Raw genomic sequence first — 57,671 nt, 5'->3', positions numbered from 1 at the left:
AAAAGATGGAACACGAAATGACGATCGATGAAGCGACAAAAAAAGCAGAAGAACTCAGAGTGCAGTTAGATCGTTGGTCTCGTGAGTATTATGTGTTGGACCAACCAACGGTAGAAGATTATATCTACGACAAAACCTATGCCGAATTAGTGGCGATCGAAGAACAATATCCAGATCTGATCACCGCAGATTCACCGACCCAACGGGTAGGTGGAAAGATTCTTTCCTCATTTGAAAAAGTCACACATGACATTCCATTATATAGTTTGAACGATGTCTTCAATAAAGAAGAACTCTTAGCATTTGATCAACGTGTCCAAAAAGCAATCGGCCGTCCAGTCGATTATTGTTGTGAACTGAAAATCGATGGTCTATCGGTATCTTTACGATATGAGAATGGTGAGTTTGTACGGGGAGCGACTCGGGGAGATGGTTCGGTCGGCGAAAATATCACAGAAAACTTAAAAACGGTGCGTTCTGTTCCAATCAAATTAAAAGAACCGATGAGTATCGAAGTACGTGGTGAATGTTTTATGCCGAAACGTTCATTCGTTAAATTGAACCAAAAAAATGAAGAAGAAGGCAAACCAGTCTTTGCCAATCCCCGTAATGCAGCAGCAGGTTCATTGCGCCAGTTAGATTCCAAGATCACAGCGAAAAGAAATCTTGATACGTTCTTATATACCGTAGCAGATTTTGGACCGATGCAAGCGACGACGCAATACGAAGCGTTAGAAGAATTAGACAAGATCGGTTTCCATACGAACCATGAAAAACGTCTTTGTCATTCAATCGACGAAGTTTGGGCGTTCATTGAAGAATACCATGAGAAACGTAAAGATCTCCCTTACGAGATTGACGGGATCGTGATTAAAGTCAATGATTTTTCATTGCAAGACCAATTAGGTTTTACAGTCAAAGCCCCACGTTGGGCGACTGCCTATAAGTTTCCGCCTGAAGAAGTAGAGACGGTCATCGAAGAAATCGAATGGACGGTCGGCAGAACGGGGGTAGTGACACCGACAGCGATCATGACACCGGTTCGTGTGGCTGGTACGACAGTCAGCCGTGCTAGTCTGCATAATGGCGATTATATCCAAATGAAAGATATCCGCTTGAATGATACTGTCCAAATCTACAAGGCAGGGGATATCATCCCTGAAGTCGCACAAGTCATTTTAGATAAACGTCCAAAAGACAGCGAGCCTTATAAAATGCCCGAACATTGCCCTGTCTGTCACAGTGAGTTGGTTCATTTAGATGAAGAAGTTGCCTTGCGTTGCATCAATCCAAAGTGTCCCGCACAAATGAAAGAAGGACTGAACCATTTCGTTTCCCGAAATGCGATGAACATCGATGGCTTAGGGCCAAGAGTCTTGGAACAGATGTATGACAAGAAGTTAGTCGCTGATGTTGCTGATCTCTATAAACTAACAGAAGAAGAATTATTGACGTTAGATAAAATCAAAGAAAAATCAGCGAATAATATTTTAACAGCGATCGACAATAGCAAAGAGAACTCGGTAGAACGTTTGATCTTTGGTTTAGGTATCCGTCATGTTGGCGCAAAAGCTGCAAAAATCTTAGCGGAGCATTTTGGTGATTTAGAAACTTTGAGTCGCAGCGATTTTGAATCGATCATCCAATTAGATGCGATCGGTGATATCATTGCGGATAGTGTAGTCACTTATTTTGACAATGAAGAAGTTCATGAACTGATGGAAGAGTTAAAACAAGCAGGTGTCAACCTTGAATACAAAGGCATTCGTTTGACACAGCTGAAAGAAGTAGAATCGCCGTTCAAAAACAAGACGATCGTGTTGACAGGCAAATTAACTCGATTCACAAGAGAAGAAGCCAAAGAAACAATTGAAAACCTTGGTGGAAAAGTCACTGGCAGCGTCTCTAAAAAAACGGATATCGTTGTCGCTGGCGAAGATGCAGGTAGTAAATTAACGAAAGCCCAAGAGTTAGGGGTCGAGGTTTGGACGGAAGATCAGATGGCTGAAGCGTTAGCAGAGAGTCATCCTGCTGAGGAAGCAGAATAATTTTTCAGATAAATTTCAAGAAAGAATTTCAGAATGCGAATTTCTTATGTTAAAATAAGAAGCAAAGTTTTCATTTAGGAAAGAAGGGGTACTATGGCGATTAGTGAAGAACAAGTAAAACATGTAGCGAAGTTAGCCAAATTGAAATTTGCCGACGAAGAGCGCGCAGGTTTTACTGACCAATTAGGAAAAATCATTGACATGGTAGAAATGCTGGAAGAAGTAGACACAGAAGGCGTACCATTTACATCAAACGTCGTTGAGACTGTCAACGTCATGCGACAAGACCGTGCACAACTAGGTTGGAGCAGAGATGAATTATTAAAAAATGTACCAGAAAAAGAAGATGGTTTCATCAAAGTACCAGCAATCATCGATAATGGGGAGGCTGGCGCATAATGACAGAATTATACAATCGTTCATTAGAAGAACTACACGACTTATTAGTGTCAAAAGAAATCACTGCACAAGACTTAGTGAGAGCTACATTTGATCGCATCAAGGAAACAGAACCCGCGATCGATGCATTTATCACATTGAATGAAGAGAAAGCTTTAGCCCAAGCCAAAGCTTTGGACGAAAAAGGTATCGACGAAAACAATGTTCTTTCAGGTATCCCGATCGGTATCAAAGACAATATCGTGACGAAAGATCTTTTAACGACAGCAGCTTCAAAGATCCTTTATAATTTTGAACCGATCTACGATGCGACAGTCATGGAAAAAGTATACGAAGCAGACATGATCCCTGTTGGTAAATTGAACATGGATGAATTTGCAATGGGCGGAAGTACCGAAACTTCTTACTTCAAAAAAACAAAGAACGCTTGGGATCAAACAAAAGTTCCTGGCGGATCATCTGGTGGTTCAGCAGCTGCAGTTGCCGCAGGACAAGTGCCAGTTTCTCTAGGTAGTGACACTGGTGGAAGTATCCGCCAACCAGCCGCTTTCAATGGAATCGTAGGAATGAAACCAACTTATGGTCGTGTTTCCCGTTTCGGTTTGATTGCATTTGCTTCATCTTTAGACCAAATCGGTCCAATGACCCGGACAGTCAAAGATAACGCATTAGCATTGACCGCAATCAGTGGCTACGACGAAAAAGACGGTACTTCATCTGGTGTATCTGTCCCTAACTTTGCAGAAGGCTTGTCTGGTGACATTAAAGGAATGAAGATTGCTTTACCTAAAGAATACTTAGGTGAAGGTGTCGATGAAGGCGTGAAAGAAGCAATTCTTAAAGCAGCTGAAACATTCCGTTCATTAGGTGCAACAGTAGAAGAAGTTAGCTTACCTCATTCAAAATATGGCGTGGCTGTCTACTATATCATTGCTTCATCTGAAGCAAGTTCGAACTTGCAACGTTTTGACGGTATTCGTTATGGATATCGTTCAGAAGATGTCAAGAACTTGGATGACGTTTATGTCAATTCACGTTCTGAAGGTTTCGGAGAAGAAGTAAAACGCCGGATCATGTTAGGAACGTTCTCATTGAGTGCAGGTTACTATGACGCGCATTTCAAAAAAGCAGGACAAGTCCGTACATTGATCAAGCGTGACTTTGAAAAAGTTTTCGCGGATTATGATTTGATCATCGGCCCTTCTTCACCAACAGTTGCGTTCGGTCTTGGTGAAAATATCAACGACCCAATCACGATGTATATGAGTGATATCTTGACGATCCCAGTGAACTTGGCAGGACTACCAGGTATGTCAGTACCTGCAGGCTTATCGGAAGGGTTACCAGTTGGCTTACAGATCATCGGTAATTATTTCGAAGAGAAAACCATGTATCAAGCAGCTTATGCGTTTGAGCAAGCGACAGAGTTCCATCGTCAACAACCAGCTATTTTAGGAGGGAAAGCCGAATGAATTTTGAAACAGTCATTGGACTTGAAGTCCATGTGGAATTAAAAACCAACTCAAAAATTTTCTCTCCAGCTCCTGCGCATTTTGGTGCTGAACCAAACAGCAACACCAATGTGATCGACTGGGGATACCCTGGAGTTTTACCAGTAATGAATAAAGCAGCGCTGGAATTTGGGATGCGTGCAGCGTTAGCATTGAATTGCGAAATTTCGAAAGATACTCATTTTGACCGCAAAAACTATTTCTATCCAGACAATCCCAAAGCTTACCAAATCTCACAATTCGATCAACCAATCGGTCATGATGGCTGGATCGAGATCGAAGTGGAAGGTAAAAAGAAAAAAATCCGCATTGAACGTGTGCATTTAGAAGAAGATGCAGGGAAAAACATGCACGGCATCGGTGGATACTCTTATGTCGATCTAAACAGACAAGGAACACCATTGATCGAGATCGTTTCAGAAGCAGACATGCGTTCACCAGAAGAAGCCTATGCTTATTTAGAAGCTTTACGTTCTGTGATCCAATTTACTGAAGTCAGTGACGTGAAATTAGAAGAAGGTTCAATGCGTTGTGATGCGAACATTTCTTTACGCCCTTATGGACAAGAAGAATTTGGGACAAAAGCAGAATTGAAAAACTTGAACTCCCTTTCTTTTGTCAAAAAAGGTTTAGCATTTGAAGAAAAACGCCAAGCAAAAGTATTATTATCTGGTGGAGAGATCCAACAAGAAACTCGTCGCTTTGATGAAACAACGAATAAGACGATCTTGATGCGTGTCAAAGAAGGGTCAAGTGATTATCGTTACTTCCCAGAACCTGATATTCCAAGATTCGTGATCGATGACGAATGGATCCAACGAGTGAAAGCAAGCTTACCAGAAATGCCAGCTTCTCGTCGGGTACGCTACATCAACGAATTAGGCTTACCAGAGTATGATGCGAAAGTATTGACGCTATCAAAAGAAATGTCTGATTTCTTTGAAGCAACATTGGAAAACGGAGCAGATGCCAAACAAGCTTCCAACTGGTTGATGGGTGAAGTATCAGCATACTTAAACAGTGAGAAATTGGAATTAGCTGAAACGAAACTAACACCTGAAAACTTAGCGGGTATGATTCTTTTGATCGCAGATGGCACGATCAGCTCTAAAATTGCGAAAAAAGTCTTTCGTGAGTTGATCATGAATGGTGGAGATGCACAAAGTGTTGTTGAAGCAAACGGTTGGGTCCAATTATCTGACCCAGCGAAGTTATTACCGATCATCAATGAAATCTTAGATAACAATCAACAATCTGTTGATGATTTCAAAAACGGAAAAGACCGTGCAGTCGGTTTCTTAGTTGGACAAATCATGAAAGCTACTAAAGGACAAGCAAACCCAGGTGTGGTCAACAAATTGCTAAATGAAGAATTAGCGAAACGATAGAGGGATGCTATGAAAAAAGCGCGTGTGATCTATAATCCGGTCTCTGGTAAAGAATTGTTAAAACGTAATCTTGCCGACATCCTCCAAGCTTTGGAGGAGTCGGGCTATGAAGCAAGTGCTTATGCAACGACTCCGGAAGAGGACTCGGCAAAAAATGAAGCACGACGAGTCGCTGAATTAGGTTTTGATCTTGTCGTTGCTGCTGGTGGCGATGGGACGATCAATGAAGTCGTCAATGGTATCGCCGGATTGGAAGTTAGACCAAAAATGGCGATCATTCCAGCGGGTACGACCAATGACTATGCTCGCGCCTTGAAGATTCCTCGAGATAATATCAAGGCAGCAGCAGAAGTCATCAAAAAGAACCAAACAGTCAAAATGGATATCGGTCAATCCGACAATAGCTATTTCATCAATATTGCAGCTGGCGGCTACTTGACAGAATTGACCTACGAAGTTCCATCCGAATTGAAAAGTATTTTTGGCTATCTTGCATATTTGGCAAAAGGAGCAGAAATGTTGCCACGTGTCAAACCGATCAAGATGCACTTGAAGTATGACGAAGGCGAATATAATGGTAATGCTTCGATGTTCTTTTTAGGGTTGACGAATTCCGTTGGTGGCTTTGAACAAATTGCGCCTGATGCAAAGCTAGATGATGGAAAATTCTCTTTGATCATCGTCAAAACGGCGAATATTTTTGAGATCCTCCACATTGCTGCCTTAATGCTCAATGGAGGGAAGCATGTCGATGATCCAAGAGTCATCTATACGAAAACAAGTTCTCTTTATGTTGAAACCGAAGATAATGCGAATCGCCCTGTCATGATCAATTTAGATGGCGAATACGGTGGGAACGCGCCGATGCATTTTCAAAATCTTCATCAGCATATCGAGTTTTATGCAAACACAGATCAAATTCCAGATGAGGCAATCACTGGTTTTGAGGAAGAAGAGCTAGAAGAAGTTAGCAAAGAATTCGTCAAAGAAGTAGAACGTTTGACGGATGAAGATATCGATGGCGATGGCAAAATTGCTGACAAGGATCAGAACTGAGCAGGATTGGACGACTATTAGAAGGAAAAAGCAAAGATCATAGGATTACTTGTTTTTTCCAATAGACTGAAGAAAAAAGGGCTGGGAATGAATGGATCTCCCAGCTCTTTCCTTTGTTGAACGGACAAAATTAGAAACCATTCAAAAGAATAGGAGTAATGAAATGACACAAACAATTAAGAAAAATGAACGGTATACTGTTGATATCATCGATTTAAGTTACGAAGGATTAGGTGTTGCGAAAATTGATGGCTATCCATTATTTATCGAAAATGCTTTGCCAGGTGAACAAGTGGAGATCCTTGTCGTAAAAGCAGGCAATAAATTTGGCTACGGTAAGGTCGAAAACTGGTTGACGACGTCACCAGACCGTCAAGAAATCACTAGTAATGTTCTATTGCGTACAGGAATCGCTCCGTTAGCCCATTTAAGTTATGAGCAACAATTAGTATTCAAACAAAAACAAGTCGAACATGTTTTAGCTAAAATCGCTAAAATGCCTGAAGTCACTGTACAACCAACAATCGGTATGGAAGAACCTACAGGCTATCGTAATAAAGCACAGATTCCTGTTCGTCGCGTCGAAGGCGAATTAGTGACTGGTTTTTACAAGAAAAATAGTCATGACTTAGTGGAAATAGAAGATTTCTTCATCCAAGACCCACAAATCGATCAAGCCATCATCAAGGTAAGAGACATCTTGCAACGTTTCCAAGTACGTGGCTACAATGAAGAAAAAAATGAAGGACAAATTCGTCATATCATTGTTCGAAGAGGTCATTACACGCATCAAATGATGGTGGTTTTAGTCACTCGAAAAGAAAAATTCTTCAAATCGAAAGAAATCGCTGAAGCCATCCATGAAGCTTTACCGGAAGTAGTGTCAGTGATCCAAAATATCAACGAAGAAAAAACGAATGTCATTTTAGGAGAAAAAGAAAAAGTTCTTTTTGGTCAATCATATATCGAAGATCAGCTACTTGGTAAGACCTATCGTATTTCTTCTAAATCCTTTTATCAGGTCAATACATTACAAACCGAAGTATTGTATCAAAAAGCGATCGAATTTGCTGAATTGAAAAAAGAGGATGTCGTGATTGATGCATATTCAGGAATTGGAACGATTGGTTTATCCATAGCGGATCAAGTAGCAAATGTTTATGGAATGGAAATCGTACCAGCAGCGATTGAAGATGCGCAGTTCAACGCATTGACAAATAAAATCGAAAATGCGCATTATGAAGTTGGAAAAGCTGAAACAGTCATGAAAAAATGGCAAGAAAAAGGAATCAAACCAACTGTTTTAGTTGTCGATCCTCCAAGAAAAGGTTTAGACGCACGCTTTATTGATTCAGCAATCGAGATGGCTCCTGAGCGAATCGTTTATATCTCATGCAATCCTGCAACCTTTGCTAGAGATGTGAAGTTGTTTGCAGAAGACGGTTATCAGTTAGAAAAAGTCCAACCAGTTGATTTATTCCCACAAACGCACCATGTAGAATGTGTCGGATTATTACGCAAAGGGTAAGTGATTTAAATAGATGAGCGCAAGGCATTATATCCTATACACTCATTTTAGAAGACGTTTCTGTCAAAAGAAACGTCTTTTTTTCAGGTGAGTGATAATATTAGTTATCAAGGAGAGCTCTTCTAAAAATGGTATCGTACTCAAAATAGAAAGAAGAGAACCGAGTTGTCACTTACAATAAGCAACGTACATATAGTTTTCACTTTTAGAAAGGCAATCCACTAAACCTTCACATTAAAGATGGAGAAGATAAACTAGATATCCTTGATACAAATAGAGTATGGATTTTGACAACTAGCAAAAGATATTAAAAAAATTTGGGTCTACTCCTGAATGTATTCGTTACTCCTTAGGTCAAAAATTGTGTCAAATAAACTATTGATACTATCCATATTAGACATCTTAAAAATTTTGGTGTATAAAGTTTACAAACTTTTAGTGGTTTTATAGATGCAAAGTATCAGCATTTTGTTGATATTTTTGCTGCAATATTCTCATGACAGGCGGTTTGGTATCTAAGCATTAGCGCTATGATTGGAAAATGGAAAAACAACGAGAAAATCTCTATAAAAATTAACTCAGCCAAGGATATTTTTTACAAACGCTTCCATTTCTTGAGCATAATCATTAAAATCCAATCGTCTAAACATATCGATAAATGAATCAATCGTGCTGAATTTTTTGAGAGTAGGATCATACTTACATTTTAAGATCTCAGTAAAAATATTATATAAAATACGTTCTCTTACATAATTGATCGTGTTGAAACTTTTTAGTTCGGCTAAATAGAAGTTCATATTTTCAAGTTCATCTCTTTCAAATTTCAACATGATAACGTTGATTATAAAGAAGCTATATAATTTGTAAAATTTAAAACTTCCACGCACATTCCGATATTTTTTTCGAAGAATTTTTACTTTTGAAAAAATATAAGCATCATTAAAAAGCGAGAGACAGTTTGAGAATAAATTTAATTCGAATGCTCCCCATACTTCTACATCATTTAAATAGTTTTTAATAACCATGATTTCATTTTCTTTGATAATAAATTTTTTAGCTCTGACTTTTCGATATAATAATAATTTGTATTGGATAAATAGGTAATAATAATAGAAATCATTACTTTCCAGGTATAGCTGATATGTATGGTTGATTTTTTCTTCTAAGTCAGTCCAGTTATACGTATAATAGGCTTTTTCCAATACTTTATTCGCTTTTTCCTTATTTGTAGCGACTGTTTGATTTGGCCATTCTTCATTAAAATGTAGTAAAAAGTAATCTTCAACAGAAATATTTAATCTGTCCAAGTACAATTGGAACAAATTCAAAGAAATATTAGTTCCAGTATTTTCGAAAGAAGAAAGAGTTGTTCGGCTACAAATCCCTTCGCTTAGAGTTCTCTGACTTATATTTCTTTCTTTGCGTAATTTTTTTATTATTTCATGATGTTTCATGGGTAACCACCTCTCTTGACGGAAATCTGTACATTCTGGAAACATTATATCATATTCTAGATATAATATTTCTAGCGATAGCTATAGTATCTAATAATAAAATTTATATTTTTAAGTTTCAAAAAATAAATGCTGACGAATTAAAATATTGGAGGCGATTCTATGGATTCTATTTACTTTGACAACGCATCTACATCATTTCCTAAGAGTAAAAAAGTATTGGAAAGTATTTCAGATTTTATACAAAATACTGACGGTAGTTACAATCGTACAGAATCAACTGAAGAAAGTGATTATATCTTTGAAACTAGGAGAAAACTAGCAGAGCTTATAGGAGTAAAGTATCCAACTCATATTATATTTACAAGTAATGCAACAGAAGCTCTGAATACCATTATTTTAGGATTCGCAAATAAAAACGCAAATATAGTTTCTACTGTCACTGAACATAATTCGGTAATACGTCCGTTAACCTATTTACAAAAGATTAGAAATATAACAGTTGATTGGGCTAAATGTGATCGCTATGGTTTAATCAATGTAGATGAACTAATAGATTTTGTCGATGAAAAAACAGATCTTGTTATAGTGAACCATGGTTCAAATGTAACTGGTCAAGTACAACCAATCGCCGAGATTTGTAAACGTGTCAAACAAAAAGGAGATATTCCTATTTTGATTGACATGTCTCAGACCTTAGGGCATATAGAAATTGATAATAATAACCTTGAAGCAGATTTCATCGTTTTTACTGGTCATAAAGCTTTGAAAGCGTTATCCGGTATTGGTGGGTTTTATATCAACCCCAAGCATACTAGTATTTCTCCTTTGAAAGTTGGTGGCACCGGTGTTTTGTCAGAACTTCTTAGTCAGCCAAGGACTCTCCCATATTACTTTGAATCAGGAACATTGAACTATCCAGGAATTTTCTCTTTGTATTGTAGTTTATCAGAAATGTCTACAGAGACTTTAAAAAATAAAAAGGAATACATATATACTCTGACGCATTATTTAATAAATAAGTTAACTGATATGCATAATATTGATATTTATAGCAATGCCAATGTATTAGGTATCGTTTCTTTTAATATTAATGGAATGATTGCTGCACGAGTTTCTAGCTTACTTCAAAAAGAAAATATTAAGACACGCTCAGGTTTACTATGCGCACCCTTTTTACACCATCATATCCATGACAATGTATATGGTTGTGTGAGGATTAGTTTATCTGAATCAAATACAAAGGAAGAGACAGACAAACTTATAGATATCTTGGAAGGGATTTGTAACAAGGTGGGAGAATATCAAAATATTAAGCTTCCAAGGGTTTATGAATTGCCTATTCCAGAAAGGAAGTATTTCAATGCAAAATAAAACGATTGATTTTTGTACATTTTGTTCTCAGGAAAAAGATAAAATTTATATCAAAACTGAAAATTTTACAGTCTGGTTAGCTATCGGTCAAATTGTTGAAGGTTATTCGCTAATTATGCCTAATGATCATTACCATTGTATTGGTGCTCTGCCAGATATTTTAAAAAAAGAATATCTTCAATTAAAACAAAAAGTACGAAATTTATTAACTAAGTATTATGGGGCGTGTATTTTTTATGAACATGGACGTGTAGGTTATTGTAATGTACAACCTGGAGAGCAATTATGCTACCATGGACACTTGCATGCGGTACCTGTTGCGATTGACTTACTAGAAAGTTTTAAAGCTGATGGATTATTTCCTATCGAGTTAGAAGATGATCGTGAATTTTTCAAAGCGTATATGGAGTATGGACATTATTTATATTATGAAGATGTAACTTCAAAGAAGTTTCTTGTACCAATAACGCAACCTTTACAAAGACAGTATTTAAGGTTTATAACTGCAATAAAAATTGGAAGACCAGAATTAGCAAGCTGGCAAGAATATCCTGAGTGGAATAAATTTTACTCAGCGAAGAAAAAGTTAACTATAGGTGAAAATAATGAATAAACTAATTAGAACCAAATTAAGAGAAAAAATACTTGAAACTAATCCAAATGCTACATTCATTGATTTAACGTCTATTGAAGTAGAAAGTGAACTTAAAAAAAAATTATTAGAGGAAGTACAAGAATTTATTGAAGCTAAAAGTGTGTATGAAAAAAATGAAGAGATGGCAGATATTCTAGAAGTGATCGATGCATTTTATAGTATTGACTTATTAAAGAAAGAACATGTATTGCACGCTAAAACTAAAAAGTACGAAGAACGAGGTGGGTTTAATGAAGGAATATATTGGAAACAGTAATATCCATTCCTTTGTAACTGTAGCAATGAACAAACCGAAAGAATTGAATCGATTATTGGAATATATCGAGAAGATGATTTGCCCTGATCTTTACCAATTTGAATGGATTATTGTAACAAATGACTTAATTTCAACTAGTTCTATTCTAAATGTATCAATTTATGAACATGCACAAGGAAATATTTCTCAATTAAGAAATTATGGGGCTAATTTTGCAAAAGGAGAATTTATAACTTTTATAGACGTAGATATGATATTTAAGCAAGATTTTTTAGAAGAAATTATTCTTAAATTGAAAAAAGTTACAAATAAAACTGTGCTTTTACATTATATTTATGCGTTTAATGTAGAAGATACTCTACTTAATCGATCTACTTTTGAAAAAATATCTCCGATGAATGTTGGCCAGTTTTTAAAAACATATGAGGACGTCTGGAGTGATTATAGAAAAGATGTTTTTCAACTGTATAAAGATGATCTCTCAACGTTGAGAGCTCCCTGGGTATATGGATGGAGTGGTGCTTTTACATGTAATAATGTCGAATTTATGAAAGTGAGAGGATTTGATGAATCGTTTAATGGTTGGGGAGCAGAAGATACGGATTTGTCTTATCGATTATTTCTAAATAATAACACTTTTATAATTTCTGAAAAATCTCCGGTAGTTCATTATCCACATGCAAGTAAGTCAAAAAATATTTCCAAGGAGTATTTTAATAATAGGTGCAAACTTTTTATGAAGAACCCAGCAATGGAAAGTGAATTATATAAATACGTTACAGGGATAAATTTGAATAACGTTCTCGATAAATTAGAAGTAACTGTTATTTGTTCGATGTCACCAGTTTATGCTCACCATGACTTGAGTGCTATCAAGTCAAAAATGAAAAGCAATAATTTATTTATAGGAAGTGACTCACTTGGAATATTAAAACAGTTATTGCCCCAAGAAATATTAGTATGGTCCGATAGGTTTGAACAAGTTGTTAATGATTATCTGCCGATGATCAAGACGTCTAAATATTTTGGTGTTTCTACGGATTACAAGAATAACTATTTTGATTGCGTGTTTCTTTTTGACGCGGGAATTTCTATAATTCCAACTTTGAAAAAAAGAATTTTTATAGAAGCATCGAGAATTGGAGCGGAAGTATATCTTATTAAAGATCCTTTCTTTAATCCATTGGAAGAATTTAAATTAGAGACAATGGAATTTCTAAATGATGAAATAATAAATATTGAAATTTGAGGAGGTCTTTGGATGAGCTTAGCATTATGTTTAATGATGAAAAATGAAGAAGAATTTTTAGATAATTTTTTTCGAAACTGCTTTGCTGATGCTATTTATGTACTTGATACGGGATCAACTGATAAATCAATTCAAATTGCGCAAAAATATACAACTAATATTTATAGTAAGCCTTTTAATAATGACTTTTCAGCTATGAGAAATTATTTGCTAGAGCAAGTAGAAGAAGATTGGATAATATTCTTGGATGCAGATGAACTACTATTGAAAGCGGATTGGAACACAATTAGACAATATATAAAAAGTAAAAGTGATGATAGTAAAATTGGTGGCTATAGATTTTTAAGGTATAACTTTTTTGGAACAGGTGGGTGGTATTCTGACTCAATGGTAAAATTATTTCGGAATCAATGTGGCTTTAAATATTATAAAAAAGCCACCGAAAAAATAGAACCATCAATTAAATGTAAAGGTTTTTGTGTGGATGATATTCCTGTTACACTCAATCATTTAGGTCATATGAGGTCTTTCAAAGAACGTCAAAGAAAAAATGAAAAGTATATTCAAATAATGAATGAGCAAATTTTGAATAATCCAAAAGAGATATTAGCCAAATCTTATTTGGCAATCATTCAAAGAAATGCAGGTAAACTAAAATTGGCAAAAAAGAATGCGCAAGAAGCAGCAGAAGCTAATCCAAATAGTGAAATTGCTCAACTCTTTTTAGGATATATTTTTAGAAGCGAAAATGATATTCATCGATCAAAAGACCAATTTCAAAAAGTACTAATCATTAATCCTAAGAATACTAGGGCTCTAAATTCATTAGGAATAACAGAACTATGTTGTGGAAATTATGAAGTTGCTAGGGAATTATTCAAGAAAGCATTTGAAATTTCACCTCTGTGTATACATATATATATAAATATAGGGCTTACCTACTTTTTTTCTGAGAACTATTTTCAAGCACTCTCATTTTTCAAACACGTGCTTGAAATCAATCCATATTTTGGTATCGCTACAACTCAAGGAATATTAGAGATGGACTTTTACAAGTCGCATTATTATGAAACAATTCCTAATTATTGGGGATTGAGAACATATATCACAATTTGTGAAAAGGAGTTAGATAATGATGGATTCTATTTTTTTTATAAGTGATATCGATGGAACAATCTATAGAGAGAAAAAAGTAACAGAAGAGGAATTATTCTTTTTAAGTTCTGTATCTAAAAAGTATCCAATTGTTTTGGCTACAGGAAGAAATTATGCAATGTTCCATCGTTTTATACAAGAATATAGCTTTGAATATGAATATTGTATACTGAATAATGGTGCTTTAGTAATGGATAAAAACGGTTCAATACTTGTAAGCTTAAATATGAAAACCAATATGATATTACCGCTAGTTCAAGAAATGTTAGAAAAAAAAGAGATCATTATCAATATGACATTTAGTCATCTTCAACAGAATATTTTTTTAGAAGGAATCCATAGTAATAACTTTTTGAATAGAACATCCAACATTCCATTAATAACTAACTCAATTACACTAGAAGTCAATAGTTATAAAGGACTAAGTGATGAAATAGACAATTTTACAAAAACGATAGAACAAACTGGCTTTCAGGTGAATAGGAATAAAAAATATATTGATATTTCACCACTTGGGAGTGGGAAGGCTAGTGCCATTATTTGTTTAGGAAATTTAGTTAAGATTGACGTCAGCAATTCAATCATTGTTGGAGATGAATTAAATGATAAAGAGATGCTTATGCTTACGGAAAAGTCTTACTGCATGGTTAATGGAAATAGTGAATTATTTACTGTAGCAAATAATATTATTAGTTCACTCACAGAAATCTCCTTAAAAAAGGAAGAACGAAATGAATAAAGTATACAGTACGATTGAAAATAATTTACTTTTAAAAATATTGCGAAATAGTTTTATTTCATTGATGCCAATTACGATTATCAGTTCTTTTTTTATTCTGATAGTGAATTTTCCTATCCCAACTTTTACTAAATTTATGGAAAAAAATTTCAATTTATTATGGACGACTGCCCTTCCTTCAATTCCCAATGCTTTTAATAATTTGATAGGTTTGTTTATTTTAATATCGATTGCCTATAATTATTGTAAAATAAAAGAGAAAGATTATATACTGTACATCACATCGACAATATTCGCTTATTTTATTTTTTTGCCGCTTGAATCCCCAGATCAATTGATCGATTCACTTGGCTCACAAGGTATATTCTTTTCGATGCTTTGTGCTCTTATGACGTGCGGTATATTAACTGTAAGTTTTAAAAAGAAAAGAAAGATTAATCTACATTCTTCTGTCCCGAAAGAAGTAGCAGAAAGCTTTGAGTATTTATTACCATTGTTGGGGACCACGTTAGTATTATTTTTTGTAAAATTAGTGTTAGTATTTTTTAAAATAGAAAATCCATCTAGTATGATTAATGGATTGATCCAAGTACCGATCACGAATTTAGGTAGCACTCTTCCAGCAGTTATCATAATCAATCTGGGAATTACATTATTATGGTTTTTTGGATTTAATGGGAGTTATCTATTTAATTCAGTAATGAATCCGATTTATTTTTCATTAAATATGGAAAATCTTTTGAGTATAACAAATGGAGAAGTTCCCCCAAATATTATTACTGGAACCTTCCAATCTTTATTTATTAATTATGGAGGAAGTGGTAGTACCCTAGCATTAACTCTAGCAATACTATTCTTCTCAAAGAATAACGACAAAAAAAGTATAGCAAAAGTCTCATTGATACCAGGTTTATTTAACATAAACGAGCCGATAATTTATGGCTTTCCGATCTTACTAAACTTTAGAGTATTTATCCCATTTATTCTTTGTCCAGCAGTTAATACAATTATTGCTTATTTTTCTATGAGTATAGGAATTGTAGCGAAAACAAATGGCATCCAAATTCCATGGACGACACCACCTATTATTTCTGGATTCTTAGCCTCGGGAGTTTCTGGTGCCTTTTTGCAAATGGCTTTGATTGTATTGAACATCATGATATATGCGCCGTTCATAAGGACTAAAAATAAAGGAACATTTATTGGGTAAACACGACATGCTGTACTTTAATTTTGTTGCGGCGATTCCTCATCATGCCACGATTGCACTAATCAACTTCCAGGCAGCAACAAGTTAGTGCTCTTCATCTGCTTTTTGTATTAGTTTTTTATAATGAGAAAAGTTACGTGATCTTATCCTGTGATGAACACACAAAAACCGTGCGCTTTTATGATAAAATCATAAAGAAATCAATAAGTTTGAAGTTTCCAAGTAAAAATGTGTTACAATAACGAAGTGTGTATCATAGTAGTAAAAAAGTGAATAGAGTAAAAGAGGGAAACAGATGAATTCAAAAGAAAAAATGCTTGAAATAATCAAAAAGAAACAAGGTGGCGGTCGAGTAGAAAAGATGGCTACTCCAAAAAATGATCGTAGCAATATGAGAAAAGGACCTAAAATCTATAATAAATAGTAAACGTCTGACAAGTATCGGCTAAATTATTTATTAATAAAAACTGACATCAGTGATTAATCACTGGTGTCTTTTTTGTCTTAAAATAAAGAAGTAGGTCTTTAAAACATAAAAGTTCGTACAAATATAAAGGATTAATGGTTAAAAAAGTAGAGAGAACGGATTACTCGAAAAAAATACGTCATCTATTTTAATTTTTTTAAATTACATTAATTGAAATGTAAAAAACGATAGTTATCGTTATTTTATTATATGTTCTTTTTTAACATAAAATAATCAATAAATTAAAAATACATAAAAAAGCTTTTTTAATAATGTTTTAATTTGTATTTACATAGTTATTTCATAAGAAATTCAATTTGAAGAAAAAAATGTGTTTAGAAAAAAGTTATTTAATGTTAAGGTGTTGATGAAGGTAGCTAGGAGTAAATATAACTAAATCCTATTTTATTTACGATGAGTTATCTTCTTTTCAAAGAAATTATTATTTGATAATGAAATAGGAGGGAGAAAAAATGGAAGAATATTTCTCAATAATTCCTGAAGAATTAAATGAGAAAACCGGACTGAATGAGAGGCAAATCGAAGAAAGGATCTTAAAAAACAAATCAAATCAACTAGATACGCAATCTGCTGGAAAAACGACAAAAGAAATTATTCTGAAAAATTGTATGACTTTATTTAATTTTTTAAATGTCATGTTGTTTATTACAGTTATATCTATCGGTTCCTTTAGAAATAGCTTTTTTATGGTTTCGATTTTAGTCAATACATCCATGGGGATATTTCAGGAAATCAAAGCGAAAAAAACGATTGAAAAACTGAGTGTTCTAAAGCAAAATCAAGTGACTGTCTTGCGTGGAGGGAAAGAGGTGACGATTAAAAAAGAAGAAATCGTCTTAGATGATCTTCTATTTTTAGCAAAGGGTATGCAAGTGCCAGTGGATGTTTGTGCGCTTTCTCAAGGATTGTTCGTCGATGAATCAATGATTACAGGAGAATCAGAGCTAGTCGAAAAAATGAGAGGGGATACGATTTATTCTGGCAGTTTAGTGATGCAGGGGAAAATTAAATCAATTGTTACCCAGGTGGGTGAAGAAACATACATAGCAAAATTAACGAAGGAAGCCAAATCGTTTAAACCAATGCGTTCAAAAATACAAATAGCCATCGATCGCATTTTGAGAGTGATTGCGATAGGCATTATCCCTATTGCACTGCTTGTGCTGCTGAATCAATTTGTTCTCAGTGCCATGGATCTATCTTTAGTTGAGTCCAGGAAACTAGCGATTATTGGTAGCACGACTGCGATTTCTAGTTTGATTCCAGAAGGGTTAGTATTATTGACTTCTGTCGCTTTAGCTGCTGGAGTGATCAAACTTTCTAAAATCAAGGTCTTAGCTCAAAGTTTGCCGGCAATCGAGACACTTGCAAGAGTCGATGTATTGTGTCTTGATAAAACAGGCACAATCACAGAAGGAAAAATGTGTGTTGAAGAAGTGGTCTATTATCATAAAACCAAAGAAGAAGTAGATGCAACGATTGCATTTTTACTCAAACAAGATACGGAATCAAATATGTCCACGGAAGCATTAAAGAAAGTATTTCATGAAGACACTTCTTATCGGTTCAAAAAAGAAAACTATGTGCCATTTTCTTCTGAGAGCAAATCGCAAGCGATTGAAATAAACGGTCAAGGAACGTTTGTACTTGGTGCTTTCGACTTGATTGTAAATAATATCGAAACATCAATAAAAGTAGAGATCGAAAGTGCTTTAAAAGCTGGTTATCGTATCCTTGCTTTCGCACATACGCCTTCTTCTATCATGGATAATCAAGTACCGAAAGACGGTCAGATCATTGCCTTGATCTTGATCAAAGATAAAGCAAAATCAGATGCCAAACAAATACTTACCTATTTCAAAGAACAAGGAATCAAAGTGAAAATCATCTAGGGAGACCATCCAGATACCGTTGCAGGTATTGCAAGGGATGTTGGGATCAAAGGAAAAGCAATCAGTTCAAAAGAGATACCTGACTCAAAAAATGAATTGCGAGAAATCGTAGAAGAAACCAGTATTTTCGGTCGCATCACACCAGATCAAAAAAGAGATTTGGTTCAAGCTTTGCAAGAGAACGGACATACAGTAGCCATGGTTGGAGATGGGATCAATGATATCTTGGCACTGAAAAAATCAGATTGTGGAATCACCTTTGGGATAGCAAGTGAAGCGGTGAAATCAGTGACTCATTTTATTTTACTAGAAGGGAACTTCTCAGTTTTGCCACAAGTTGTCAGAGAAGGAAGAAAAGTAATCAATAATATCAATCGTGTCGCTGGGATGAATATCTTACGTGTGATCTATGCGTTAACTCTGATCTTATTATTGACCTTTTCTAGGCAGCTGTTTCCGATTGAATCGATCAATCTTGCTTTAGTTAGTTCTTTAGCAATCGGTGTACCTTGTGCATTGTTGATTTTAGAAAATGACGACCAAAAAATCAAAGATGATTTTTTCCGACGAATCAAAATCTATGTTATTCCAGCAGGTGTGACGATTGGTTTGACCATCATGGTCATGTATATGATTACATATTATGCACCTATCTATTCGAAATTTGTAGGAAATATCGAAGTACAATTATATGTAGATTTTGTCGTTGACGCCACGTTGATCATTGGGCTGACTCAATTTTATTTATTGTATTTACTTTGTCGCCCACTAACGGTTTATCGGATCAAAATTTTGTTTTTCTCTCTAGGTTTATTTTTTATTAGCTACTTTATTCCTGTTGTGAATGAATTTTTTGGCTTGTCGCCGGTGCATTCTTTCAGATTTTTTGTTCCTGTCGTATTATCTATTGTTTTATTGACGATCATTAGCCGTATAGTGAGAGATCATACGCAATGGAAAAGTCCAACGGTTCTATTATTGACATTCTTTTTGTTCACCGCAGTTGCAGGAATTGGTCTGTATTTGCAACAACTTCATAAAGATAACGTTGTGACAACCACTTATTGGGGAAAAATCCCAGAAGCGTTTGACCCATTGACTGAACCGATTGTCGATCCGGAGAAGAAAGCAGTACTCCAACCGCTGACCGATAAATTAGAAGTAGGGGCAAGCCAAACAGTTTCGATTTCTTATGAAGGAGAAGAATTAGCAAAGTTAGAGATTCTGCCTAATGTAAGTATGTTTGATAAGCAAGGGATTGAACGAAAATTGAATTTACCGATGGTTGAAGGAAACCCAGCTGAGACACTGCATCCTGGAGTATATGTAAAAGCCGAGGCAAGTAACGTCTCTCTTCATAGTTGGGTGATCGTAGATGCTAAAGATGTTCCGACAGAAGTAAAAAAGCAATTAATTGAATAATCGCAACGAATGAAAGGTGGTGATGCTTATGGAGTGAGTAATGATTTTGACACAAGATCCATTTAAACTTTTAGTGAAGGAGCAAAAAAAATGAGAATGAGATGTTTATTGATCAGCAGTGCATTGATGCTTCTATTTGTTGGTTCCTACAATGTGAAAGAGTCTTGCTTGAATGATTTGACTGATAAAAATGCTGATTTTTCAGGAATCATTGCTGCTGCTGACCTGCCGTCTTTGGAGTATTGGGTGGACGAAGTCATTTATGGAAAAGGGGTGAGAGATCTTGAACTCAAATTGAAGTTACAAGATATTAAGAAAAACAAGGATTGTACTTTCTTGAGACAACTGTCAGAAAGAGATGTGATCATCAATGTGGATGGTGATAGATGGTTGCAGGATACAGTAAGTAATAGTCGCAAAGTCTATGTCTATTTGACAAAAGAACGTCGCTTTGTAGGAAGTGGACCGATTAAAGAATTACCGATCGAATCCATTCAAGCGGTGCGTTTCGAACATACAAAAAATTCAAATTAAAAGGAATGGTGAAAAATGATGGAAAATTCAATTCAAAAATTAGCAGGAATCTCTGCAATGTTATTTAGTGTGGTTTTACTAGTCGGAAGATTATTTCGGGTCATTGTTGATGGGCAAACGAATAGTACGATATCGATTATCTTGAATGGCATGAATTTCATTGTCCTGTTTCTGTTGATCTATGCTTGGCAAAAAATAAAACAACAACGAAAATCGTCCACGCCGCATTTTCTTACTCTTATTGGTCTGGGAATTGCGCAATCTGTGATTATCATTCACCAAGTTCATACGACGATAAATTACGCAGGGATCATTTTGCTATTAGTTGGTGGATTTTTAGTCTACAGTTGCGGCATCACCCATTTTGTAAAAAGATGAAAAAGATTTGGAAAACAAAAAAACAATGGGACAACTGAGTAAATTATCTGGCGGATAAGCACTAACGTTGTCGCATTGCTCATTAAGTATAGCTAGATAACAGACATGAGTCAAGAATGTTCATTGAAACAATCCATTCGTTCTTGACTCATTGTATGTTCAAAGAATGAAATCGACAGATGAAAAATAGGGGTGGACGTTATGAAATTACTATTCCTGATGTTATTGCTTCTTTTTTGTGGCTGTACGGTAGAAAATCAACCGTCTTTGAAAGATCTATATCCTAATCAAGAGGCTGAAACAACCTATCATGAGATGGTCGATTATTTTAATTTACATGTCACATATTATAAAGAACACTGGCAATACGGTGACCAACAAACGAAGGAAGAATATAGCTACATCACTGAAAACTTAAACAAAAATGGACACTTTCAACGATCTAGTGTAGAACAAAATCAAGAAAACAAGGTCTACTATCGTGGTTTTATTGATGGAGATTTGATTACGGAATCGATTCTAGATGAATCAACCAATGCGTTTCAATTCAATGAGCGCTTTTTATTGCATACCGGAACCTTTATGGGGAATCTATTGAAAAATCAAGAGGGTTGTACCATCTTGAAGAGTCAGCGTCAGGACCACAAGGAGAAGATTGAGTTGAGTTTTGATTTCAAGATCGATGAATCACTCTATCTAAAGATGTTTTTTACAATTGGAGAATCAGGTTTCTTAAAAGAAATAAAAACTCGTTATTTCGATCGACAAGATGCGTTAGCTACCAATCAATTTATTTACTATGAAGATGTTCAAATCAACAGTATCAATGAAAAAAAAGAATTACCTGTGGAACAAATTCGACAAGAAATCATCTTTGCAGATGAGTCATATCACACATTAATGAAAGAACTAACGGATACGAATGAGCTGACGTTAGTCGCTTTTGATGAATTTGTGACACAAAAAGAGTATCCGATTGGATCGAATATTTACACACAGTTATGGATGATGGCTGAAGGCGATTCAAAGGAAAAATTGCTGCTGCTTCTTGAACAGTTAGGTGCAACAATCGATGAATTTAATATGCTTCAATTAAATGAATTCCGTCGATTTGACGAGTTTATAGCCCCGCATAGTTTCTTTTTGCACTATATCGCAGAGTTGGTACAAGAAGCCTTCCCTAATGGGTTACTTAAAGCTTATGAAGAAGGAGAACATTCCTTTGTTCGATCTGTCCATCAACTAAGGATGTACCTAGATAAACTAAATTTGTCGTATGTCCGTAATCATTTTAAAAAAAATGGAATGACCGACGAGGAGGCATTAGCGGAATATGGGAAACGATGGGGAGTGGAACAGCAGTATTCTCCCGCTCGATTTCACAATAAATATCCCAAAAACAAAACATTCAAAGAAAGTATCATCGGCAGAGAAAACCGAAAAATATTGGTTAATAGAGGCTTTCACTCTGAATTTATCTTGAATCCTGAAGGGAACTTTGTGAGTAGCTGGAATGTATTAAAAATGGAAAATGGTCGAGTAGATAGTAACCCGGCACACTATTCATTTCATTTCGACTTGCGAAAAGAATTACTTGATGGAGAATCGTTTAATTATGCCAGCAAAAATGATCGATTACATAAACTTTTAGATAGTTCCCCCTCAAAAAAACTTGATCATCAGGTTCGTCAACAAGCAAAAAAAGGTTGGATCAGCGCGAGTATCACAGAATACTTCCATCGGCACCCTAATATTTCGCCGATGATTCTTGGATTGTTACTCTTTTTGGCGTTTCATTTTTTTGTTCTTTTTTGTCATAGACAAAGAAAAAGAACAATAAACAAAAAAGTCAGATGAAAGGAGAGAGAACCTTCTATGCAGACGAGAACATATAAACAGATCGATGTCTTTGTTTTAGTGCTTGTGGTGACCATTTTAAGTGTTTATCTTATACGTAACCACAAGGAAGATTTATTTCAAGTGTTTCGCTGTCTTAATCTATTTTGAAAGACTCTCACACTTCGTTTTAGTTCGATTCTTTTCCTTCCTTGGTTGGCATCCATAGTCTAGTAGCTTCATTTGTGAATAGCCGCAAGTCTTAGACTTAGGGAAAAATTTTAGACGTTTCTCTCTAAGTCTACAGCAAAAATCGAGTAGTTCCTGGATACTATGCTATGAATGACTTGAAGCCCGTTCAATCAAGTGTAGTTTCAAATCTTTCCACTCCTCACGGGTCGGTATTTGGGCAATTTGAATCACTTCACAGGCCATTTTCTCCGTAAGATCATAGTTGCTGACGATGAGACAAGCTTCTAACTCGTCGATCTTTGTTTGTTTAATCGGTTGATCAAAAAGAAAAAGAGGGTGATACGTTTCAGGTAGCCACTTTTGGATCATAGCCATTAAAAAATTATCGTAGCCAGCATCTCCATGAAAAGTAAAGACGATTGTTTGCTTTTTCCTTCTTTGGATTTGCTGATAGGAGGATTGGATCATACTTAAAGATAGTGCAACGTCTTTTATGCAGGTCATTGGTAGGATCTCTTGCCATTTGAGTTGCTGCAATCGGTCTTGCCAGGAGTGATAGAGTAATTCAAAGGATGGATCGACTAAATGATCAATCGATAATGGGTGATTCTCAAAACCATCAGTGATTTTATTAAGCAAGCGTAGATTAGCTAAGTAAGCACTCATTTGCTCAATACCTTCCTTTGTTGTACCGTCAATCAGCGCTTCGTCGAGTAAAAATTGCTTGATCCATTTTTTGGCTGGTGCTTCTTCTTGGTAATGGGTCGCTTTATGCGATCTTGTCTCTTGATAGTTCGATGAGCTATAGGAAATACAGTGTAAAGCAATCAAATAAGCCCAAACTAGTTCATTTACAGCCAGCTGTTGAATCCCAAGAATTTCTCTCAGAAAAGGAGTGATTTTTTTTGAGAACCTTTTGAAGCTTTTTCTAGACTGGATCATACTCAATGTTTCTGAGGGGATTTCACCTTGTTTACGACGCAACCATCTTTCTTTTAAGATGGACAACCATAACGTGGCGCGAAAATTACTAATATGTAAATGAGACTGAAATACTTGCTCTAGTTCAGCGAACATGACTTTGTATGTCTCCTGAGAGAATAGATAGGAATGATCTGTAATGATCGTTCGTCGAAAACTCGTATAAAAGTTAAAAAAGAAAAAACGAATCTCGTTTTCTTTTCCAACAAGATCACCATTTTTGGGAGAGAGTTGGATTCGGTAGTTTTTTAGCTCATTGTTCATGTGTTGAATGATTTTGCGTAAAGCCGAACTAGACAAATGATACTCCAAGCGCATGGCTTCGAAGGATTGTTGATTTCCCTTAAGGCTACGGTCAATGATTTTATAAGTAATCGTTTCTCTAACAAGAGATAAAAGATAGGTATCCAGTGTTTCCCCATCGGGTATTTTTAAGCGGTAACCGATCATTTTGATTGATTGCAATTGAATCGATGGTGGTAATTTGGCACGCAATGCTTGAATATCTGAACGCAGAGTGGGAGGTGTACAGCCTATTTCTTGAACTAGTTCTGTGATCGAAGTGATGTCATTTCGTTTTCTCAAATAAGTAAGAATCTTGATTTGGCGATGTAATTGTTTATTTTCATGTAGTTTGAAAAAAGGTTCCATTAATTGCTCCTTTCGTTTGGGTGACTCTTATTCGATTGTTTTATTTTATCTTTCTTATTTTGGAAATACAAATCGATTCTCAAATATTTTTTTCAAAAAAAAAAAATAAAAAATTTTCTTTCACAGATTACGTTAGAATTTAGTTGGATGTTTTTTTATCTTTCTATAATTTGAGGAGTTGAATAAGGAATGGACCACAGAAAAATAGTAAAAGTGACAGCTTCAATGTTATTACTTATGAACGCATCCCAACAGAGTATCACGACATTTGCTGATCATTTAGACAGTGGACAAATGACAGAAGAGCTAGTCAATTCGACCATCGAAGAACCAACAGAGAACAGCCTGATGGAAACAGCAGAAAACGAAGCGATGGATGAACAGCAAACAAGCGAAACGCCAGAATCCCCAGCAACTGCTCCATCAGAAGTGCCGACAGAACCCACCACAGAAACAACTCCAGATGGAAATGCTGAGCTAGAGCAATCTACTGTCGATTCGACAGTTCCCACCACTGTGGAACAAGAAGTGACAGATGTTTCAAGTGAACCAGTTATTCCAGATCCAAATGCCAAGACTGAATGTTTTGAGATACAAGGAACAGAAGATCAATTAGCATCTGGTGTGTTTGGTAGCAGTCCTTGGCGGATCGACCAGGAAGGTGTATTGTACATAGATGCAGGGACATTAGGAGAAACAACATCAGCGGCTCGTGCACCTTGGTTTCCTCACCGTTCACTCATCAAAAAAGTCGTTCTTACTGGACCTGTGGTAGCAAATACTGACTCATTAGGACTATTTTTTGATATGAATCAGCTGACGACGATCGAGAATTTATCCAATCTAGATACAAGTCAAGTCACGAATATGGATTATTTCTTTGCATGGTGCCAGCAGCTGACCTCATTGGATCTTACAGCTTTTGATACCCAAAATGTTCGTTCGATGAACTATATGTTCAATGGGGTGTCTTCTGTTAGCACGCTCGATCTAAGCAACTTCAATACAGCGAATGTCACTGAAATGAGTCATATATTTTATGGGATGAGCGGATTGACTTCATTAGATTTATCCAGTTTTAACACGATGAACGTGTCGAACATGAGCTACATGTTTTATGATTGCTCTGCTTTGACGACACTGGATGTAACTGGTTTTCAAACAGCCAACGTGACAAATTTCAGTCATATGTTCCGCGGTTGTTCCGGATTGTCTCAACTGGATCTTTCTAGTTTTGTAACGAGTCAAGCAACAGAAATGTCCTTCATGTTCCATGGCTGTTCGGGATTACAAGCGTTAGATGTGACACATTTTGATACGAGCAACGTTATGTACATGCATTATATGTTCCATGGCTGTTCCGGTTTGTCAGAACTTGATGTTAGCCGCTTTGATACGACAAACGTGACTTCCATGTACTATATGTTTTTCGGTTGTTCCGGTCTGACAGCGTTAGATGTTACGAACTTTTCAACAACTAACGTGACAACAATGAGTTTTATGTTTGCAGAATGTCTCAATTTAAAAGCAATCGATGTCAGTGGTTTTGATACGGAGAATATGCGATTTATGCGAGGAATGTTTAGAAACTGCAAAAAGATCACTGAATTGGATCTATCTCATTTTAAAACTGGCAAGGTGCAATTGCAGCAAGAGATGTTTGCTGGTACAACCTCTTTATCCAAAATTTCTTTAGGTATCCAGTTCTATTCTTTAACTGATACCAATATTCCTGAGTTGCTCGCTACAGAAGAGCATACGGGGTATTGGCAAAATGTGGGATCTGGCACAGAAGATGTCCCACTTGGTGAATATGTATTAAGCTCCTCTTCACTGATGACGACTTATCAAAACAGCATGGCGGATACTTATGTGTGGCAACCAATTGCTAGTGAGTCGATCCGCGCAATTGATTCAACGATCTATGTTGGTGATAGTTGGGAACCAATCGACAATTTTGTCTTAGCGACCGATCCAAATGGAGAATCAATTCCTTTTGATGAAAGTATGGTCAGTGGTACAGTGGATACGACGACAGCAGGAGTCTATCCAGTGACTTATACCAATGGATCTGCGAGTCAACAGATCAATGTGACTGTCGAAGAAAGTCAAGAATCCCTTCAAGTCATCGATTCGACGATCATTGTAGGTGATGCTTGGACACCAAGTGATAATTTTGTTTCCGCTACTGATCAAACGGGTGAAGCTGTTGTCTTTGATGAAAATATGGTCAGCGGCGAAGTCGATACGACACAGGTAGGCGAGTACAAGATCACCTATACTTTTGGGAGACTCAGTCGTGAAATCACAGTGACCGTCATTGCTAGTCAAGAAGCGATCAAGGCGACCGATTCAAGAATCCACACAGGGGATGTTTGGCATCCAAGCGATAATTTTATCTCAGCGACCAATAGAACAGGTGACACTTTGCCATTTGATGAAAGTATGGTGTCAGGCACCGTTGACACCGGACGAACAGGAAACTTCATCATTACTTATACGAATGGAGAAGCTTCTCAAAAAATCACAGTGACCGTGGTTGAAAATAGAGAAACGATCCAAGCAAAAAATGGCAGCATTTATGTCGGTGATAAGTGGGCGCCAAGTGATCAGTTTGTATCTGCTACAAACAAAGATGGGGAAATGATCGTTTTTGATGAAAGCATGGTCAGTGGTACGGTAGATACAACTAAAGCTGGCGATTATCCGTTGACTTATACCAACGGTCGAGCAACAGAAGAAGTTATGGTGGTTGTAAAAGAAAACGGAGAAACGATTGTAACAAAGGATCTTCAATTATATATCGGTGATACGTGGGACCCAAGCGATGGCTTTGTCTCCGCAACAAATCGCGAAGGGTTCACTCTCGCATTTGACCAGAATATGGTGTCAGGCGATGTTGATACCAACAAAGAAGGAACCTATACGATCACTTACACGAATGGTTCAGTTTCAGAAACAAGTCAAGTGACAGTGAGTAAACGAGGGACTGCCGGAGGAAATGCCAACGCAGGCGGAGGGAATACTCAGCAAAAGAAAACAGTCAATACCCCTGCGACACAACAAAAACAAGCCCAAGAAAATGCAGCAAAAAATTTACCAAAAACTGGTGAGATCCGATCTAGTGCAACCGTTCTTGGTTTTGCTCTTGTTGGAGGAGCAATCGGAACCTATATCTACAAGAAAAAGAAAAATCGTAAAGATTGAATCTTTAAAATCAAAAAGCCAACTTAGTTTCGGAGTGATCCTAGACTAAGTTGGTTTTTTTGTGCCTCAACTATTTTGAAATTGGCTATTGTATAAGCTTGCATAAAGTGTTGGTTGTTGCAATAGCTCTGTATGCGTTCCTGTTTCAATGATGTCTCCGTTTTGCATCACTACGATCATATCCGCATGTTCAATCGTTGACAGACGATGGGCAATCACAAAGCTGGTCCGGTTTTTAGTTAAAGCATCCATCGCTTCTTGGATCAAGGCTTCCGTACGTGTATCGACACTTGACGTTGCTTCATCTAAAATGACGACTGCAGGATTAGCTAAAATGACTCGTGCAATCGTTAAGAGCTGTTGTTGCCCTTGAGATATCGACCCATTTTCGCTTGAGATAATGGTGTCATAACCTTGTGGCAGCGTACGGATAAAATGATCACATTGAGCAATTTTAGCTGCTTGAATGATTTCATCTCTGGTTGCCTCTTTTTTGCCGTAAGCAATATTTTCTGCAACAGTACCTTCGAATAACCAAGTATTTTGTAGTACCATGCCAAATAGATTCCGTAATTCATGGCGCGGCAAATCAGTGATATCATGACCATCGAATAAAATCTGTCCGTCATTGATTTCATAAAAGCGCATCAAAAGATTCACAAGGGTTGTTTTTCCGGCGCCAGTTGGACCTACGATAGCAACTGTTTGTTTTGGTTTGACTGAGAAGTTAACATCCTTCATCAACGGTTTTTCTGGTGTATAACCAAAGCGCACATGTTTGAATTCAATAGCTCCTTGTGGTGTGATGATGGGATTTTCTACTGCCTGATCAATGGTTTCTTCTGGCTCATCCATGATCTCAAAGATTCGTTCGATGGACGCCATGGCTGATTGTACGGAATTGATGACATATGAAGCAGTGGAGATTGGTTCTGATATTTGATTGATATACTGCAAATACGCTTGTAAGAAACCAATCGTGATCCCACCAGATAAAACGGCTATTGCCCCAATGACCGCACTTGCGATAAACGCTAATTGATTGATCAAACGAATCGCTGGATAGATCGCAAAATTCATGAACTGCGCTTTTTTGAAAGCTTGCGATTGTTTTTCATTTGCTTTCTTGACTTCATCAATCGCTAATGCTTGTTGGTTGAAGGCCTTGATCACCAAATTCCCAGTTAGATATTCTTCTGCTTTATTATTCAAATCTCCCAGCTCTTCTTGGTTATGATCAGAAATTTGTTTATTCTTGTTTGCGAATTTTGTTGTGACAGTTGTGCTGATCATAATCAAAATAAGAACAAGTAAAGTCAATTTGATATCGATGTAAAACAACATGATACCAGCTAACAGGATCGTTACAAGAGAGGTGAAAAGTTGATTGATCCCTGTGAGCAATACTTGTGATAGCTGATTTAAACCTGTAGTTGTCCGACTGATGATATCACCAACTTGATGACGGTCATAGAAAGCCATTGGAAGAGCTTTGAATTTTTTTGTAACTTCTTTACGGACACGTAAGGTCACTCGTTCACTTAATGAAGCCATCGCTCGTTCTTGAATAAAGGAAGTGATACTACTTAGTAAGGAGAAGAGTATCAACAGAATCACTGGTAAAAGCAATGTTTCTCTTACATCTGTTACTGTCATATGATTAAGTCCAACCTCTTTGATCCGCCCGAGTAGTTGATCGATCCCGATACCCATGATTAGTGGCATAGCAACGACTAATGTATTACCGACCAAGCTGCAAAGTAACGAACCATAGAAGATTTTATGTTCAGGCTGGATCATTCGCCAGAAACGTTTCAAGCTTTGTTTTTTTATCGTTGTTTTAGTCATTTCCATCGACTCCCTCCTTCAACATACCTTGTGATTTCGCAAATTCCTGATACGAGCGATTGGTTTTCAATAGCGCTTCATGCGTGCCTTGTCCGACGATCCGTCCTTCATCTAAAACGATAATATTATCAGCGTTTATGATGGTACTTAGACGTTGTGCAATGATAATCAGTGTTTTATCTGCCATTTCACGTTGCAACGCCCCACGTAACTTAGCATCGGTTCGATAGTCCAATGCAGAGAAACTATCGTCAAAGACATAGATTTCAGCAGATTTGACTAACGCTCTAGCAATACACATCCTTTGCTTTTGGCCGCCAGAATAATTATCTCCGCCTTGAGCCACAAAGCTGTCCAATTGATCCGGTAGGTTTTCTAATACTTCATCCAATTGTGCGATGCGAATTGCTTTGGTTAGTTCTTCATCTGTCGCATGTTCGTTCCCCATCAATAGATTACTGCGAATCGTTCCACTAAATAAAAATGCTTTTTGGGGAACATAACTAATATAGCTTCGAAGCGTTTCTTGGTTCATTTCTGTGATTGGGGTGCCTGCGAATTTGATTTGCCCATTTGAAACATCGTTTAGACGTAGCAGTAATTTTGCAATCGTGCTTTTTCCTGAACCTGTTCCACCAACAATGGCTGTCGTTTTTCCTTTTGGTACAATAAAATCAATATCTTCCAATACAGGATCGGCGTTTTCGTTGTAGCGAAACGTCACATGTTCGAAGGATAAGAAAGTATCATCGACTGAATCGAAGGATAAAGTTTCTGGTTGGTCGGGATCTTTGATTTCGATTTCAGCTTGTAATACTTCTTCGATTCGTTTAAGACAAGAGATTGATTTTGGTACGATAACAAAAACCATTGCGGCAATCATCAAATAGGCAAGTGTCAACATCGAATATTCCACAATGGCAGTTACTGTACCGATTTGTAAGCTACCATTAGCCACCAAACCGCCACCAAACCACAAAATGGATGCATAAACGATACCCATGAGTAAAAAGGCGATCGGTGTGACCCAAGCAAAGATTCGATTGACTCGGATCATCTGTTGCGCGTAATTTTCAAAGGTTTCATTTGTTCTTTTTTCTTCATAATCTTGATTGTTGAAGGCACGGATCATATTGACACCTGTAAAGAATTCACGCAACGTTGTCGTGACACGATCCATCTTCGGTTGAATACTCAAAGATAAAGGGGTTCCTTTTTTCATCAAATAATACGTGATCAGCGCATAGATGAAGATCGAGCCTAACGTAATCAATGTCAACTTGACGGAATGCTCCAACATCATCAGAATCGTAAATAATGAAATAATTGGTGCAGGGATGATCATCTGACAGAACATGACGATCATTTGTTGGACGTTATCTACGTCATTGGTCATCCTAGTCAATAGTGAACCGGTATTAAATTGATCGACATCTTTCATCGACAATTGTTGAAATTTATTGAAAAAACTTGCTCGTGTCTGATAGCCAAATCGTGCGGCTAACAAAGCAGAACAGTAGCTTGAGGCAACTGCGGCAAAAGAGCCTAATAGAGCAACAAGTAACATTTGAATTCCAATTTGTTGGATTTGTTTCACTTCGCCACTTGCAATCCCTGTGTCTATGAGATCAGCTACTAACTTTGGCACACCAAGGGTTCCTAGCAGTTGTAAACAGATAAATAAAAGAGTAAGTAAAGCAATTCCTTTATTGTTTTTTATCGATATTTTTAATAGTTTCATGATGTTTCCTCCTTTTCCCGACAAATACGCATTCTACACCTTAAAGTTACTTGAAGGTCAAGAAGAAAAAGCATAAACTATCATTGAGGTGAAAGGTATGAAACGATTGTATTCGATTGGGGAAGTATCGGAGTTATTGGATATCCCTCGATCAACCATTCGATATTGGGATGCAGAAGGATTGATCCATGCAGCAAGAGAAGAGGAAAACGGGTATCGGTTGTTTGATATCGATGCTATTTTTCAAGTATATGACATCAATTTTTATCGAAAACTCGATATTCCCATGAAGCAAATGAAAAATCTATATAGTAAATCGTTAAATGAGATGTACGACATTTTAGCTGAAACGGAACAGCGTTTGGATCATGAGAAAAAAATCTTAGAACAAAAACATAAAGAAGTATTATCAAGAAAAAAACAGTTGAAAGAAATGATCGATAGTGAACCAGATAAATTTCCTGAAGAAGAAATTCCCTTTCAAAAAATCGTCGTGGCAGCATCTGATGACCTCTTATATTCAAAGGAATATCTAAAAAATTATTCAAGTTTCGTGATTTATTTTCCAGAAAATAATCAGAACAGTATTTATGGGTTCTGTACGGACGAGCACACGAAAGAACTCCCAGGTTCACAGACGATCTGGCAGAATGATCCTGCGAAAAAGTACGTGCGATTTCTACTAAAAGTCGAAGTGAACAACACAAAAAATAATAATCTATCTGAAGTAAAAGACAGGTTGCAAAAGCAAGGCTATCGATTAGGACAAACGATTGGTCAATACTTGTTGACCCATACGACAAAGGAAAAGATTTCCTTTGAATATTACCGAGCTTGGATCGAAGTGAGTGAGGGGAAGTAGGATTAGTTGACATTCGGAAGTAAACATGGGATAGTAATTGACAATATCAAAGCGTAGAAGAGAAGAGTAACTAACGGTCAACGGTAAAAAGAGACTCCGGTGGGTGAAAAAGGAGACCAGAAACCTTAGTGAAGATGAACTTGGAGCTTGTTTTACTAGTAAATGAGTAAAACCGGACTGCGACCGTTAACTCGCCGGATATCTGATGGTATCGTTGAGGCATTATTTGTGAGGATAATGCAAATAAGGGTGGTAACACGACGCATTCGTCCCTTTTGTCAAGACTTGGCAAAAGGGATGAGTGTTTTTTGTTTTCATCAGGTCTTTATCTACTACGCAATCTAAGGAGGAATTTTTTTATGACTACTCGTTCAACATCCCCATTTCGTTATGACATCGTCGGGAGCTTTTTGCGCCCAGAAAAGTTAAAAAAAGCACGAAAAGCATATAACGAATCGCTTATTTCTGCTACTGATTTGAAAGAGATAGAAGATGAAACCATTATCGATCTGATCAAAAAACAAGAAGCTGCTGGCTTACATGCGGTGACAGATGGTGAGTTTCGTCGGAGTTGGTGGCATTTGGACTTTTTCTTTGGTTTACAAGGTATCGAGTTTTTTGTACCTGAGCGTGGTTATCAGTTTCACGGAGAAGAGACACGTCCAGGAACGGTGATTGTAACAGAAAAAATCACAGGAGAGAGCCATCCTTTTGTGGACCATTTTCGGTTTACACGTACCCATACGACCGAGGGCATCGAAGTAAAGCAAACCATTCCAGCCCCAGCTCAACTGTTAGTAGAGTTGTTACGTCCAGACATTTTGCCTCATGTTCGTGCCATCTATCCGACAAACGAAGAACTTTTTCAAGATATCGTAACAGCTTATCGGCAAGTGATCGCGGATTTATATGAAGCAGGCGCCAGAACGATCCAATTGGATGATTGTACGTGGGGCGTATTAGTAGCACCTTTACCAGAAGGATTTTTAGCAGAGAGTGATAAAGAGGAAAGCGAGATTCGCAAAGAGTTGGCGCAGACCTATTTACAAATCAATAATGCGGTTCTTGGAAATCAACCACAAGATTTGATTTTGAATACCCATGTCTGTCGAGGGAATTACCACTCCACCTGGGCAGCAGCTGGCGGGTATGATGCTGTAGCTGAGCCATTATTTACGGAAGAAAATGTTCATGCCTATTATTTAGAATATGATAACGATCGTTCAGGCGGTTTTGAACCACTTGCGAAAGTTAGTGAAGAAAAACTCGTAGTATTAGGACTGATAACCTCAAAATCCGGCGAACTTGAAGATCGTCAAACAATCATCGAGCGAATTTATGAAGCTACTCGTTACATCCCTTTAGATCGATTATGTTTAAGCCCGCAATGCGGGTTCGCCTCCACCGAAGAAGGGAATATCTTGACAGAAGAAGCGCAATGGCAGAAAATTGCGTTGATCAAGAGTATTGCAGAAGAGGTCTGGAATTAAGTAAACGCCGATAAACCAAGTATTCAGAAAAACCGTTAAGAACAACTCAGTTGTGTTCATAGCGGTTTTTTTGCTGAAAAAAATCAATTCTTGGAGCTGATATTCAACACTAAGCTAAAAAATCGAAAAATATGAGAAGCTATTTTCCGATTTTCTATCTTACTGCTCAGGTCAGAGCGCTCATTTCACGACCTCTTGGCACAAAGCTTTCTCTTACCACTAATCGGGTGGGGTAGGTCAAAATAATGGGTTCGTCGCGGATTTGGTCGATTCTTTCGACGGCTAAGCGTACGGCGGCTTTACCGATGGATTTGGCATTGATTTGGACGGTGGTCAATCCAGGAGTTAGTTTACTGGCTGCTTCAATGTTGTCGAAGCTGGCGATCATGATGTCTTTACCGATGGCCAAATGGTGTTTTTTCATTGTGCGATAGACGCCGATTGCCATTGGATCGCTTCCTACAAGGAGTGCGGTTGGAAGTGGATCAGAGCTTTGGATCAGCTCTTCAGCTAATCGTTCACCGTCTTCTTCGGTCCAATTTCCCAGATAGTGCGTACTGTAATCTTGTAACTGGTGATCGGACATGAAATGCAAATAGGCACGGATGCGTTTTTCATCTGGATTGATCGTCTTGCCTCCTCGTTCATCCATATCGACTTGGTAGCCACCGATATAGGCGATCCGTTGATGCCCACTCTCTAGAAACAACTCTAAAACAGCTTTGGTCATTCGCTCCAAATCTCCATAAACCATATCGACTTCTTGTTGGATATCAGGATTATCAACAACGATCAAATGCTGATTTTGTGCCAATAGATCAGTGATCGACTGCTTCGTCACTGTTCCAACTACGATGATCGCTCCTAGTTGATCTAAGTCTTTCCATTCCTTAGGATTGTCAGAGAGATTGTAGATGCGATTCATACCAATATGCAGGCGGTTTGCTTCTTCTTCTAATCCCATACGTAATTCTTTGTAATAGACATCTTGTGCTTCACTTGCCTTACTGATCGTCGAGATCACACCGATCGATGGCATTCGTTTTTTGATATATTTTCGTTTATTGATATCATAGTTCAATTTTTCTGCAACTTTAAAAATCCGTTTCTTTGTTTCTGGTGCGACATGGATTGTCTTATCTTGATTCAATACGCGTGAAACAGTTGCAGGAGAGACATTCGCTTTTCGAGCGACATCACGAATCCCTACCATAAAATCACTCCTTTAAGAAATATAAAAAAAGTTATTGACAAATATGTTTAGTAAACAGTATACAGGAGTTAGTTAAAAAGTAAACGGTTTCTAAAAATTTGTGAGGTGAAGAAATGAAAAGACAATCATTGATTGCATTCGATTCGGAAACAAATGTTTTTCATTTGTCGAATCCATTGATTTCTTATGTGATGAAAATTGAAGAATCTGGCGTGTTGACCCATGTTCATTTTGGTAAAAAAGTGAGTAACTATACCGATAACAAAAAATACCCAAGAAGAGATCGTGGTTTTTCAGGAAATGTTCCTTTGCATGATGAGCGGGCATTTTCAAAAGATACGCTGCCACAAGAATTTTCGGGACACGGAAGTATGGATTATCGCATTCCAGCCACGATCATCACACGTGAGAATGGCTCTAGCTTGCTTGATTTAAGATATGAAACGTATCAGATCATCCAAGGTAAACCAAAACTTCCAGGGTTACCACAAACCTATGTATTGGATGAACAAGAGGCACAAACGTTATGTGTTACATTGAAAGATCGCGATTTACCAATTTATGTAGATCTATTTTATACGATCTATGAAAAACGAGGGGCCATCGTTCGATCTGCTAAGTATCGCAATCAAACGGAGCAAATGATCTGGTTAGATAAAGCAGCTTCTTTTCAATTAGATTTGACGAATTCGGGCAGATTTACTGAAGTGATCGCCTTACCTGGAGCCCACGCTAGAGAGCGTTTGATTTCGAGACAACGGATCACTGAGGGGGTGAAATCATTTGAAAGTCGACGAGGAAGCAGTAGTCACCAAATGAACAATTTTATCGCTTTGACACATACCCATACGACGGAAAGTCTTGGAGAAGCCATCGGTCTACAGTTTATCTATTCTGGCAATCATGCGTTCGAGATCGAAAAAGATCAAATCGATCAACTAAGAATTATTGGTGGCATCAATGCGTATCAGTTCAAATGGCAACTTTCAACCGATGAAGCGTTCCAAACGCCAGAAATGATCCTTTCTTATTCAGACGAAGGATTAAATGGCATGAGCCACATACATCATGAACTGCTGCGAGAACGTGTGGCACGTGGGAAACATCAGTACGAACCACGTCCAATCTTGGTCAATAATTGGGAAGCGACTTATTTTGATTTTACTAGCAAAAAAATCGAAGCACTGATCGATGAAGCAGCAGCGTTAGGTATGGAAATGTTCGTCTTAGATGACGGCTGGTTCGGAAAAAGAGATGCAGATACTTCTTCTTTAGGAGACTGGTTTGAGTATGAAGGGAAATTGGCGAATGGTTTGAAAGGCATTGCAGATTACGCCCATGAAAAGGGCCTAAAATTTGGGCTATGGGTAGAGCCTGAAATGATTTCGATCGATTCTGAATTGTATCGTCAGACGCCTGATTATTTGATGCAAGAACCAGCACGAACGCCTGCGGCATCTCGGTCGCAATTTGTTTTGGATTTTACACGAAAAGAAGTGCGAGATTCGATCAGTCAGCAATTACGAAAGATTTTGGATGAGGTACCGCTCGATTATGTGAAATGGGATATGAATCGCTCCTTATCAGATGTTTACTCTGCTTACGTGGAGAATCAGAATCAAGGAGAGGTCTATCACCGGTATGTTTTAGGATTATATGACCTTTTAGAAGAGTTGACCACAGCTTACCCAGATATTTTATGGGAAGGATGCTCAGGTGGAGGTGGCCGTTTTGACGCAGGAATCCTTTATTATATGCCACAATCCTGGACAAGTGACAATACCGATGCAATGGAACGGATCGATATCCAATATGGCACGAGTCTCGGCTATCCCATCTCATCCATGGGTGCCCATGTCTCCGCATCACCTAACCATCAAAGTGGACGTGTGACAGATTTAAAGACACGCGGGGATGTAGCGATGAGCGGGGTATTTGGTTATGAACTTGATTTGACCGCATTAGACGAACAAGAAAAGAGAATCATCAAAGAACAGATCAGCACGTATAAAGAAATTCGTCAAACCATCCAACAAGGAAAGTTTGACCGCTTAGAAAATCCCTTTGAACAAAACATTGCGGCGTGGCAATTTGTTTCTCCAAATAAAAAGGAGATCGTTGTCTTTATGGCACGACGATTAACTTCTGGACAACCGCCTTTTCATGAAATCCGCTTGGTTGGTTTGGAGGAAGGGATGTATCGTGAACGTAAAAGTTCATTGATTTATTCAGGCTCGGAGTTAATGACGATGGGGCTTTATCTCCCTGATTTTCACGGAGATTTTCAAACAGAAATGTTTCACTTTGAAAAAATAGCTACAGGAGAGGAAAAAGAAAATGCAAGCATCAATTGATTGGTTAGATGATCCCCAAGTTTTTCGTGTGAATCAGCGAAAGGCACATAGTGATCATACGGTCTACGGTTCAAAAGAAGAAATAAAAAGTCAAAGTTCCCGACTACAGTCGCTAAATGGTGAATGGCGCTTTTGTTTTTCTGAAAATGCAGAAAAACGCCCAAAAGAGTTTTTTGAACAAGATTTTGACGATCGTTCATTCGACACGATTCATGTGCCTGGCCACATTGAACTCAGTGATTTTGATAAGATCCATTACATCAACACGATGTATCCTTGGGAAGGTCATGAGTTTCGTCGTCCCGCTTATACAACTGCTTCAGAAAAGGAAATGGCAGGGATGTTCTCTCAAGCGGAAGAAAATCCAGTAGGGTCCTATGTTACGACTTTCCAATTAGCAGAGGGACTGAAGGGAAAAGATGTCACGATTCGTTTTGAAGGTGTCGAACAAGCCATGTATGTGTGGTTGAATGGTCATTTCGTTGGTTATGCAGAAGATTCATTTACACCGTCAGAATTTGATTTGACTCCTTATCTAGAAGAAGAGAATCGTTTGGCAGTCGAAGTCCACAAACGTAGCACAGCTGCCTTTTTAGAAGACCAAGATTTTTTCCGTTTCTTTGGGATTTTTCGAAATGTCGTCTTAGTTGCTCGTGGCAAGAATCATTTAGAAGACTTGTGGTTACGTCCCCAATTAGATGACACGTATCAAAAAGGAAAATTGGATGTGTCCTTATCTTTTGAAAATCTTACAGCTGAAAGCGACTTACAGGTACGGGTCCTTGATTTAGACAAACAAACGATCTATGAAGAAAAGCATGAGATAGGCGAAACAGTGCAGCTCAGTATTGATTTAGGTGAAGTGGTATTATGGGATCATTTTGCGCCGAATCTCTATACCGTTGAAATTGAAACCAGGGACCGTGACGGAGTGACTGAATATGTCGAGTATCCATTCGGATTTCGCAAGATCGAGTTAAAAGATAAAGTGATGTATCTGAATGGGAAACGTTTGATCATCAATGGCGTCAATCGTCATGAGTGGAGTGAAAAAACAGGACGTGCGATCACTTTAGCTGACATGGAAAAGGATTTGGCAGTGATTAAAAATGCCAACATCAATGGCGTGCGGACCTCACATTATCCCAACCAGATTCCTTGGTATTTCCTCTGCGATCGAGCAGGTATCCACGTGATGGCAGAAACCAATTTAGAATCACATGGGTCATGGCAAAAAATGGGTGCTTTTGAGCCATCCTATAATGTACCAAGAGGAATTCCGCAATGGCGAGAAGTGGTGCTAGATCGAGCAAAAACCAATTTTGAAACCTTCAAGAACCACACCAGTATCTTGTTCTGGTCCTTAGGCAACGAGTCTTATGTAGGGGAGAATATTCGCTTGATGAATGAATACTTCAAGACCGTTGATCCAGACCGCTTGGTGCATTATGAAGGGAATTATGTTGATCCCGCATTTGAAGCTTCGGTTTCGGACATGAAAAGTAGTATGTATGCGACGCCTGAGGCGGTCGCTGAATATCTAGAAAACCAAGCGGATAAACCATACATCTTGTGCGAATACATGCACGATATGGGGAATTCTCTAGGTGGATTAGGTTCTTATATGGCACTATTAGACAGATATGAGATGTACCAAGGTGGTTATATTTGGGACTTTAAAGATCAAGCACTTGAGGTACTTGATCCAGTAACAAATCGAAAAGTCATGCGTTACGGCGGCGATTTTGATGATCGTCCAAGTGATTATGAGTTTTCGGGAAATGGCATCGTTTTTGCAAATGGACAAGAAAAACCAGCATTACAGGAGGTAAGATACTATTATGGCAAATACAGCTCCTAAATTGAGAATCATTTATGGCGACTGCACTTTAGGAATCAAAACAGAAGAAAAACATTATATCTTTTCCTACACACGAGGCGGTTTGGAATCCCTCAAAAAGAATGGGAAAGAATGGCTTTATCGTGAAACGCAACCGACTTTTTGGCGAGCATTGACAGATAATGATAGAGGAAATGGCTTTGGTTATCGCTCTAGTATGTGGCTTGGTGCAGGGTTGTATCTAAAAGTGGAAGCCATCCATGTTGCAATAAACGACCAATCAATCGAACTGCCGATCGCACCAGTCAATAATCGTTATAGCAACCAAGAGTATGCGAATACAGTCGAGATCACTTTCACATTGGCAGTCAATACAACCCCACAAACGACCGTCGATATGACGTATCGTGTCAACGAACAAGGGGATCTACACGTGAACATGTACTATCATGGCAAGAAAGGATTACCCGAACTGCCAGTATTAGGCTTTCGCATGATTATGCCAACAAAAGCCACTCATTTCGATTATGAAGGCCTGTCAGGTGAAACTTATCCGGATCGTAAAGCTGGTGGCGTACCAGGGGTCTATCATGTGGATGGCCTGCCGATCCCACCTTATTTAGTGCCACAAGATTGTGGCGTCCATATGGATACCAAGTGGTTAGAGATCACGCGCAAGACAACCTTGAATAATGCAGATAAAAGTCAGGAAGAGTTTTCCTTACGATTTGAACAAAAGGATTCGCCATTTGCTTTTGCGGCATTACCATTCAAAGCAGAAGAATTAGAACAGGCGACACACATGGAGGAACTACCACCGGAACGGCGAACGGTTGTCACGATGTTGGCGAAAGTCCGAGGAGTCGGAGGGATCGATTCATGGGGAGCAGATGTAGAAGAAGCCTATCATATTAGTGGTGAAGAAGACCACGAATTTAGTTTTATCATTAAATAATGTAAATCAGAACATCAAAAATAGGACCCACTAAAGATCCGCAGAATGGATTTTTAGTGGGTCCTATGAGTTGCGGTTGATAATTAAAGGTCAAAAAAGAAGTAGTTCACCTGATTTTCTGAAGGGATTGTTTCTGTCTCCACGTTCATTCAGTTTTTACTCTCTTTTTTGATGATTGGTAACGTAATCGTTACCGATGTACCCACACCAACTACCGAATCAATGTGTAAGCCATAATCTTCACCATAAAGTAATTGGATTCGTTCATGAACATTTTTGCTACCGATACCTGAAAAATAGTCTCTGTTTTTCGTTGGTTGTTCCGTATCAAAGCCATCACCTGTATCCATGACTTCAAACGTCAATTTATTCTCTCTGATCATCCCATACAAAGTGATGAAGCCATTTTTCTTCGTTTGGAACGCATGCAAATAAGCATTTTCGATGATCGGTTGGATAATCATATTGGGCATATATAAAGAATAAAGTTCCTCTGGTACCATGATTTTGGTTGAAATTGCATCACCGTAGCGCAGTGTCAAGATCGCAATATAACTTCTCACACTGTTCAGTTCTTCTTCTACAGGGATAATTTCATTTTTATTGCCAATCGTACTGCGCAAGAGGTCGATAAAACTGTCGATGCCTGCGACGGCTTTTTCATTTTCTTGTTGCCACACTAAAAATTTGAGGCTAGTTAACGTATTATATATAAAATGAGGCTGAATCTGTGCTTGCATCGCTTGTATCTCTAATGTTCGTTTTTTCTTTTCATTTTGTAAAGATTGCGTATGATTGTCACTGATCGTTGTTAGCAGCTGATTGATCGTAGTAGCAAGTGTCCGGATCTCATACGTCCCTTGGATCGGAACAGAAGCTGCTACCGGTTCTTTGATTTGGTTCAGGGAATCCACTAATTGATAGATGGAGCGAGTGTTGCGATTCAAATAGGTCGCTACTACGGTACCGCCTAAAATCAGTGTTCCAATATTATAAAGGATGATCGGAATGATGACATTCATTTGATCGGCGATCGAGTGGACATTGACCTCACTGACCAAAGCCGAGTTTTGTCGATAAAGCGGTAAACGAGTGATCCGCTGATTGGCTTTAGTCAATGTCTCGTGTTCGACTAACTCATCAAATGAATCAAAAGTTGTTCCAATGCGGTTTTCAACATTGGAAGCAAAGATTTTTTTCTCATCTGTCACAAAATCGATTTGCGTGATTTGCGGATCGACCGATTGGCTGAATATTTTTGCCAACTCATCAGAAGTGATGGCTACGACAGCATAACCATAAGTTTGGTTCAAAGTAGATCTAAGCTTTTTGATAAACAAGACACTTGGTGAATGTTGATCGCGTTTCGTCAGTCCGAACTGAGTAAAGACCATTTGTGTCGCTGTTGGATTCTCATTGACTTTCTGGATCAACTCTAATTGGAAAAAGTCATCAGCAGTGAGATCACTCACCATGTCGTTACTAATGAACATCCGACCATTTTCCCCAAAAAGAAAAATATCATCTTTGATGTTTGGAAAGATCGGTGCCAATGAATCATTCATTTTTTGCACCGTCCGTAGTTGATTGATTTTCTCCAAAGTCGTTTGTTGGCCTTCTTTGAAATACCCCTCTACAGCAGAGCTTTCAGCCAATAATGTCAACGTGTTCTCTATATTGTCATTCAATGTTTCAAAATCATGTTGGATCTTTTGTAAGGTCATTCGATTGGATTGATCGAATTGTTGGATGTAGGCGTCTCTTGAGCGTTGATAAATGAACAAAGAAATCGTCGCTGCTTGAGTGAATAAAGCAATAAAAAGAATGATCAAAAGTTTGGTCAATAGCTCGTGTTCTCTTAGCTTTTTAATCATACGGTCAGTATTCCTTTACGATATTGTGAAGGGGTCAAGCCAGTTTCTTCTTTGAATACCCGAGAAAAATAACCAAGTTCAGTAAATCCAGTTTGCTGACCGATATCACTTAACGGAAGATTCGATTCTTTCAACAATAGTTTTGCATGGTTGATACGGACTTTTTTTAAGTACTTCGTAAAATTGATCCCATACTTTTCTGTAAAGATCGTCGATAAATAACTATAAGAAAAATGATATTTTTCGGATAGCGTTTGTAGACTGATGTCTTGATGATAATTCTCTTGGACATACTCATAGATCAACGTCAACACATCTGAGTTGTCTTTTCTGAATGTAGTGGTGACTTCACGTAATAACTTCGTCGTGTTATTGACGATCAAGACCAAATCATCCCACCGTTCTGCTTGCGTGATCTGTGCTGGAATCGTGATTTTTAGTGTCATGATTTCTTTTCTTTTTTCATGTTCGTCCGCGATCGCATTGATCAAGGCATAGAGTCGATTGATGATCTCGTGTTTCAAATAGCTTGGTTGCAATCGTTGATCAAGTACCTTACTCATGTAATTGTCCAATTCTTCGATGGCAGACGAAAAATCTTTGTTCATGATCTTGGTCAAATAACTTTTTGTTTGTTGTTCATAAGAAGAGAGTAGGGGAGATAATAGCTCTTCACAAATAACGCAGTGATCTGTCAGATAAAAGTGTTGTCCGCTACTTTTTTGTTTTAATGTAAGGAATTCAGAATAAAAGTTTTCAAAATCTAGTGTATCAGATAGAACATAGAGACAAGAATCTGCCTGGTGCTCTTGCTGAAATCGTTCAATCAACTGATCGAATGCCTTCTTCGAAGCGACATTGACAAAATAACCAATATCATTTGCTGTCGTAGAAAAAGGGAAGACAGAGGCGAGCTGATTTGTATATCGTGGTGCTTCTGCAATCAGTTGTTCACTCCGACGCTGTTTTTCCGATTGCTTTTCTTCACAATAGACTAAATAAAAGTAGTCATGTGGGAATTTTTCGCGTAATATACCTAAATCAAGAGAAGTTCCGGACAAATAATTGCTCAGTAGTTGACTCATTTTTTCGAGTTCTGTCAAACGTGGTTTCTTTACTTCTGTAGATTGTTCCACCAGACTCTTTAGAGAAGCTAAAAACTCAGTAGGACTCAATTTTGGTTTAAGCAAATAATCTGAGACGCCTTCTTTGAATGAATCTTTGACCAATTGAAAGTCATCATAGCTAGATAAAACCAAGATTTTTGCTTCAGGTTGTTCCTTCTTGATCAATCGAGAAAGTTCGATACCATTTAAATCTGGCATCATCAAATCCGTTACGATGATATCAAGAGGCTGATGCTTAATGAATTCAAGCGCTTCTAATGGTTTTGAAAAGGCCCCTTTGAGATGGAAGTCGTGCGCTGGCCAATCGATCAGGGTACTTAGACCAGAGAGAATGGTCTGTTCATCATCGATCAATACGATATTTTTCAATGTTTTTCCCCCTATTCCTTTGTTACGTAAGTTAAAAATACTGGGAAACGTTTACAAATGCAAGTCTAAAATTTCATTCACTAAATCAAAAGATGACAAAATTGTACTTTTTTCTTATTTTAGGATATTTTTCTTGAGAACGATCGATGAGGAAGAAAACGCTTGCAAGTCTGTTATGATAAGCATGTAAGAAAAAACAAACACTAAAAAGGGTGGGTATAAAAATGAAAATAAAAAAAATCTTAGCTAGCGCTTTCGTCCTAACAGCAGCAGTTACACTTTTTGCCGGTTGTGGCAATTCTTCCAGTGATGCTTCGGGAAACGAAGATAAAGTAACAGTCTGGGCATGGGATGAAGCCTTTAATATCAAAGCCGTCAATGAAGCCAAAGAGTTTTACGAAAATGAGGATGTTGACGTAGAAGTAGTGACGATGTCTCAAGATGATATCGTACAAAAACTGAATACGGCATTAGCTAGTGGAAATACAGATGGTTTACCAAATGTTGTGTTGATCGAAGACTACCGTATCCAAGGGTATCTGACCTCTTACCCAGATGCGTTTGCTGATTTGACAGATATTGTGGATGAAAATAACTTTGCTGCATATAAATTTGCAGTCAACAAAGTTGACGATAAAATTTACGGTGTACCTTTTGACTCAGGTGTGACAGCCAATTTCTATCGGACAGATATCTTAGAAGAAGCTGGTTATTCGGAAGAAGATATGAAGAACTTAACATGGGATGATTATTTACAAGTTGCACGAGATGTCAAAGAAAAAACAGGGAAAAAAATCTCTGAAGTCAATCCTTCCGATTTAGGTCGAGTGCGCATGATCATGCAACAAGCAGGAGAATGGTATACCTCGGAAGATGGAGAAACAGTGACGATCGAAAATAATGAATCATTAAAATATGGGTTAGAACTCTTTGCTACCTTGCTTAAAGAAGATCTAGTCGAACAAACATCTGACTGGAATGCTGGGGTGACGGCGGTCCAATCAGGAGCTGTTGCTTCTACACCAACTGGCGCTTGGTATTCTTCAACCATCCAAGGGGCAGAAGATCAATCAGGTAAGTGGAAGATCGCACCGATTCCTGCTCTACCTGCTAACATGCAAAAAGCACAAGCTTCCAACTTGGGTGGTGCCGGCTGGTATGTGATCAAGGGCGTAGCTGGTGAAGAAAATGCGAAAGACTTCTTAGACAAGACATTCGCAACGAATGAAGAATTGATGGGCAAATTAGCAGAAGAGATCGGTTTAGTATCGACTATGTTGAGTGCAAATGACCAAGAAGCTTATCAACAGCCGTCTGAGTTCTATAGTAATCAAAAAGTATTCGATGACTTTTCAAAATGGACAGCAGAAATCCCTGAAGTGAACTATGGTCATGAAACTTATGCCATTGAATCTGTTGTGGCGGAATCCTTGAGCCGAATCATCAATGGTGAATCAGCAGACAAAGTTTTGGCAGATACGCAAAAACAAGTCGAAGCTCAGTTAGCCAATTAAGTCATATCCAGCGTCAATAGTAAACCGATTATGAATGGAATAACAAAGAAATAAGTGGCGATTTCTTCAAACGGATCAACGAGAGTATTGTTCTTTCGTTTGAAGGTATCGTTTATAGAATAAGCAATTAATTGAAACACGTATGGGGACAGTCACACCGTTAGCTATCCTGTATAACTTTAGCAATGGTATTCGAAAAAATAAGAAGTTCCGCTCGTTTGCTATTCTCTGCCCGATGGCGCCAATCATTGAGGCAGTGGTTCAAAGCTTAGAAGAAAATAACTAGCAATTTTGTCTGACTTTCTGTGAGGCATGTATTTCTTCAACATATGTGTAATGAAAGTGGGGAATAATATGAAACAAAAGGATCTATTTAAAAATGGCAACGCGTTTTTAGTCCTTCCAGTGATCATGATCTCGATTTTGGTTTTTATACCAATGGTGTTAGCGCTGATCACCTCTTTTCAAAGTGGACCTCCGGTAAACATGACATTCAACGGATTAGGAAATTATCAACGAATGTTAGGAGATTCAACTTTCCGTAAAGCCTTTTTCAATACTTTTTTATACTTATTAGTACAGGTTCCTGTCATGTTGTTTTTGGCCTTGTTTATTTCCAATCTATTGAATGATAAAAAATTGAAGTTCAAAGGATTGTTCAGAACAGCGATCTTCTTGCCATGTATTACCTCAATGGTCAGCTATTCTTTGATCATGAAAAGTTTATTTTCCCAATCAGGTTTAGTCAATAACCTTTTAGTTGGAATTGGCTTGATCGATAACCCGATCGGTTGGTTGACTCATCCATTCTGGGCAAAAGTATTGATCATTATTTCCATCACATGGCGTTGGACAGGGTATAATATGATTTTCTTTTTATCTGGTATGCAAAACATCGATCCAGAAATATACGAAGCTGCTGATATTGATGGCGCATCAAGATGGCAACAGTTCATTAAAATCACGATACCTAACTTGAAACCAATCATTTTGTTCACATCGATCACTTCAACGATCGGTACCTTGCAATTATTTGATGAGGTACAAAATATCACTGGTGGTGGGCCAGCAAATGCCACGACGACATTGTCACAATATATCTATAATTTGAGTTATAAATTCACCCCGAATTTTGGTTATGCCGCAGCTGTTTCTTTCGTTATCGTACTATTTATCGTCTTGTTATCAGTGATTCAAACTAAAATAGGGAGTGAGAGCAAATGAGAGAAATGACAAGTAGTCAACCCCGGTCAATGACAAAAAAGCAAGTGAGTATCGGACAGTTACTCTTAAGCATTTTTAAATATACCTCTTTAGTCATCGTTTCCTTTATTTCAATTTTTCCGTTTGTTTGGATGATTTTAGGAATGACGAATACAGCAGTCGATATTAGTTCAGGTAAACTGATGATCGGTGAGAATTTAGTGATCAATTTTCAAAATCTCTTTTCGAATGACTTGAATTTTTCACGCTCTCTACTTAATTCTGCAATGATCGCTGTGGTTACAACGATTTTTGCTTTATTGATCTCTTCCATGGCAGGTTATGGCTTTGAGATCTATAAGAGTAAAAGAAAAGAAGTCGTCTTTAATATTTTGTTATTATCGATGATGGTCCCTTTTGCGGCATTGATGATCCCGCTATATCGAATGTTTTCACAATTGAATGGTACGATATTAGGAATCAATAGTTTTCTAGTCGTCATCTTACCTTCAGTAAGTACCGCTTTTTTGATTTTCTTTTTCCGTCAAAACGCGAAATCCTTTCCTAAGGACCTAGTAGAGGCGGCACGTTTAGATGGTCTTAAAGAATTAAGTATTTTCTTTCGTGTCTATTTACCAACAGCAAAAAATACGTATGCCGCAGCGGCGATCATCACGTTTATGAGTAGTTGGAACAATTACCTCTGGCCTTTAGTGGCATTACAATCTCCAGACAAACGAACAGTTCCATTAGTATTATCAGCCATGGGGGCATCCTATACACCAGACTATGGCATGATCATGAGCGGACTGGTGATTGCGACCTTACCAACTGCACTCGTGTTTTTCGTTTTACAAAAACAATTTGTTCAAGGGATGATTGGTTCTGTCAAATAGACAGAAATAAGCCTGAAATTTCATGTTCAGGCACTATCACTTGAATGATCAAAAATATGAAAAACGTTATCGTTAGATTTACAATATGCGGATAACTTTTGTTATAAAATAAACTTCTTAAAGATAAGCGATAAAAGCCAGAAATAGTTTATCTATTTCTGGCTTTTATCGCTTATCGCATGTAGTTTAGCCTTTTTTTGCAAAGACAAAAAACAATAGTCGTTGATTTTTTTGATGCTCTAGTTAGTTTGTTGCTGTTTTTTTTACCGTTTTTACATAAAAATGGTATCGCTTACGGTTTTTCCTCGTAAACTTACTTTTAATCAGGTAAACTAGAAGTAAGGAGGAGGATATATGAAGAAAAATTTTAGAGAAGTAATCATTGCGATCATGCCCATGACGATATTGATCGTTATCCTGACCTTTGTATTTGCACCATTAGATGTTGAAACCATGGGAAGATTCATTTTAGGAGCAATCATGATGATGGTTGGTATGAGTCTCTTTTTGTTTGGTGCGGATTATTCGATGATGGAAGTTGGTGATTTAGTCGGAAAATATATGATCAAAAAGAAAAGTCTACCAATCATTATTAGTTTGGGTTTTCTGATTGGCATCGTGATCACGATTGCCGAACCGTCTGTACAAGTATTGGGTCAACAAGTATTTGATATTTCGGATGGAGAGATTGGTCGAGTCTTATTGATCGGTATAGTCAGTGTGGGAACCGGCGTATTTTTAGCTTTTGCACTCCTACGAGTCGTATTTAAACTGTCGTATTATCGATTGATGGTGATCGGTTATCTTGCGGTACTTATCGCTTCCTTTTTTACAAGTAATGAATTTATGCCCATTGCTTTTGATGCAGGTGGAGTCACGACCGGCCCAGTGACCGTTCCGTTTATACTAGCCTTGGCTGGTGGAATGACAAGCATGATCCGCCAAGGAAAAAATGAAAACGATAGCTTTGGCATGGTTGGTATCGCCTCACTTGGTCCTATCTTGGCTGTCATGATCCTGGGGGTGATCTTCCAATGAATTTTTTGGTCACTTTTTTTACAGGTATTGGACAAGTTGGATATGAAGTCATCCTTGCGGTGGCACCGATCGTGATCCTATTTGTGCTAATGAACGTTCTTTCATTCAAATTGAGGAGAAAACGTTTTGTTGATATCATGAAAGGTTTTTTGATCACAACTATCGGATTGATTTTATTTTTACATGGTGTAAATGTTGCTTATGTGCCAGTGGGACAACACCTGGGGAGTGCAATTGCTTCTTTAACGAATAATCAGATCCTGATCCCTTTAGGGTTTGTTATGGGATTTTTAGTAGGTTTTGCAGAACCAGCCATCCATGTGATGGTCAAACAAGTCGAAGAACTAAGTGAAGGTCGGATTCATGCAAAAGTCATGTTAGCAGTGATCTCGATTGGGATCGGTTTAGCAGTCGGTCTGTCCATGTGGCGCTTATTAGCTGGTTTTTCTCTTTATTATTTCTTAGTCCCTGGATATGGCTTAGCTTTTGTCTTAGGTGCAAAAGTTGACAAGATTTTTCTATCGATGGCTTTTGATAACGGTGGTGTCGCCACAGGACCGATGTGTTCTACCTTTATTTTGTCTATGAGTGTGGCAATCGCCACACAGATCGACGGTCGAGATCCAATTATTGATGGATTTGGTGTGGTGGCAATGATCGCATTGACACCGATACTATCAACATTAGTCTTAGGGTTCATTTATAAACAAAAAGACAAAAAAGATCAGAAAAACAAAGAAAAATTACAACAAATGGAGGAACAACAATGAATGATTTAGTCGCACTAAATCTCGAGATGATCGTCACGATCGTGGATGGTGGCATTGGGGAAGATGTGATCGATTACTCAAAGAAGGCTGGCGCATCAGGGGGGACGATTTTACATGGACGTGGTTCTGGAGTCCATGACACAGGAAAATTCTTAGGGTTGGATATCTCACCGGAAAAGGATATCGTCCTGACATTAGTACCAGATAGTTTGACAAATGAAGTGATGGATGCGATCGGAAAAGGCATCAAGATCGATGTTCCGGGCAATGGTATTTGTTTTAGTATTGATATCGATAAAGTGATTGGCATTACAAAAATCCATCAATATCGCGAAGTCGTTGAAATGAAAGATTTATTAGAAGATAATTGAAACTCATCCAAATGCAAGTTGCTAAATTCGGAAGAGCACTTACCTTGAAATATACGAAAATTTAATAATCTTATTTTGACAATAAGTCGAAAAAAACAAAATAGACCTTGTGCTATTTTAAGTTTTTTACGGCTTTTTCTTTTGCCAAAAATTCTTGTCTATGTTGCTGGATCAGCATTTTTTTGGTTATAACTTAAAATGATGAATAAAGAAACTTCTGATTAGATAAACTTTTTTTCGATTTTTAATTGGAAAAAGGTGAGGTAGACTTCTTGTATTTACTTATAATTAGCCTTGAGACAGATTAAATATAGGATCGGTGGATGTATGTGCTATTGAAGTAGTTAAGTCCATCAAGAGAAATCGCTCGGATACTATGACAATAGTAACAGTTTAAGTCATGGCTCTAAAGTGTGTGTGCTATTTTTTTGTTTAATGTAGAAAAAAATAAAAATAAATTTAAGGAGTGAGAATAGTGACTAAAGACAGTTATTCCGAAGAGATTGGTAAATTGTACAATAGACGTCACGAGGATTTTAAACAGTTAAATGATCAAATGTGGCCGAATTATCATAAAAATCAAATGGGAAATACGCTTACGCCAAAAGGTCTAAGAAGTTTAACGGGTTACCTTTATATTTGCAATATCTTAGGTAACTTTCAAATAGTAGGGGAAGTCCCCTTGACACGTCAGCAAGTGGGAAAGAAACAGTCAGCTGCTTTTAAAGAAGATACTTATTTAAAGGTTCGCCAAAAAGAAAAGAAATTCACGATGGATAGCCCCTCAAGCCCCTCCTCAAGTTCAAGTGCAGACCTCAAACGTTTCAGCTATCCAGACGTTCATGAAACAGTCAATCCCCTCATTGAGCAACTATCCTCAATTAATCCAATGATTTATCTAACGGCTAAAACACATCAATGGCATCTCAACATGCAGCAGCTTGCCCAGCTATTCTCAAAACGCGCCAATTATACGATGAATAGAGAACTTTCTAATCAAAAGCAACATGGCGCCCAGAAATCTTTGAATCATACGCAAAACCAGTTTAGCAAAATCCGCCAAGCAGCTATTCTGAGAGCACAGCAATCAAATGAACAGCAATCCCTAACCCTCTCCCAAAATCACTTTGAGCAACCTACAAAAGAAACCAATTCCTCCCATTTTATAGCTAAAAATTCGGCTGAGAAATTAAAAAATGTATTTGAAGCCAATGTTAACTATCAGTTTAGACTAACTGACATAGTTCCTTCTGGCAGTACCAGCGAGATCGTTTCAATCAATGAGGATTCGTTGATAACAGCTTTTTGGAAAGATATGACCGATCAATTCACTATTTTTTTTAGCATTCCTGAAAATGCAACCTTCACGGAACAGATGAAAGATTTAAACGGTACTTCAGTGCTCGATCTTTTTCTGCAGATGATAAATCGAGTATTTTACATGAACGATGAGCAACAAATGCTATCGGATGACCAAGCCAAGAATGCAGAATCAGTATCTGCATCACTAGTTGATTTCATATCGGAATCTTTTCAAGGACTGTTTTTTTCAAAAAATAGTTCGATCACACACGCTAGAGAGGAAGGGATCTTCTCACAGCTTTGGAGTTTAACTAATAAACTATCAGATACTTTGGATGATTATATTGATAAATGGGATGTTCTGAAAGTAAGGGGAGTTGAAGCAGCTCCATGGTTTGATATCAGCCCATTGAATCCACGTTCTGATCATCGATTGGAATCTTCGTTGAGATCCTATGAGACTTTGCAAATGGCAACCTCTAATCTTGTTTTTTTAGTTACTAAAAGATACATTCAAAATACCTTGCCTGAGTACGAGTTGGGTGAAAAACAACTGCCATTTTGGTTTAATTACGCTCTTTTTCAAGAACGGAATGAGACGGAAAAAATCAATACAGCGGTCAAAAAATATCTACGAGAGGAGGGTTATGGCTGGTGGCTGGAAGACGATACCTCCATGCGTTCTGTATTCGCAAATCTACAACAATTGGAAAATAGCGAAGTAGTTGAAAAAGTGATTGATAGAAGATCACAGATTGCACATATCATTTTTGATACCTGTCGCCTCTCAACTCATGGAATGACTGATGAGCGAGCAAATGCTATTTTCCTTCAATGGCGAAACAATAATATATTTAAAAATGTTCAATTTAAAATAGTAAAAAAAATTACATGGACACCCTCAAATGTTCTGAGTAATGAAGAAAAAAACAAGCCTGTGAGTGAGACTACACCTGCCACAATTTCCTCTAAGAAAACGGACTTAGAGCGGATTGATGAACTTGTGACAGATCTCATGAATAATCGTAACCCCCTTGTAAACGACGGAGAGTTATTACCGATTTTTTATTACCAATATGATCTTTTTGAGCATAGGGCAAAAACTAGTGAGGTGAATCAACAACTAAAGAAACTCCTTGAAAAAAGTGGTATTACACCCTCTTCTGACAGTGGATTGGAACTGGTAAAGGCAATTGAAAAGTATAGCCAAGAAGATTGGGGCTCAAAGAAGTCATATAAATCGAGAAAAATTCAGTATCTTGCGTATGTTATTTTAAAAGCTTATGGAGTGGGACAAAGCAGACTAGGAGATTCCCTATCAGCCAATCAGTTATTCGGAATTTTCATGCAGTGGAAAACCAATACCTTACTTGAGAAAAATGAGTATCAGAAAATGGATCAGCAAACGATTTATTATAAGTTATCCCCATGGGAAGATTCTTTATTAGCCCGTAATCAAGAACAAAAAAGTGAAAGTAATCAAATCTATGATGATTTTATCAATGAGCGCTATGACTTAATATCTCATGAACATCCATTGATTCCTTTTGTCTATTATCCGCCACTTTTTGAAGTAAGGAGTAACATAGTAAAAGCAGTTAATGATTTGAAAAAGATATTAGATGAAAAGGGAATTCCAACTCAAGGAAAGTACCTTGAGGATGTCTCAAAAGCGGTAGATAACTGGATTATTGCTGGAGAGACCTATAAAAAAATAATCAAACGAGTAAAAAAAATAGCAGAAATCATTGTAAAAACGTATAAACTCGAGGAAAAAGATTTATCGATCGATAAAGCTTTTGCTATCTATCTTCAATGGGGGAATAATAATGCGTATTATGGGTATACAATTGAAAAAGACAAAAGAAATTATGCCTATGAGTGGAACAAAGGAAATAAAAGGGAAGAACTAGAAAAGAAAATCATTACTTTTTTACATGAGAATGAGATTGATTCCTCAAAACCAACGAGTAGTGAACCATTGGCTTTTTCTTTACCCAATTTTACTCTTGAACAAAATGAGGTTATATGCAAAAATATGACCAATTTTTTATCAGAAAGAGGGTTTGCTAACGATCTAAGTAATAGAAATATCTTGGTGAAAAGTGCCGCTAGTTGGGCATTAGTAGAAGGGTTAGAGATTGATACGATCGATTGGGGAAAATTGAAAGAATTAGTTCGGGTAATTCTTGGGGATGAAAAAGAGAGGGTGATCTCTAACGAAGAAGCGCAACAAATATTTGTTAAGTGGATGAAAGATACAATAGAAATGGACACTCCATCTATGGAAGTGAAACCTAAAGAAAATACTTTAGAGCAAAAACAATCTCATTCTATGAGTAAAGCGATAGTGTCAAAATGGCAATCTGAAAATATCAAGAACCAAATGGAACTTTTTTTTCGACAGAAAGGATTATTATCTGAACGACCCACGAAAGAAGAGCTTTTACTTGCTGTCGGAAAATGGTTTACGCAAGAAGGGGTTGGGACGGTGTTAATGCCAGACAAAGTTCAGGCAGTTGCGAAAATAATCCTTAATGAGTTGGATCTTTATGGAGGGAAGTCAGACGAGAAGATTTCAAATAAGGACGCTGAAGCAACAGTCATGAAGTGGGTATTTGAAACAGTTCTGGAAAAAATCGGTGGAAACCTACATCGTCCAAAGCATTATTTCCGCTCCTGATCCGGCAACGTTTACTATCGGCCGTCTTAGAAAGTTATTTGAGGTACATGAGCTAATTGAAGCAGGTCTGATCAAGCAACGACCTGAGAAGGAAGAACAAGAGACGATAACGAAACTATGGATCCTATTGACAAAAAAAATGCTCCCAAATTATTTCCTAGAAACAAGTCAGTTAGCTGATGAGCTTTTGATATCTGACTATGACTCTTTGATGCAATTGATTGGTTCAAAATTTTTAGAAGATACAGGCTATCGTTCGAATTTCAATAAAAATGAAACGAATACTTTTGGAATGTTTTTGTTTGATATTGCCACTCATCAAGGTATAGACAATTTAAATGAATTGAATTATTTTTTTGTGCCAGCCTTATTAGCTACAGCACAACTAGAGCCAGAGCGGTTAAGTAAGGCGATGGAGTTAGGTATTCATAAAGAATTTGCATTAAGTAGTTTTATGAGTTATTACCAAAAAGGCTATTTCAGTTATATGGAAAATCAAGAAGATGTTGAGCATCTGTATCAAGAGTATGAAGAGGCTTTTATAAACTGGCGGCGTAAAAAAGGGTTAGTGAATGAAGTGTTAGCAGAGTGTGAACGACTCGGGATAAGAGTGAGTTTATTTGGAGATCAAGTGTATCTTGATGGGGGGAACCCATGCCCCGGGCCATGGATCCCAAGAGATCTAGAAAAATGGTACACCGAATTAACAAAAGAAGTAGCAGACAAGCACCGTGCATTAAATAAGAAGTTGATGGAGTATGCATTTCATTCACTCAATATAGAAGATTTCAATTTTATTATTTCTCCAAAGACACATATTTATGAAGCATTTACTCATTTGAAAAATGAAGTGCGCTATTATGCGCCTTCCGCACCAGGATCAATTCCTCCAGTATTTTTTGGGAATCGAGAAACTTGGCTGGATACAACTCTTAATTTAGAACAGACGAATATTTTGGTAGCTGTCAACGAAAAAGAAGAACGGTGGTATGCCTTGAAAAACCTAGATAAAGAGGGAGGCTATGCTATCTATCGTGTAGATCAGGATCCTATGCTCTATCTTAAATATGGCTTGTTTGATAAAAAAAATGTCTGGGGAGAAGGATATTCGAAAGCTGGGGAAAAGATTCGAATCGGCAAAAAGGACTACACTTTTTCTAGTCAAGTTGATCGAATGAACGCAATCACTTCTAAAGGGGATTTGAGAACAGTGATTGACAGGATTGCTCAGAAACATCGGGACCAGTTGTATCGCCAATTATATAATTCAGGAAATGATAAAACAGTTGCTAGTGCTGTTTGGGATGGTGTCAAGCATTTTATTCCATTTTATGATTGCATTGTTGGGATCAATAATCGAGATACGAAAGGAGCAGCTATTTCTTGCACAATCGATGTGGTGCTTTTACTACCTGTATTGGGACAGGTCACTTCCCTTAATCTGAAATTCGGTTTATCCGTGGCAAAAGCAACAATAGCGGGTGGTGCAGAAGGAATGGTTAAAAATAGTGTGCGGGCCCTTCCCAATATCGCCGAGATAGAGTCTCTAGTAATAGGTGTGATCCGTTATATTGATCCTGGAGTTGAACTGGTAAAAGGGAGTAGTCAGTTAGTCCTCCAGAAGCTGATCAATATGAAAACACGCGCATTTATTCGAAAAGATATCAAACCACTACTGGTAAAGCTAAATAAAATAAAAAAACCATCAGAACCATTATCGAAAGAGCTTATTTCCGCTCAGCTGAAAAAAAATGGACCCAAGGTTTTCGTCAAACGGGTGAAAGCCCAACTATACGTGCGAGTAACCAATTTGAAAACTAGAGATGTTTTTGGAGAATACTATACGTTGCGAGGAGGACAATTAAGAGTGTTTGAAGGACAAGCCTCCTTTACCTCAGAACAACTTGATTTGATCAATCGTCTATCCAATAAAGTGGATATTAACCAACAGTTTGTCGAGGAAAAGAATCCAAACGTCAAGTTTTATGGTGATGGAATGATTTTAACAGGAAAAAAACAAGGAGAGCAAAGTAGGCGTTACATTATAATAAAAAATAAAATTACGCCTATAAGAGAAACAATCATCAAGGATCAAGGCGTACGTTATGATATCTGTGAAGGAGAACGGGTTTTTCCTGTGAACTACAACGGCATTGAATGGTATTTCGAACCAGCCACTTCGCGAACGCTCTCTGAAGAAGTAGTACAAAAAGTAAGCAAAGATATCTATAAATTTCAATCATTGAAAGAGCCCAGCACGCTTTCACCACCAGATCATTTGGGATTGATGATTTCAGAGACAGGTAGAACCTATATAAAAATTAATGAGCGTTATGTACCCTTAGTTTTATTCCATAAAGAGAAACAGCGCTATCATTTAGTTAAAAACGATATTCTTGAACCGATGACAGTCTTACGCTTAGATTTAGCAAATGATCAGTTCCGATTTGAAACGGAACTAGAAAAACGTTCCCTCAATTTTCAATCTTATGCGCAACCCGCAGGTGGGAAAGACGAGGTCCCAGATGACCAAATTCCTAGCACTTCAAAAGGTGCTGATTCACTCTTTGATCATCTAGCGTCATCTTCATCACAAGTATTAGTTGATAATCGATACCCACCATATTTCCAGCTTCCAGATACACTACCTTATGCGAAGGAGTGGAATAAACTTCGCCAAGCAATACAACTTCCTGATGATACAGATATAGTGGAAGATCCAAAAGTGACAGTACCCGTTTTATCGGAGTTTGTCCCAGAATTCCCGCCTTATGTAGTAAGTGATGAAGCTAAATTAAGAGAACAAATTACTTCAGGAATTAAAGGGTATTTCCCCAAAGATTCAAATCCGAATTATCGTGTATTTTCTGGTATCGATATCACTAAGGCACCAGAATCACTCAAACCATTTCTAAAACAATTTACTGCAGAGTTTAACAATGCGCACGAAAATTTCAAGAAATTTATAGAGAAGGAGAAGGAACTATCAAAAGAAGGGGCTCTTGCAACTACAACTGCGGGAGCTTACTTAATCGAAATGTTTAGACTAGATGGTGCGGAAAATCAAGAACAAATTTTAAAAGAAATTATGAAGCGCTTGTTATCAGTTGCAAAAAAAAGTGCGCAGCTTCTTCAACAAACGGAGGATTTTAATTTTAAAAATATTTGGCTTGTTTCTACTGATTTATTGCGTGATGAGGTGACAAAGAATTACTACTCGCAAATTAAAGGATACATGGGTGCACATGCGTTTGTCATGCGGTTTGACCCTGAATGTCGAATTATTTTCATGCTTGATAGTTTTCATGTGGATCCAGCTACTAGACCAGGGATTCAAGCGCAGCCAAGTCCCAAGGATACTCTTATGCACGAAGTGACCCATATTGTCGCGTCATCGGACGATTTGATCAGTTATCCAAGGAGTCCGGTAGGTTTCAGAAACAGTGGAGAAGATCTTCGAGAGCGATACGAAAAAAATTTTCTGAAGCTAATTCATGGCGAGGGGTTTAATTCTTTTGTGGAGAATGTAAGTGACATGTTAAAATTGCCGACTGTCACAAAACAAGCGGTCTTGAATGCTGTACTGACTGACAAGATGTTAAAAGCAAACCTTCAAATAACCGATGCTGAGATGCTGATGGCCTGTATTCGTGATATTGGATTAGGACGAAACTTTTTTGAGCGCGCACCCATGAAAAGAAGTCTAGCTGACCAACTAGGAAACGGCGACCTATTGTTTGCTCTTGCTGTGATTGAAGTAGTTAATGTGGAGAATTTAGTATACGAGCATCCATTGGAAACTACCTTAGAAAACGCGGAAATAACGACAGAAATCAACGCCTCACAGCATACACAAGCCCCTTCGGGAAATAGAAGTTTTTCAGCAATTAAAAATATAGGTAAAACAAATAGTAATGATACGAATACAAGGCTTATTAACGAGCAAAAAATCAGAAGGCGCACCGAATTGAATCTATAAGTTGTCAGACACCTTTAGATTCAGATACTAGGTAACGGTTATCGAATCGCCCATAACATCAAATGCATGAATAAAAAAACGAATAGAGCCATAAAATAAGTTTTTTATATGCGTATAAAATTCAAAGAATAAGAATTTATGAAATCTCCTGCATATTTGCACACAAACCGTTGAAAATATGCTATTTTGTAGTAGAAAAAAGGGGGAGAAGAATGAATTTTTTAGTTGTTTTAAAAGATACGATTCTCAAACGGTCGACATTCATCTATACACAAATCGATGAACATAAAACAGTCTTGCATTTTTCGCCGGAGTTTCATTTAGAAGGGTTGACGATTGGGGAGATTTACGAACAAGGTGGCATTCAAGCTGCCAAGCATTTTTTTATTCAAGAACTTCAACTGCCAATGAATGACTATCTTGAAGTATCATTAAAAGAGTGGGACAAAGCAATTTCAGAACTTTTCCCTCAAGGAATCAACGTAGAGTCAGGTACTACTGAAGTACATCTATCGGTGAAAGATCTACAACGTCAGATGCGCTACCAGATCGATGAAGAAGGCGCTCTTTCAATCTTTCAGCGGCAGCAAAAGATATTAAAAAGTTTTTTAAAACAAATCAGCCGAAAAAGAAATTTGTT

General features: G+C 37.6%; 39 protein-coding genes, 2 pseudogenes and 1 other annotated feature (1 of these 42 cut by a window edge). Of the genes and pseudogenes, 34 read left to right on the top strand and 7 right to left on the bottom strand.

The window, feature by feature from the left end; all coding sequences use genetic code 11:
• The first annotated feature begins 5 nt into the window (after positions 1-5).
• The 6 genes from ligA to rlmD all read left to right on the top strand — a co-directional run bounded on the left by ligA (position 6) and on the right by rlmD (position 7,930).
• Complete coding sequence (ligA, locus tag IGI79_RS07995; protein ID WP_065096854.1) at positions 6-2,048, top strand: NAD-dependent DNA ligase LigA; 2,043 nt, start codon at positions 6-8, stop codon at positions 2,046-2,048.
• Positions 2,049-2,141: 93 nt separating this feature from the next.
• On the top strand, positions 2,142-2,447 hold the full coding sequence (gene gatC / locus IGI79_RS07990; protein WP_010735262.1) for an Asp-tRNA(Asn)/Glu-tRNA(Gln) amidotransferase subunit GatC: 306 nt from the start codon (positions 2,142-2,144) through the stop codon (positions 2,445-2,447).
• Positions 2,447-3,919: an Asp-tRNA(Asn)/Glu-tRNA(Gln) amidotransferase subunit GatA gene (gene gatA / locus IGI79_RS07985; protein WP_010735263.1), complete on the top strand. Its 1,473-nt coding sequence runs from the start codon at positions 2,447-2,449 to the stop codon at positions 3,917-3,919. Before gatC ends, gatA begins: the two co-directional genes overlap by 1 nt.
• Positions 3,916-5,346: an Asp-tRNA(Asn)/Glu-tRNA(Gln) amidotransferase subunit GatB gene (gene gatB / locus IGI79_RS07980; RefSeq protein WP_065096855.1), complete on the top strand. Its 1,431-nt coding sequence runs from the start codon at positions 3,916-3,918 to the stop codon at positions 5,344-5,346. Before gatA ends, gatB begins: the two co-directional genes overlap by 4 nt.
• Before the next feature lie 9 nt (positions 5,347-5,355).
• On the top strand, positions 5,356-6,402 hold the full coding sequence (locus IGI79_RS07975) for a diacylglycerol kinase (RefSeq protein ID WP_065096856.1): 1,047 nt from the start codon (positions 5,356-5,358) through the stop codon (positions 6,400-6,402).
• A gap of 163 nt (positions 6,403-6,565) precedes the next feature.
• A complete protein-coding gene (gene rlmD / locus IGI79_RS07970) occupies positions 6,566-7,930 on the top strand; it encodes a 23S rRNA (uracil(1939)-C(5))-methyltransferase RlmD (RefSeq protein WP_019722709.1) in 1,365 nt (454 codons plus the stop codon).
• A gap of 578 nt (positions 7,931-8,508) precedes the next feature.
• Here the strand turns inward: rlmD and IGI79_RS07965 are convergent.
• Positions 8,509-9,384, bottom strand: a complete 876-nt coding sequence (locus IGI79_RS07965; protein WP_181055205.1) for an Rgg/GadR/MutR family transcriptional regulator — start codon at positions 9,382-9,384, stop codon at positions 8,509-8,511.
• A 162-nt stretch (positions 9,385-9,546) separates the two neighbouring features.
• On the opposite strand from IGI79_RS07965, the gene IGI79_RS07960 reads away from it, so the two are divergent.
• From IGI79_RS07960 to IGI79_RS07900, 13 genes and pseudogenes are all read left to right on the top strand, one after another.
• Positions 9,547-10,758 (top strand): aminotransferase class V-fold PLP-dependent enzyme, encoded by a 1,212-nt coding sequence (locus IGI79_RS07960; RefSeq protein WP_438845828.1) that lies wholly within the window; start codon positions 9,547-9,549, stop codon positions 10,756-10,758.
• Positions 10,748-11,371: a hypothetical protein gene (locus IGI79_RS07955; protein WP_438845827.1), complete on the top strand. Its 624-nt coding sequence runs from the start codon at positions 10,748-10,750 to the stop codon at positions 11,369-11,371. Before IGI79_RS07960 ends, IGI79_RS07955 begins: the two co-directional genes overlap by 11 nt.
• Positions 11,364-11,669 carry a nucleoside triphosphate pyrophosphohydrolase gene (locus IGI79_RS07950; RefSeq protein ID WP_438845826.1) on the top strand — a complete coding sequence of 102 codons (306 nt, stop codon included), beginning with the start codon at positions 11,364-11,366 and terminating at the stop codon, positions 11,667-11,669. The genes IGI79_RS07955 and IGI79_RS07950 overlap by 8 nt, the downstream gene beginning before the upstream one ends.
• Positions 11,644-12,918 (top strand): glycosyltransferase family 2 protein, encoded by a 1,275-nt coding sequence (locus IGI79_RS07945; protein WP_438845825.1) that lies wholly within the window; start codon positions 11,644-11,646, stop codon positions 12,916-12,918. Before IGI79_RS07950 ends, IGI79_RS07945 begins: the two co-directional genes overlap by 26 nt.
• A gap of 12 nt (positions 12,919-12,930) precedes the next feature.
• Positions 12,931-14,079 (top strand): glycosyltransferase, encoded by a 1,149-nt coding sequence (locus IGI79_RS07940; RefSeq protein ID WP_438845824.1) that lies wholly within the window; start codon positions 12,931-12,933, stop codon positions 14,077-14,079.
• Positions 14,051-14,812, top strand: coding sequence for an HAD-IIB family hydrolase (locus IGI79_RS07935; protein ID WP_438845823.1), 762 nt, complete (start codon positions 14,051-14,053; stop codon positions 14,810-14,812). Before IGI79_RS07940 ends, IGI79_RS07935 begins: the two co-directional genes overlap by 29 nt.
• Positions 14,805-16,022, top strand: a complete 1,218-nt coding sequence (locus IGI79_RS07930; RefSeq protein WP_438845822.1) for a PTS sugar transporter subunit IIC — start codon at positions 14,805-14,807, stop codon at positions 16,020-16,022. Before IGI79_RS07935 ends, IGI79_RS07930 begins: the two co-directional genes overlap by 8 nt.
• A gap of 295 nt (positions 16,023-16,317) precedes the next feature.
• Complete coding sequence (locus tag IGI79_RS07925) at positions 16,318-16,446, top strand: hypothetical protein (protein ID WP_010735268.1); 129 nt, start codon at positions 16,318-16,320, stop codon at positions 16,444-16,446.
• Between the two features lie 515 nt (positions 16,447-16,961).
• On the top strand, positions 16,962-18,401 hold the full coding sequence (locus IGI79_RS07920; protein WP_438845821.1) for an HAD-IC family P-type ATPase: 1,440 nt from the start codon (positions 16,962-16,964) through the stop codon (positions 18,399-18,401).
• 12 nt (positions 18,402-18,413) lie between these two features.
• A pseudogene (locus IGI79_RS07915) lies at positions 18,414-19,823 on the top strand (HAD-IC family P-type ATPase); the annotation flags it as partial.
• Between the two features lie 90 nt (positions 19,824-19,913).
• Positions 19,914-20,357 carry a hypothetical protein gene (locus IGI79_RS07910; protein WP_104776870.1) on the top strand — a complete coding sequence of 148 codons (444 nt, stop codon included), beginning with the start codon at positions 19,914-19,916 and terminating at the stop codon, positions 20,355-20,357.
• An 18-nt stretch (positions 20,358-20,375) separates the two neighbouring features.
• A complete protein-coding gene (locus IGI79_RS07905) occupies positions 20,376-20,735 on the top strand; it encodes a hypothetical protein (RefSeq protein WP_146095576.1) in 360 nt (119 codons plus the stop codon).
• Positions 20,736-20,936: 201 nt separating this feature from the next.
• Positions 20,937-22,592: a DUF3114 domain-containing protein gene (locus IGI79_RS07900; protein WP_438845820.1), complete on the top strand. Its 1,656-nt coding sequence runs from the start codon at positions 20,937-20,939 to the stop codon at positions 22,590-22,592.
• A 315-nt stretch (positions 22,593-22,907) separates the two neighbouring features.
• On the opposite strand, the gene IGI79_RS07895 is transcribed toward IGI79_RS07900, so the two are convergent.
• Entirely contained in the window at positions 22,908-24,395 is a 1,488-nt protein-coding gene (locus tag IGI79_RS07895; RefSeq protein WP_438845819.1) for a helix-turn-helix domain-containing protein, read from the bottom strand.
• 189 nt (positions 24,396-24,584) lie between these two features.
• Here IGI79_RS07895 and IGI79_RS07890 point away from each other — a divergent pair, with 189 nt between their 5' ends.
• Positions 24,585-27,602: a bacterial Ig-like domain-containing protein gene (locus IGI79_RS07890; protein ID WP_104776867.1), complete on the top strand. Its 3,018-nt coding sequence runs from the start codon at positions 24,585-24,587 to the stop codon at positions 27,600-27,602.
• A gap of 66 nt (positions 27,603-27,668) precedes the next feature.
• Here the strand turns inward: IGI79_RS07890 and IGI79_RS07885 are convergent, their stop codons facing one another.
• On the bottom strand, positions 27,669-29,456 hold the full coding sequence (locus IGI79_RS07885) for an ABC transporter ATP-binding protein (RefSeq protein WP_438845818.1): 1,788 nt from the start codon (positions 29,454-29,456) through the stop codon (positions 27,669-27,671).
• The gene (locus IGI79_RS07880) at positions 29,443-31,191 is read right to left on the bottom strand and encodes an ABC transporter ATP-binding protein (RefSeq protein ID WP_065096871.1); all 1,749 of its coding nucleotides are present in this window, start codon (positions 31,189-31,191) and stop codon (positions 29,443-29,445) included. The genes IGI79_RS07885 and IGI79_RS07880 overlap by 14 nt, the downstream gene beginning before the upstream one ends.
• Positions 31,192-31,288: 97 nt before the next feature.
• On the opposite strand from IGI79_RS07880, the gene IGI79_RS07875 reads away from it, so the two are divergent.
• Together IGI79_RS07875 and IGI79_RS07870 are read left to right on the top strand one after the other, a co-directional pair.
• Positions 31,289-32,053 (top strand): MerR family transcriptional regulator, encoded by a 765-nt coding sequence (locus IGI79_RS07875; protein WP_019723377.1) that lies wholly within the window; start codon positions 31,289-31,291, stop codon positions 32,051-32,053.
• 45 nt (positions 32,054-32,098) lie between these two features.
• Positions 32,099-32,330: a binding site (T-box leader), on the top strand.
• A gap of 82 nt (positions 32,331-32,412) precedes the next feature.
• Complete coding sequence (locus IGI79_RS07870; RefSeq protein ID WP_065096872.1) at positions 32,413-33,543, top strand: 5-methyltetrahydropteroyltriglutamate--homocysteine S-methyltransferase; 1,131 nt, start codon at positions 32,413-32,415, stop codon at positions 33,541-33,543.
• A gap of 166 nt (positions 33,544-33,709) precedes the next feature.
• Here the strand turns inward: IGI79_RS07870 and IGI79_RS07865 are convergent, their stop codons facing one another.
• Complete coding sequence (locus IGI79_RS07865) at positions 33,710-34,756, bottom strand: LacI family DNA-binding transcriptional regulator (protein WP_207463623.1); 1,047 nt, start codon at positions 34,754-34,756, stop codon at positions 33,710-33,712.
• A gap of 113 nt (positions 34,757-34,869) precedes the next feature.
• Here IGI79_RS07865 and IGI79_RS07860 point away from each other — a divergent pair, with 113 nt between their 5' ends.
• The 3 genes from IGI79_RS07860 to IGI79_RS07850 are packed head-to-tail and all read left to right on the top strand — an operon-like array spanning position 34,870 to position 39,905.
• On the top strand, positions 34,870-37,110 hold the full coding sequence (locus IGI79_RS07860) for an alpha-galactosidase (protein ID WP_438845817.1): 2,241 nt from the start codon (positions 34,870-34,872) through the stop codon (positions 37,108-37,110).
• Positions 37,094-38,971 carry a glycoside hydrolase family 2 TIM barrel-domain containing protein gene (locus IGI79_RS07855; protein ID WP_195273113.1) on the top strand — a complete coding sequence of 626 codons (1,878 nt, stop codon included), beginning with the start codon at positions 37,094-37,096 and terminating at the stop codon, positions 38,969-38,971. The genes IGI79_RS07860 and IGI79_RS07855 overlap by 17 nt, the downstream gene beginning before the upstream one ends.
• A complete protein-coding gene (locus tag IGI79_RS07850) occupies positions 38,952-39,905 on the top strand; it encodes a beta-galactosidase small subunit (protein WP_195273112.1) in 954 nt (317 codons plus the stop codon). The genes IGI79_RS07855 and IGI79_RS07850 overlap by 20 nt, the downstream gene beginning before the upstream one ends.
• A gap of 149 nt (positions 39,906-40,054) precedes the next feature.
• On the opposite strand, the gene IGI79_RS07845 is transcribed toward IGI79_RS07850, so the two are convergent.
• A complete protein-coding gene (locus IGI79_RS07845; protein ID WP_195273111.1) occupies positions 40,055-41,779 on the bottom strand; it encodes a cache domain-containing sensor histidine kinase in 1,725 nt (574 codons plus the stop codon).
• Positions 41,776-43,275, bottom strand: coding sequence for a response regulator transcription factor (locus IGI79_RS07840; RefSeq protein ID WP_104776862.1), 1,500 nt, complete (start codon positions 43,273-43,275; stop codon positions 41,776-41,778). The genes IGI79_RS07845 and IGI79_RS07840 overlap by 4 nt, the downstream gene beginning before the upstream one ends.
• Positions 43,276-43,499: 224 nt before the next feature.
• Between IGI79_RS07840 and IGI79_RS07835 the strand changes: the two genes are divergently transcribed.
• The 9 genes and pseudogenes from IGI79_RS07835 to IGI79_RS07795 form a co-directional block, all read left to right on the top strand.
• The gene (locus IGI79_RS07835; RefSeq protein WP_019723956.1) at positions 43,500-44,789 is read left to right on the top strand and encodes an ABC transporter substrate-binding protein; all 1,290 of its coding nucleotides are present in this window, start codon (positions 43,500-43,502) and stop codon (positions 44,787-44,789) included.
• 354 nt (positions 44,790-45,143) lie between these two features.
• Entirely contained in the window at positions 45,144-46,013 is an 870-nt protein-coding gene (locus IGI79_RS07830; RefSeq protein WP_019723957.1) for a carbohydrate ABC transporter permease, read from the top strand.
• A 68-nt stretch (positions 46,014-46,081) separates the two neighbouring features.
• Positions 46,082-46,888, top strand: a pseudogene (locus IGI79_RS07825) (carbohydrate ABC transporter permease); the annotation flags it as partial.
• A 354-nt stretch (positions 46,889-47,242) separates the two neighbouring features.
• Positions 47,243-47,926 (top strand): DUF1538 domain-containing protein, encoded by a 684-nt coding sequence (locus tag IGI79_RS07820; protein ID WP_065096342.1) that lies wholly within the window; start codon positions 47,243-47,245, stop codon positions 47,924-47,926.
• Positions 47,923-48,696 carry a DUF1538 domain-containing protein gene (locus tag IGI79_RS07815; RefSeq protein WP_019723996.1) on the top strand — a complete coding sequence of 258 codons (774 nt, stop codon included), beginning with the start codon at positions 47,923-47,925 and terminating at the stop codon, positions 48,694-48,696. The genes IGI79_RS07820 and IGI79_RS07815 overlap by 4 nt, the downstream gene beginning before the upstream one ends.
• On the top strand, positions 48,693-49,067 hold the full coding sequence (locus IGI79_RS07810; RefSeq protein ID WP_019723997.1) for a P-II family nitrogen regulator: 375 nt from the start codon (positions 48,693-48,695) through the stop codon (positions 49,065-49,067). The genes IGI79_RS07815 and IGI79_RS07810 overlap by 4 nt, the downstream gene beginning before the upstream one ends.
• 475 nt (positions 49,068-49,542) lie before the next feature.
• Positions 49,543-53,052 carry a QWxxN domain gene (locus IGI79_RS07805; protein ID WP_104776511.1) on the top strand — a complete coding sequence of 1,170 codons (3,510 nt, stop codon included), beginning with the start codon at positions 49,543-49,545 and terminating at the stop codon, positions 53,050-53,052.
• Between the two features lie 298 nt (positions 53,053-53,350).
• Complete coding sequence (locus IGI79_RS07800; RefSeq protein ID WP_438845816.1) at positions 53,351-57,031, top strand: hypothetical protein; 3,681 nt, start codon at positions 53,351-53,353, stop codon at positions 57,029-57,031.
• A gap of 212 nt (positions 57,032-57,243) precedes the next feature.
• A protein-coding gene (locus tag IGI79_RS07795) for a hypothetical protein (protein WP_065096346.1) crosses the window boundary here: on the top strand, positions 57,244-57,671 show its 5' portion. Its footprint extends 244 nt past the window's final position; 428 of the gene's 672 nt are visible here — the first part of the coding sequence; it begins with the start codon at positions 57,244-57,246; its stop codon lies off the right edge, out of view.

Source organism: Enterococcus sp. AZ084, from assembly GCF_051714905.1.
Lineage (GTDB): Bacteria > Bacillota > Bacilli > Lactobacillales > Enterococcaceae > Enterococcus_B > Enterococcus_B pernyi.
This window is presented reverse-complemented; position numbering and strand designations above follow the sequence as displayed.

What these genes read in the sequence shown, in the direction of transcription:
- IGI79_RS07835 (WP_019723956.1), top strand. Translation starts at nt 43,500, where the DNA reads ATGAAAATAAAAAAAATCTTAGCTAGCGCTTTCGTCCTAACAGCAGCA.
- IGI79_RS07880 (WP_065096871.1), bottom strand. Translation starts at nt 31,191, where the DNA reads ATGAAACTATTAAAAATATCGATAAAAAACAATAAAGGAATTGCTTTA.
- IGI79_RS07930 (WP_438845822.1), top strand. Translation starts at nt 14,805, where the DNA reads ATGAATAAAGTATACAGTACGATTGAAAATAATTTACTTTTAAAAATA.
- IGI79_RS07920 (WP_438845821.1), top strand. Translation starts at nt 16,962, where the DNA reads ATGGAAGAATATTTCTCAATAATTCCTGAAGAATTAAATGAGAAAACC.
- IGI79_RS07860 (WP_438845817.1), top strand. Translation starts at nt 34,870, where the DNA reads ATGAAAAGACAATCATTGATTGCATTCGATTCGGAAACAAATGTTTTT.
- IGI79_RS07885 (WP_438845818.1), bottom strand. Translation starts at nt 29,456, where the DNA reads ATGGAAATGACTAAAACAACGATAAAAAAACAAAGCTTGAAACGTTTC.
- IGI79_RS07845 (WP_195273111.1), bottom strand. Translation starts at nt 41,779, where the DNA reads ATGATTAAAAAGCTAAGAGAACACGAGCTATTGACCAAACTTTTGATC.
- IGI79_RS07955 (WP_438845827.1), top strand. Translation starts at nt 10,748, where the DNA reads ATGCAAAATAAAACGATTGATTTTTGTACATTTTGTTCTCAGGAAAAA.
- gatA (WP_010735263.1), top strand. Translation starts at nt 2,447, where the DNA reads ATGACAGAATTATACAATCGTTCATTAGAAGAACTACACGACTTATTA.
- IGI79_RS07875 (WP_019723377.1), top strand. Translation starts at nt 31,289, where the DNA reads ATGAAACGATTGTATTCGATTGGGGAAGTATCGGAGTTATTGGATATC.
- IGI79_RS07975 (WP_065096856.1), top strand. Translation starts at nt 5,356, where the DNA reads ATGAAAAAAGCGCGTGTGATCTATAATCCGGTCTCTGGTAAAGAATTG.
- IGI79_RS07940 (WP_438845824.1), top strand. Translation starts at nt 12,931, where the DNA reads ATGAGCTTAGCATTATGTTTAATGATGAAAAATGAAGAAGAATTTTTA.
- IGI79_RS07830 (WP_019723957.1), top strand. Translation starts at nt 45,144, where the DNA reads ATGAAACAAAAGGATCTATTTAAAAATGGCAACGCGTTTTTAGTCCTT.
- IGI79_RS07945 (WP_438845825.1), top strand. Translation starts at nt 11,644, where the DNA reads ATGAAGGAATATATTGGAAACAGTAATATCCATTCCTTTGTAACTGTA.
- IGI79_RS07855 (WP_195273113.1), top strand. Translation starts at nt 37,094, where the DNA reads ATGCAAGCATCAATTGATTGGTTAGATGATCCCCAAGTTTTTCGTGTG.
- IGI79_RS07865 (WP_207463623.1), bottom strand. Translation starts at nt 34,756, where the DNA reads ATGGTAGGGATTCGTGATGTCGCTCGAAAAGCGAATGTCTCTCCTGCA.
- IGI79_RS07890 (WP_104776867.1), top strand. Translation starts at nt 24,585, where the DNA reads ATGGACCACAGAAAAATAGTAAAAGTGACAGCTTCAATGTTATTACTT.
- IGI79_RS07850 (WP_195273112.1), top strand. Translation starts at nt 38,952, where the DNA reads ATGGCAAATACAGCTCCTAAATTGAGAATCATTTATGGCGACTGCACT.
- IGI79_RS07910 (WP_104776870.1), top strand. Translation starts at nt 19,914, where the DNA reads ATGAGAATGAGATGTTTATTGATCAGCAGTGCATTGATGCTTCTATTT.
- IGI79_RS07905 (WP_146095576.1), top strand. Translation starts at nt 20,376, where the DNA reads ATGGAAAATTCAATTCAAAAATTAGCAGGAATCTCTGCAATGTTATTT.
- ligA (WP_065096854.1), top strand. Translation starts at nt 6, where the DNA reads ATGGAACACGAAATGACGATCGATGAAGCGACAAAAAAAGCAGAAGAA.
- IGI79_RS07960 (WP_438845828.1), top strand. Translation starts at nt 9,547, where the DNA reads ATGGATTCTATTTACTTTGACAACGCATCTACATCATTTCCTAAGAGT.
- IGI79_RS07815 (WP_019723996.1), top strand. Translation starts at nt 47,923, where the DNA reads ATGAATTTTTTGGTCACTTTTTTTACAGGTATTGGACAAGTTGGATAT.
- IGI79_RS07820 (WP_065096342.1), top strand. Translation starts at nt 47,243, where the DNA reads ATGAAGAAAAATTTTAGAGAAGTAATCATTGCGATCATGCCCATGACG.
- rlmD (WP_019722709.1), top strand. Translation starts at nt 6,566, where the DNA reads ATGACACAAACAATTAAGAAAAATGAACGGTATACTGTTGATATCATC.
- IGI79_RS07935 (WP_438845823.1), top strand. Translation starts at nt 14,051, where the DNA reads ATGATGGATTCTATTTTTTTTATAAGTGATATCGATGGAACAATCTAT.
- IGI79_RS07900 (WP_438845820.1), top strand. Translation starts at nt 20,937, where the DNA reads ATGAAATTACTATTCCTGATGTTATTGCTTCTTTTTTGTGGCTGTACG.
- IGI79_RS07925 (WP_010735268.1), top strand. Translation starts at nt 16,318, where the DNA reads ATGAATTCAAAAGAAAAAATGCTTGAAATAATCAAAAAGAAACAAGGT.
- IGI79_RS07895 (WP_438845819.1), bottom strand. Translation starts at nt 24,395, where the DNA reads ATGGAACCTTTTTTCAAACTACATGAAAATAAACAATTACATCGCCAA.
- IGI79_RS07950 (WP_438845826.1), top strand. Translation starts at nt 11,364, where the DNA reads ATGAATAAACTAATTAGAACCAAATTAAGAGAAAAAATACTTGAAACT.
- IGI79_RS07810 (WP_019723997.1), top strand. Translation starts at nt 48,693, where the DNA reads ATGAATGATTTAGTCGCACTAAATCTCGAGATGATCGTCACGATCGTG.
- gatC (WP_010735262.1), top strand. Translation starts at nt 2,142, where the DNA reads ATGGCGATTAGTGAAGAACAAGTAAAACATGTAGCGAAGTTAGCCAAA.
- gatB (WP_065096855.1), top strand. Translation starts at nt 3,916, where the DNA reads ATGAATTTTGAAACAGTCATTGGACTTGAAGTCCATGTGGAATTAAAA.
- IGI79_RS07870 (WP_065096872.1), top strand. Translation starts at nt 32,413, where the DNA reads ATGACTACTCGTTCAACATCCCCATTTCGTTATGACATCGTCGGGAGC.
- IGI79_RS07965 (WP_181055205.1), bottom strand. Translation starts at nt 9,384, where the DNA reads ATGAAACATCATGAAATAATAAAAAAATTACGCAAAGAAAGAAATATA.